Source organism: Polynucleobacter sp. KF022, assembly GCF_027924105.1.
Taxonomy (GTDB): domain Bacteria; phylum Pseudomonadota; class Gammaproteobacteria; order Burkholderiales; family Burkholderiaceae; genus Polynucleobacter.
Genome location: NZ_AP026972.1, coordinates 1,709,559 through 1,764,525, shown reverse-complemented (window position 1 = coordinate 1,764,525; position 54,967 = coordinate 1,709,559). Strand labels below are relative to the sequence as shown.

General features: G+C 45.8%; 63 protein-coding genes and 1 tRNA gene (2 of these 64 only partly in view). 36 read left to right on the top strand and 28 right to left on the bottom strand.

Annotated elements, in window-relative coordinates; all coding sequences use genetic code 11:
* On the top strand, positions 1–299 hold the 3' end of the coding sequence (locus PKF022_RS09095) for a hypothetical protein (RefSeq protein WP_281776680.1). 370 nt of this gene lie to the left of the window's left edge; 299 of the gene's 669 nt are visible here — the last part of the coding sequence; the start codon falls outside the window, past its left edge; it ends in the stop codon at positions 297–299.
* A gap of 33 nt (positions 300–332) precedes the next feature.
* Here the strand turns inward: PKF022_RS09095 and PKF022_RS09090 are convergent, their stop codons facing one another.
* Positions 333–590 (bottom strand): accessory factor UbiK family protein, encoded by a 258-nt coding sequence (locus tag PKF022_RS09090; protein WP_281776679.1) that lies wholly within the window; start codon positions 588–590, stop codon positions 333–335.
* Between the two features lie 258 nt (positions 591–848).
* Here PKF022_RS09090 and PKF022_RS09085 point away from each other — a divergent pair, with 258 nt between their 5' ends.
* The 8 genes from PKF022_RS09085 to ptsP all read left to right on the top strand — a co-directional run bounded on the left by PKF022_RS09085 (position 849) and on the right by ptsP (position 8,400).
* The gene (locus PKF022_RS09085) at positions 849–1,697 is read left to right on the top strand and encodes a TorF family putative porin (RefSeq protein ID WP_216230966.1); all 849 of its coding nucleotides are present in this window, start codon (positions 849–851) and stop codon (positions 1,695–1,697) included.
* Positions 1,698–1,722: 25 nt separating this feature from the next.
* A complete protein-coding gene (locus tag PKF022_RS09080) occupies positions 1,723–2,061 on the top strand; it encodes a P-II family nitrogen regulator (protein ID WP_011903792.1) in 339 nt (112 codons plus the stop codon).
* A gap of 13 nt (positions 2,062–2,074) precedes the next feature.
* Entirely contained in the window at positions 2,075–3,559 is a 1,485-nt protein-coding gene (amt, locus tag PKF022_RS09075; protein ID WP_216230965.1) for an ammonium transporter, read from the top strand.
* Positions 3,560–3,662: 103 nt separating this feature from the next.
* The gene (gene gshA / locus PKF022_RS09070; protein WP_068319708.1) at positions 3,663–4,961 is read left to right on the top strand and encodes a glutamate--cysteine ligase; all 1,299 of its coding nucleotides are present in this window, start codon (positions 3,663–3,665) and stop codon (positions 4,959–4,961) included.
* A gap of 28 nt (positions 4,962–4,989) precedes the next feature.
* On the top strand, positions 4,990–5,931 hold the full coding sequence (gene gshB / locus PKF022_RS09065) for a glutathione synthase (RefSeq protein WP_281776678.1): 942 nt from the start codon (positions 4,990–4,992) through the stop codon (positions 5,929–5,931).
* Between the two features lie 2 nt (positions 5,932–5,933).
* The gene (locus PKF022_RS09060; protein WP_216230963.1) at positions 5,934–6,356 is read left to right on the top strand and encodes a PTS sugar transporter subunit IIA; all 423 of its coding nucleotides are present in this window, start codon (positions 5,934–5,936) and stop codon (positions 6,354–6,356) included.
* A gap of 17 nt (positions 6,357–6,373) precedes the next feature.
* Positions 6,374–6,643, top strand: coding sequence for an HPr family phosphocarrier protein (locus tag PKF022_RS09055; protein ID WP_216230962.1), 270 nt, complete (start codon positions 6,374–6,376; stop codon positions 6,641–6,643).
* A 5-nt stretch (positions 6,644–6,648) separates the two neighbouring features.
* Positions 6,649–8,400: a phosphoenolpyruvate--protein phosphotransferase gene (gene ptsP / locus PKF022_RS09050; RefSeq protein ID WP_281776677.1), complete on the top strand. Its 1,752-nt coding sequence runs from the start codon at positions 6,649–6,651 to the stop codon at positions 8,398–8,400.
* Between the two features lie 4 nt (positions 8,401–8,404).
* On the opposite strand, the gene PKF022_RS09045 is transcribed toward ptsP, so the two are convergent.
* From PKF022_RS09045 to gpmA, 3 genes are read right to left on the bottom strand one after another with little or no spacing between them, the layout of a single operon-like run.
* The gene (locus PKF022_RS09045; RefSeq protein WP_281776676.1) at positions 8,405–9,157 is read right to left on the bottom strand and encodes a HesA/MoeB/ThiF family protein; all 753 of its coding nucleotides are present in this window, start codon (positions 9,155–9,157) and stop codon (positions 8,405–8,407) included.
* Between the two features lie 11 nt (positions 9,158–9,168).
* Positions 9,169–10,602 carry a S41 family peptidase gene (locus PKF022_RS09040; protein ID WP_216230959.1) on the bottom strand — a complete coding sequence of 478 codons (1,434 nt, stop codon included), beginning with the start codon at positions 10,600–10,602 and terminating at the stop codon, positions 9,169–9,171.
* 11 nt (positions 10,603–10,613) lie between these two features.
* Positions 10,614–11,303: a 2,3-diphosphoglycerate-dependent phosphoglycerate mutase gene (gpmA, locus tag PKF022_RS09035; RefSeq protein WP_216230958.1), complete on the bottom strand. Its 690-nt coding sequence runs from the start codon at positions 11,301–11,303 to the stop codon at positions 10,614–10,616.
* Between the two features lie 22 nt (positions 11,304–11,325).
* Between gpmA and PKF022_RS09030 the strand changes: the two genes are divergently transcribed.
* From PKF022_RS09030 to PKF022_RS09015, 4 genes are read left to right on the top strand one after another with little or no spacing between them, the layout of a single operon-like run.
* The gene (locus tag PKF022_RS09030) at positions 11,326–11,739 is read left to right on the top strand and encodes a rhodanese-like domain-containing protein (RefSeq protein ID WP_216230957.1); all 414 of its coding nucleotides are present in this window, start codon (positions 11,326–11,328) and stop codon (positions 11,737–11,739) included.
* A 10-nt stretch (positions 11,740–11,749) separates the two neighbouring features.
* Positions 11,750–12,004 carry a glutaredoxin 3 gene (grxC, locus tag PKF022_RS09025; RefSeq protein WP_216230956.1) on the top strand — a complete coding sequence of 85 codons (255 nt, stop codon included), beginning with the start codon at positions 11,750–11,752 and terminating at the stop codon, positions 12,002–12,004.
* Positions 12,005–12,031: 27 nt separating this feature from the next.
* Positions 12,032–12,556 carry a protein-export chaperone SecB gene (secB, locus tag PKF022_RS09020; RefSeq protein ID WP_281776675.1) on the top strand — a complete coding sequence of 175 codons (525 nt, stop codon included), beginning with the start codon at positions 12,032–12,034 and terminating at the stop codon, positions 12,554–12,556.
* Positions 12,557–12,580: 24 nt separating this feature from the next.
* Entirely contained in the window at positions 12,581–13,603 is a 1,023-nt protein-coding gene (locus PKF022_RS09015; RefSeq protein WP_281776674.1) for an NAD(P)H-dependent glycerol-3-phosphate dehydrogenase, read from the top strand.
* 20 nt (positions 13,604–13,623) lie between these two features.
* On the opposite strand, the gene trmL is transcribed toward PKF022_RS09015, so the two are convergent.
* Together trmL and PKF022_RS09005 are read right to left on the bottom strand one after the other, a co-directional pair.
* Positions 13,624–14,094: a tRNA (uridine(34)/cytosine(34)/5-carboxymethylaminomethyluridine(34)-2'-O)-methyltransferase TrmL gene (trmL, locus tag PKF022_RS09010; RefSeq protein WP_281776673.1), complete on the bottom strand. Its 471-nt coding sequence runs from the start codon at positions 14,092–14,094 to the stop codon at positions 13,624–13,626.
* A gap of 10 nt (positions 14,095–14,104) precedes the next feature.
* Positions 14,105–14,872, bottom strand: a complete 768-nt coding sequence (locus tag PKF022_RS09005; RefSeq protein WP_281776672.1) for a ComF family protein — start codon at positions 14,870–14,872, stop codon at positions 14,105–14,107.
* On the opposite strand from PKF022_RS09005, the gene PKF022_RS09000 reads away from it, so the two are divergent.
* From PKF022_RS09000 to PKF022_RS08970, 7 genes are all read left to right on the top strand, one after another.
* Positions 14,872–15,669: a methyltransferase domain-containing protein gene (locus PKF022_RS09000; protein ID WP_281776671.1), complete on the top strand. Its 798-nt coding sequence runs from the start codon at positions 14,872–14,874 to the stop codon at positions 15,667–15,669. The genes PKF022_RS09005 and PKF022_RS09000 overlap by 1 nt on opposite strands.
* Positions 15,670–15,848: 179 nt before the next feature.
* Positions 15,849–17,003, top strand: coding sequence for a cytochrome c oxidase subunit II (coxB, locus tag PKF022_RS08995; RefSeq protein ID WP_281776670.1), 1,155 nt, complete (start codon positions 15,849–15,851; stop codon positions 17,001–17,003).
* A gap of 43 nt (positions 17,004–17,046) precedes the next feature.
* On the top strand, positions 17,047–18,678 hold the full coding sequence (gene ctaD, locus PKF022_RS08990; protein ID WP_281776669.1) for a cytochrome c oxidase subunit I: 1,632 nt from the start codon (positions 17,047–17,049) through the stop codon (positions 18,676–18,678).
* Complete coding sequence (locus tag PKF022_RS08985; RefSeq protein WP_281776668.1) at positions 18,662–18,793, top strand: cytochrome oxidase small assembly protein; 132 nt, start codon at positions 18,662–18,664, stop codon at positions 18,791–18,793. The genes ctaD and PKF022_RS08985 overlap by 17 nt, the downstream gene beginning before the upstream one ends.
* 12 nt (positions 18,794–18,805) lie before the next feature.
* Complete coding sequence (locus PKF022_RS08980) at positions 18,806–19,390, top strand: cytochrome c oxidase assembly protein (protein WP_216230947.1); 585 nt, start codon at positions 18,806–18,808, stop codon at positions 19,388–19,390.
* The gene (locus PKF022_RS08975) at positions 19,387–19,581 is read left to right on the top strand and encodes a DUF2970 domain-containing protein (protein WP_068319664.1); all 195 of its coding nucleotides are present in this window, start codon (positions 19,387–19,389) and stop codon (positions 19,579–19,581) included. Before PKF022_RS08980 ends, PKF022_RS08975 begins: the two co-directional genes overlap by 4 nt.
* Before the next feature lie 29 nt (positions 19,582–19,610).
* Complete coding sequence (locus tag PKF022_RS08970) at positions 19,611–20,465, top strand: cytochrome c oxidase subunit 3 (RefSeq protein WP_281742433.1); 855 nt, start codon at positions 19,611–19,613, stop codon at positions 20,463–20,465.
* 60 nt (positions 20,466–20,525) lie between these two features.
* Here the strand turns inward: PKF022_RS08970 and PKF022_RS08965 are convergent, their stop codons facing one another.
* The gene (locus tag PKF022_RS08965) at positions 20,526–20,738 is read right to left on the bottom strand and encodes a twin transmembrane helix small protein (RefSeq protein ID WP_215348025.1); all 213 of its coding nucleotides are present in this window, start codon (positions 20,736–20,738) and stop codon (positions 20,526–20,528) included.
* A gap of 24 nt (positions 20,739–20,762) precedes the next feature.
* Here PKF022_RS08965 and PKF022_RS08960 point away from each other — a divergent pair, with 24 nt between their 5' ends.
* The 5 genes from PKF022_RS08960 to PKF022_RS08940 are packed head-to-tail and all read left to right on the top strand — an operon-like array spanning position 20,763 to position 24,813.
* Positions 20,763–21,551, top strand: coding sequence for an SURF1 family protein (locus PKF022_RS08960; protein ID WP_281776667.1), 789 nt, complete (start codon positions 20,763–20,765; stop codon positions 21,549–21,551).
* Positions 21,548–22,204 (top strand): hypothetical protein, encoded by a 657-nt coding sequence (locus PKF022_RS08955; RefSeq protein ID WP_281776666.1) that lies wholly within the window; start codon positions 21,548–21,550, stop codon positions 22,202–22,204. Before PKF022_RS08960 ends, PKF022_RS08955 begins: the two co-directional genes overlap by 4 nt.
* Positions 22,204–23,325: a COX15/CtaA family protein gene (locus PKF022_RS08950; RefSeq protein ID WP_281776665.1), complete on the top strand. Its 1,122-nt coding sequence runs from the start codon at positions 22,204–22,206 to the stop codon at positions 23,323–23,325. Before PKF022_RS08955 ends, PKF022_RS08950 begins: the two co-directional genes overlap by 1 nt.
* Positions 23,326–23,327: 2 nt before the next feature.
* A complete protein-coding gene (gene cyoE, locus PKF022_RS08945) occupies positions 23,328–24,221 on the top strand; it encodes a heme o synthase (protein WP_216230943.1) in 894 nt (297 codons plus the stop codon).
* 7 nt (positions 24,222–24,228) lie between these two features.
* The gene (locus PKF022_RS08940; RefSeq protein ID WP_216230942.1) at positions 24,229–24,813 is read left to right on the top strand and encodes an SCO family protein; all 585 of its coding nucleotides are present in this window, start codon (positions 24,229–24,231) and stop codon (positions 24,811–24,813) included.
* 36 nt (positions 24,814–24,849) lie between these two features.
* Here the strand turns inward: PKF022_RS08940 and rpoH are convergent, their stop codons facing one another.
* A complete protein-coding gene (gene rpoH, locus PKF022_RS08935) occupies positions 24,850–25,773 on the bottom strand; it encodes an RNA polymerase sigma factor RpoH (protein WP_281776664.1) in 924 nt (307 codons plus the stop codon).
* A 92-nt stretch (positions 25,774–25,865) separates the two neighbouring features.
* Positions 25,866–26,756, bottom strand: coding sequence for a signal recognition particle-docking protein FtsY (gene ftsY / locus PKF022_RS08930; RefSeq protein WP_281776663.1), 891 nt, complete (start codon positions 26,754–26,756; stop codon positions 25,866–25,868).
* Positions 26,757–26,918: 162 nt separating this feature from the next.
* On the opposite strand from ftsY, the gene PKF022_RS08925 reads away from it, so the two are divergent.
* The 5 genes from PKF022_RS08925 to PKF022_RS08905 are packed head-to-tail and all read left to right on the top strand — an operon-like array spanning position 26,919 to position 30,958.
* A complete protein-coding gene (locus tag PKF022_RS08925; protein ID WP_281776662.1) occupies positions 26,919–28,187 on the top strand; it encodes a pitrilysin family protein in 1,269 nt (422 codons plus the stop codon).
* Positions 28,184–29,521, top strand: a complete 1,338-nt coding sequence (locus PKF022_RS08920) for a pitrilysin family protein (RefSeq protein WP_281776661.1) — start codon at positions 28,184–28,186, stop codon at positions 29,519–29,521. Before PKF022_RS08925 ends, PKF022_RS08920 begins: the two co-directional genes overlap by 4 nt.
* A 22-nt stretch (positions 29,522–29,543) precedes the next feature.
* A complete protein-coding gene (rsmD, locus tag PKF022_RS08915) occupies positions 29,544–30,140 on the top strand; it encodes a 16S rRNA (guanine(966)-N(2))-methyltransferase RsmD (protein WP_281776660.1) in 597 nt (198 codons plus the stop codon).
* A gap of 36 nt (positions 30,141–30,176) precedes the next feature.
* Positions 30,177–30,674, top strand: a complete 498-nt coding sequence (gene coaD / locus PKF022_RS08910; protein WP_216230936.1) for a pantetheine-phosphate adenylyltransferase — start codon at positions 30,177–30,179, stop codon at positions 30,672–30,674.
* 17 nt (positions 30,675–30,691) lie between these two features.
* Positions 30,692–30,958, top strand: a complete 267-nt coding sequence (locus tag PKF022_RS08905) for a YfhL family 4Fe-4S dicluster ferredoxin (RefSeq protein ID WP_281776659.1) — start codon at positions 30,692–30,694, stop codon at positions 30,956–30,958.
* 9 nt (positions 30,959–30,967) lie between these two features.
* Here the strand turns inward: PKF022_RS08905 and pth are convergent, their stop codons facing one another.
* From pth to PKF022_RS08875, 6 genes are all read right to left on the bottom strand, one after another.
* Positions 30,968–31,558 carry an aminoacyl-tRNA hydrolase gene (gene pth / locus PKF022_RS08900; protein ID WP_281776658.1) on the bottom strand — a complete coding sequence of 197 codons (591 nt, stop codon included), beginning with the start codon at positions 31,556–31,558 and terminating at the stop codon, positions 30,968–30,970.
* Positions 31,559–31,672: 114 nt separating this feature from the next.
* Entirely contained in the window at positions 31,673–32,317 is a 645-nt protein-coding gene (locus PKF022_RS08895; protein ID WP_216230933.1) for a 50S ribosomal protein L25/general stress protein Ctc, read from the bottom strand.
* A 137-nt stretch (positions 32,318–32,454) separates the two neighbouring features.
* Positions 32,455–33,411, bottom strand: coding sequence for a ribose-phosphate pyrophosphokinase (locus PKF022_RS08890; protein ID WP_281777494.1), 957 nt, complete (start codon positions 33,409–33,411; stop codon positions 32,455–32,457).
* A 63-nt stretch (positions 33,412–33,474) separates the two neighbouring features.
* Positions 33,475–33,551 (bottom strand) — tRNA-Gln (locus PKF022_RS08885).
* Positions 33,552–33,556: 5 nt separating this feature from the next.
* Positions 33,557–34,432, bottom strand: a complete 876-nt coding sequence (gene ispE, locus PKF022_RS08880) for a 4-(cytidine 5'-diphospho)-2-C-methyl-D-erythritol kinase (RefSeq protein WP_281777493.1) — start codon at positions 34,430–34,432, stop codon at positions 33,557–33,559.
* Between the two features lie 14 nt (positions 34,433–34,446).
* Positions 34,447–35,934: a lipoprotein insertase outer membrane protein LolB gene (locus PKF022_RS08875; protein ID WP_281776657.1), complete on the bottom strand. Its 1,488-nt coding sequence runs from the start codon at positions 35,932–35,934 to the stop codon at positions 34,447–34,449.
* Between the two features lie 35 nt (positions 35,935–35,969).
* On the opposite strand from PKF022_RS08875, the gene mutM reads away from it, so the two are divergent.
* Both mutM and mutY read left to right on the top strand, forming a co-directional pair.
* Positions 35,970–36,806, top strand: a complete 837-nt coding sequence (gene mutM, locus PKF022_RS08870) for a bifunctional DNA-formamidopyrimidine glycosylase/DNA-(apurinic or apyrimidinic site) lyase (RefSeq protein WP_281776656.1) — start codon at positions 35,970–35,972, stop codon at positions 36,804–36,806.
* Positions 36,791–37,936, top strand: coding sequence for an A/G-specific adenine glycosylase (gene mutY / locus PKF022_RS08865; RefSeq protein ID WP_281776655.1), 1,146 nt, complete (start codon positions 36,791–36,793; stop codon positions 37,934–37,936). Before mutM ends, mutY begins: the two co-directional genes overlap by 16 nt.
* Here mutY and rapZ read toward each other — a convergent pair.
* From rapZ to PKF022_RS08820, 9 genes are all read right to left on the bottom strand, one after another.
* Positions 37,881–38,771: an RNase adapter RapZ gene (rapZ, locus tag PKF022_RS08860; protein WP_281776654.1), complete on the bottom strand. Its 891-nt coding sequence runs from the start codon at positions 38,769–38,771 to the stop codon at positions 37,881–37,883. The genes mutY and rapZ overlap by 56 nt on opposite strands.
* Positions 38,772–38,774: 3 nt before the next feature.
* Positions 38,775–39,761: an HPr(Ser) kinase/phosphatase gene (hprK, locus tag PKF022_RS08855; protein ID WP_216230927.1), complete on the bottom strand. Its 987-nt coding sequence runs from the start codon at positions 39,759–39,761 to the stop codon at positions 38,775–38,777.
* Entirely contained in the window at positions 39,758–40,219 is a 462-nt protein-coding gene (locus PKF022_RS08850) for a PTS sugar transporter subunit IIA (RefSeq protein WP_281776653.1), read from the bottom strand. Before PKF022_RS08850 ends, hprK begins: the two co-directional genes overlap by 4 nt.
* A 33-nt stretch (positions 40,220–40,252) precedes the next feature.
* Complete coding sequence (gene raiA, locus PKF022_RS08845) at positions 40,253–40,576, bottom strand: ribosome-associated translation inhibitor RaiA (RefSeq protein ID WP_068319625.1); 324 nt, start codon at positions 40,574–40,576, stop codon at positions 40,253–40,255.
* A gap of 193 nt (positions 40,577–40,769) precedes the next feature.
* The gene (gene lptB, locus PKF022_RS08840) at positions 40,770–41,537 is read right to left on the bottom strand and encodes an LPS export ABC transporter ATP-binding protein (RefSeq protein WP_281776652.1); all 768 of its coding nucleotides are present in this window, start codon (positions 41,535–41,537) and stop codon (positions 40,770–40,772) included.
* On the bottom strand, positions 41,534–42,106 hold the full coding sequence (gene lptA, locus PKF022_RS08835; RefSeq protein WP_281776651.1) for a lipopolysaccharide transport periplasmic protein LptA: 573 nt from the start codon (positions 42,104–42,106) through the stop codon (positions 41,534–41,536). The genes lptB and lptA overlap by 4 nt, the downstream gene beginning before the upstream one ends.
* Position 42,107: 1 nt before the next feature.
* Complete coding sequence (lptC, locus tag PKF022_RS08830; protein ID WP_281776650.1) at positions 42,108–42,749, bottom strand: LPS export ABC transporter periplasmic protein LptC; 642 nt, start codon at positions 42,747–42,749, stop codon at positions 42,108–42,110.
* A gap of 3 nt (positions 42,750–42,752) precedes the next feature.
* Positions 42,753–43,325 carry an HAD hydrolase family protein gene (locus tag PKF022_RS08825; protein WP_281776649.1) on the bottom strand — a complete coding sequence of 191 codons (573 nt, stop codon included), beginning with the start codon at positions 43,323–43,325 and terminating at the stop codon, positions 42,753–42,755.
* 24 nt (positions 43,326–43,349) lie between these two features.
* On the bottom strand, positions 43,350–44,342 hold the full coding sequence (locus PKF022_RS08820; RefSeq protein ID WP_281776648.1) for a KpsF/GutQ family sugar-phosphate isomerase: 993 nt from the start codon (positions 44,340–44,342) through the stop codon (positions 43,350–43,352).
* An 11-nt stretch (positions 44,343–44,353) separates the two neighbouring features.
* Between PKF022_RS08820 and PKF022_RS08815 the strand changes: the two genes are divergently transcribed.
* Complete coding sequence (locus PKF022_RS08815) at positions 44,354–46,336, top strand: monovalent cation:proton antiporter family protein (protein ID WP_281776647.1); 1,983 nt, start codon at positions 44,354–44,356, stop codon at positions 46,334–46,336.
* Between the two features lie 14 nt (positions 46,337–46,350).
* Here the strand turns inward: PKF022_RS08815 and uvrA are convergent, their stop codons facing one another.
* Entirely contained in the window at positions 46,351–49,242 is a 2,892-nt protein-coding gene (gene uvrA, locus PKF022_RS08810) for an excinuclease ABC subunit UvrA (protein WP_281776646.1), read from the bottom strand.
* Positions 49,243–49,279: 37 nt separating this feature from the next.
* Here uvrA and PKF022_RS08805 point away from each other — a divergent pair, with 37 nt between their 5' ends.
* The gene (locus tag PKF022_RS08805) at positions 49,280–50,464 is read left to right on the top strand and encodes an MFS transporter (RefSeq protein WP_281776645.1); all 1,185 of its coding nucleotides are present in this window, start codon (positions 49,280–49,282) and stop codon (positions 50,462–50,464) included.
* A gap of 80 nt (positions 50,465–50,544) precedes the next feature.
* Positions 50,545–51,000, top strand: coding sequence for a single-stranded DNA-binding protein (ssb, locus tag PKF022_RS08800; protein WP_281776644.1), 456 nt, complete (start codon positions 50,545–50,547; stop codon positions 50,998–51,000).
* Positions 51,001–51,101: 101 nt separating this feature from the next.
* Here the strand turns inward: ssb and queF are convergent, their stop codons facing one another.
* The 3 genes from queF to ilvA are packed head-to-tail and all read right to left on the bottom strand — an operon-like array spanning position 51,102 to position 54,377.
* Entirely contained in the window at positions 51,102–51,929 is an 828-nt protein-coding gene (gene queF, locus PKF022_RS08795) for an NADPH-dependent 7-cyano-7-deazaguanine reductase QueF (RefSeq protein ID WP_281776643.1), read from the bottom strand.
* A gap of 8 nt (positions 51,930–51,937) precedes the next feature.
* On the bottom strand, positions 51,938–52,846 hold the full coding sequence (locus tag PKF022_RS08790; RefSeq protein ID WP_281776642.1) for a 5'-nucleotidase: 909 nt from the start codon (positions 52,844–52,846) through the stop codon (positions 51,938–51,940).
* A gap of 10 nt (positions 52,847–52,856) precedes the next feature.
* Positions 52,857–54,377: a threonine ammonia-lyase, biosynthetic gene (gene ilvA / locus PKF022_RS08785; RefSeq protein WP_281776641.1), complete on the bottom strand. Its 1,521-nt coding sequence runs from the start codon at positions 54,375–54,377 to the stop codon at positions 52,857–52,859.
* A gap of 134 nt (positions 54,378–54,511) precedes the next feature.
* Between ilvA and PKF022_RS08780 the strand changes: the two genes are divergently transcribed.
* Positions 54,512–54,967: the beginning of an FAD/FMN-binding oxidoreductase gene (locus PKF022_RS08780; protein WP_281776640.1), read on the top strand. Its footprint extends 3,384 nt past the window's final position; 456 of the gene's 3,840 nt are visible here — the first part of the coding sequence; its start codon is at positions 54,512–54,514; its stop codon lies off the right edge, out of view.

The following is a 54,967-nucleotide window of genomic DNA, read 5'->3' as shown; positions in this document are numbered from 1 at the left end:
AGACTAATTTAATTGAGAGGACAAAGTCGTCTGGCGGTAATGTTGTGATTGAAGATGCTTTTTATAAAACCCTAGACCGACAACGTTTATCGACTAAAGATTATTTTCTTGATTTGAAGTCGAATGACAAAACACAGCAGCTCATGCGCGTACGCTGGATTAATCGGGTGGCACCCAATGGAGACAGTTGGGTCTATCAGATCTCAGTGCTACATGCAAAGGCAAGCTCAGAAAATGCAAAAACTTTTTTTGCTAAAGAGGAATATGAAAACTTCTTTAATGATTTTTTGCCCGAGTAAAGCCTGACTAATTTAACTTGAGGTAGCTGCTGGCTATGATTGTTTTTCCAGTGCCGCCACTTTAGCTTCAAGTGCCTCTAGTTTTTCACGTGTTTTAGCAAGTACCTTGCTCTGAAGTTCAAACTCCTCACGTGTGACCAAGTCCATTTTCTGAAATCCCTGGTTCATCATGGCGCGCACATTCTTTTCAATCTCTTGAGCTGGAGAATTACGGATTGCATCACCAACCTTGTTTTGCATATCGCTGGCGATACGTTGGATTTGCTCGAGAATTTCACCGGGTTTTTGCATGATGGAGATTCGCAGTTCTATTGAGAGTTGCAGAAAAGATACAGATCTCTATTTTAAGTTGTATGGCTAAAAATGCCCAAAAGGGGCTCAAAACCCGATAAATGGCCCAAATTCACTCATCAGGTGCAATAGTAAGCACCAAAAAAGTGCATAAGCATTAATTAGGTGAATCTGCAGAAATTCAAAAAAGGGCCGACCTTCATGATCACTCCATGCAATAAGCATTTTTCCCTTTTCATGATCACTTAGGAGTTTTAAATGAAAACAATTCAAAAGACAGCCATCGCTCTAGCAGCCTCTGGTTTATTTGCAACCGCAGCATTTGCGCAAACTGCTCCTGCAGCGGAGGCTCCAGAAGTGAGCCCGGTTACAGCAAACGTGTCGATCACTAATGACTATCGCTACCGTGGTATTTCTCAAACAAACTATCAACCAGCAATTCAGGGTGGCTTTGATTATGCCCATGAGAGTGGTTTCTATATCGGCAACTGGAACAGCACAATTAACTGGGTGGCTAATACTACAAATAACGGAGTTAAAGCGCCGATTGAAATGGACTTCTACGGTGGTTTTAAGAAAGAGTTAATTGCTGAAGGTTTTGCTTCTGACTTTGGTGTATTGCAGTACTACTATCCACAAACTGGCGGCAACTATAACGCCATGATGTTGAATCCAAATACAACAGAACTGTACGCCGCTCAAAACTTTACGTTTGGCCCGGTTACTGGTTTTGTTAAGGTGAACTATTCATTAACAAACATCTTTGGTATCCCAAATAGTACAGGTTCTGTTTATCCAGATCTCACAGCAAACTATGACACTGGCATTTGGGGTATTAGCTTGAATGGACACATTGGCTATCAATACGTTGCTGGTCAGCCTGTTACAAGCGGTCCATTGTTGCAAGGCCAAAACAATCTTAGCTATACAGACTTTAAGGTTGGCGCAACTAAAGACTTTGGGGGAGGCTTATCTCTTTCAGCTGCTTATGTAAGCACCAATGCAAATCCAGTCTGGTGGAACACATGGTCAAGCACAACAACTGGAGTTATGACTAGTTCTGCAGGTCGTCCAGGTGCTGTAGTTTCTCTCACAAAAGTATTTTAATTATTTCCTCTGAACGGAGAAACGTATGAAATTAATTACCGCAATCATCAAGCCATTCAAGCTTGACGAAGTGCGCGAAGCTCTCTCAGAAGTTGGAGTTTCGGGCATTACCGTCACTGAGGTTAAAGGCTTTGGTCGTCAAAAAGGTCACACTGAGTTGTATCGCGGTGCTGAGTATGTTGTCGACTTTTTGCCTAAAGTAAAAATTGAAGCTGCTGTTGAAGATGGCATCTTGGAGCGCGCGATTGAAGCAATTGAAAAATCTGCGCGTACTGGCAAGATTGGTGACGGCAAGATTTTTGTCTCACCAGTTGAGCACGTCATTCGTATTCGTACCGGTGAAACCGGCGCGTCAGCACTTTAAAGAGAGGTTCAAAATGTTAACTTGGATGAAACGACTCGTTGCTAGTGGTGCTATGGCCTTGGCTATTGGCGCTACTGGTGTGATGGTTACTTCGCCAGCGCATGCTGATGAAGTTAAAAAGCCAGCTGTAACAGCTCCTGCTGCAACGCCTGCTGCTGCAGAGCCTGCTCCAGTCCTTTGCTCTGAAAAGTGCAATAAAGCAGATACAGCTTGGTTGCTAGTGTGTACCGCATTAGTAATTTTGATGACTCTGCCTGGTTTGGCTTTGTTCTACGGCGGTTTAACACGTAGCAAAAACATTCTGTCTGTACTCGTACAGTGTATGTTTATCTTTTCATTAGTAACGGTTCTATGGTCTCTTTATGGCTATAGCTTTGCGTTTAGCGAAGGCGGGGCGTTTATTGGTGGATTAGATCGTTTGTTCTTGCAAGGCATGAATCCTGATTCAGTAGCGGCCACCTTTAGTAAGGGCGTTGTTATTCCTGAGTTTGTATTTATGGCTTTCCAGGCTGCATTCGCAACAATTACTTGCTGCTTGATCGTTGGTGCATTTGCTGAGCGTGCGAAGTTCTCCGCGATCATTTTGTTTGTGATTCTTTGGTTTACTTTCAGCTATTTGCCAATCGCTCACATGGTCTGGTTCTGGCCTGGTCCAGATGACATCAAAGATGCTGCATCACTCGAAGCAATTACAGCGCGTGCTGGCTGGTTGTGGCAGAAGGGTGTTCTCGACTTTGCTGGCGGTACTGTTGTTCACATCAATGCTGCGATCGCAGGCTTGGTGGGTTCATACGTAGTTGGCAAGCGTTTGGGTTACGGCAAAGAAGCAATGAAGCCACACAACTTGGTATTCGTCATGATTGGCGCATCACTCTTGTGGTTTGGTTGGTTTGGCTTCAATGCTGGCTCAGCTCTCGAAGCAAATGGCAGTGCAGTATTAGCTTTCGTAAATACATTGTTGGCAACTGCCGCTGCAGTATTGGGTTGGTCATTTGCTGAGTGGATTACAAAAGGCAAGCCTTCCATGTTGGGCGCTGCATCTGGTTGCGTAGCTGGTTTGGTTGCTGTTACTCCTGCTGCTGGCTTTGTTGGTCCAATGGGTGCTCTCGCTATCGGTGCTGCTGCTGGTGTAGTTTGCTTGTGGGGTGTTTCTGGTCTCAAGAGAATATTGGGTTCAGACGACAGCTTGGACGTATTTGGTGTGCATGGCGTTGGCGGTATCTTGGGCGCTTTGTTAACCGGCGTATTTGCTGATCCAGCGCTCGGCGGAACAGGTATCTGGGACTATGTAGCAAATGCTGTTGCCCCTGATTACTCTATCGCTAGCCAGCTTTGGATCCAAAGCCAAGGCGTGATTGTGACTTTAATTTGGTCAGGCGTAGTTTCATATATTGCCTTCAAATTAGTCGATATCGTGATTGGTTTACGCGTTAAGGAAGATCAAGAGCGCGAAGGCTTGGATATCAGCTCACACGGTGAGTCTGCTTACGAGTCTTAATTAGTAGATTACCCCTCACTAGGCGGCCTTGGTTGGCTGCCTAGTTTTAAGCGCGGGATCCTCGGATCCCGCGTCTTTCTTTTAATAATCTTACAATGGTGGAATGGTTCCACATCTCATTACTGCACTCAGCGGCCCTTTGCTCGAATTAGAGTCAAAGGTTCTAGAAGCGACCCCAACCATTGAGCGTTGGTTCAGGCTGGAATGGCAAGAACATACTCCGCCGTTTTACTGTTCGGTGGATTTGCGTAATTCTGGCTTTAAGCTGGCTCCGGTAGATACCAATCTATTTCCAGGTGGGTTTAATAACCTATCTCCGCAGATGTTGCCTTTAGCTGTGCAAGCTGCAATGGCCGCAATCGAGAAGATTTGTCCAGAAGCCAAAAACTTATTGTTAATTCCTGAGCGTCATACTCGCAATACTTTCTATTTGCAAAATATTGCTCGCTTGTCTTCCATTTTGCGTCAAGCTGGATTGAACGTTCGCCTCGGCACTTTCTCCGAAGAAATTAAGAAGCCTACTTGGATTGAGTTGCCTGATGGGAATCGTTTATTAATGGAGCCTCTATCGCGCTTGGGACTCAAGAAGCAGCGCTTAGGCTTAAAAGATTTTGATCCTTGCTCCATTTTGTTGAATAACGATTTATCAGCAGGTATACCTCCGATTCTGGAGAATATTTACGAGCAATATCTATTGCCAGGCCTGCATGCGGGCTGGCACGTTCGTCGTAAATCCAATCACTTTGCTGCTTACGAAGAGGTAGCAAAGAAATTTGCCAAAGTAGTTGATATTGATCCATGGATGATCAATCCATATTTCTCAAGTTGCTCAAATATTAATTTCCACGAGCGCAAGGGCGAAGATGAGTTGCAAACTGCAGTTGAGCAGGTATTGAAAAAGACTGCGAAGAAATACCGCGAATATGGCATTAAAGAAAAGCCTTATGTTGTAGTGAAGGCAGATGCTGGGACTTACGGTATGGGCATCATGGTGGTGAATGATCCTGCGCAGTTAAAGGGTTTGAACCGCAAAGACCGCAATAAGATGAGTGTGGTTAAGGAAGGCCTTGAAGTCAGCGATGTATTGATTCAAGAGGGTGTCTATACCTTCGAAAAAGTAAATGAAGCCGTTGCTGAGCCAGTTGTTTATATGATTGATCGTTACGTCATTGGCGGCTTCTATCGAGTACATACCGATCGTGGCCCAGATGAAAATCTCAATGCCCCTGGCATGCACTTTGTACCGTTGGCATTTGAGCAAAACTCTATGCCTGATTTAGGTGCTAAGCCAGGTAGTGCAGCGCCTAATCGCTTTTATCTATATGGCGTGGTTGCCCGTTTGGCTCTCCTTGCCGCATCATTGGAATTAGAGCGCACTGATCCAGATGCTGAAGCTGCATAAATGAAACGCTAATCTCTCAATAGCAAAAATGGACCTTCTTTTTATTGCAGACCCTCTTGAATCTTTCAAGATTCAAAAAGATTCCACGCTTGCAATGATGCGCGTTGCGCAAGAGGCAGGACATCAATTGTGGTTTTGTCAAAGCAGCAATGTTTTGTGGAGAGATAACTTGGTTGTAGCTGATTGCCAATCTTTGGCAATCAAACCTAGTTCTACTAATTGGTATGATTTGGGCGATATTGAGTCTCGAGCACTGAAATCTTTTTCAGCAGTGCTCATGCGTACAGATCCACCATTTGATATTGAATACCTCAATACAACTTGGTTGCTGTCAGCAGCAGTTCGTCAAGGTGCAAAAGTATTTAACGAGCCAAGTGCGGTTCGTGATCACTCAGAGAAACTCTCTATCACTGAGTTTCCAGAGCTTATTCCACCTACTTTAGTGACGCGTGAATTGGATGCTGTAGAACGTTTTCATCAAATTCATCGAGATATCGTCATCAAACCCTTGGATGGTATGGGTGGTATGGGCGTATTTAGGGTAGGCGCCGATGGGCTTAATCTCGCTAGTATCGTGGAAACGCTTGGTGAAAATGGCGCGAGAACGCTGATGGTTCAACGTTTTCTTCCGGAGATTGCCCAGGGCGATAAACGCGTTTTATTAATTGGTGGCGAGGTAGTGCCTTTTGCATTGGCCCGTATTCCTCAAGGTAGTGAAATCCGCGGAAATTTAGCGGCTGGTGGCAAAGGCGTTGCAATGCCTTTAACTGAGACTGAAATAAAGGTTGCTGAAAAATTGGCGCCAATACTTAATCAGCGTGGATTATTCTTAGTTGGATTGGATTTAATTGGCGGCTACCTCACTGAAATTAATGTGACTAGTCCGACTTGTTTTGTTGAAATTACCGACCAAAGTAATTTTGATGTTCCAAAATTTTGGTTGGCAATACTAGAGAAAGCATTGGCATAAATATGGCTGGAATTGTCATCGTTGCTCACACACCTGTTGCGAGCGCAATGTTGGGATTTGCAGAGCATACCTTTGGTGTAGTACCTGAAAGAGTGCGTGCGGTAGATATTCCTCCGCACGAGGACACCAAGGTTAGCTTTGATCGCGTGCTGAAGGCTGCTTATGGTGTCAATACCGGCAATGGTGTACTCATCCTGACAGACGTCATGGGAGCCACCCCTGCCAATGTTGCATCTAAGTTAGAGGCTTTGGGTCCCTTATCAGGATTAAATGCCCCAGTGATTGTGTTGGCGGGACTTAACCTTCCGATGTTGATGCGCTGCATCTCTCATCGCGGCGAGAGTCTAGAAGAGCTTGCACAAAAGGCATTAGTTGGCGGGCAGCATGGAATCTTGCGCCTGGGTTCAAAAGTAAACCAAGATTAAAAAGGGCTCATCCCACAATGCCTATTGCAGAAATCGAAATCATTAATAAATTGGGTTTACATGCTCGCGCCTCCGCAAAGCTATCTCAGTTGGCTGCGCAGTTTCCTTGTGAAATATTCTTGTCACGTAATGGGCGTCAAATTAATGCTAAGAGCATCATGGGTGTCATGATGTTGGCAGCAGGTATTGGCAGCACTGTGACTCTTGAGACTGTTGGCGAAAAGGAAGATGAGGCAATGCAGGCCCTTACAGCATTAATTAATGATCGTTTTGGTGAAGGTGAGTAATTAGCATGACATTTGCTTTGCACGGAATTCCAGTATCGAAAGGCATTGCCATTGGCAAGGCCGTACTGATTTCGCGCGCAGCATTAGAAGTTAGCCATCATTTGGTTGAGGCTGGCAAAGAAGAGGCTGAGGCCCAAAAATTATTAGATGCATTTGATCAAGTGCGTCTAGAGCTGGAGCAACTACGTCAGGGTTTGCCAAAGGATGCGCCACAAGAGATGGCAGCATTTTTAGATGTACACGGCATGATCTTGGCTGATCCTGCTTTAGCTGAGAAGCCAATTAAGTTAATTCGTACTCAAAGATTAAATGCCGCTTGGGCTTTAACGACTGAACTCAATGATCTATTGGAGCAATTTGCAGATATTGAAGATACGTATTTAAAAGAGCGCGCTAACGATATACGGCAGGTTGCTGAGCGTGTTATTAAAGCGTTAAATGCGCAGAAAAAAGACTCTTTGAATGACTCTGATTTCTTGCCTGGCAGTGAAATCGGTGTGGAGTCCATTATTGTTGCTCACGATATTGCTCCGCACGATATGTTGCGTTTTAAAGAGCATGCCTTTACAGGGTTTGTAACAGATCTTGGTGGTAAGACCTCGCACACTGCCATTGTGGCTCGTAGCATGGAGATTCCTGCAGTAGTAGGAGTTCGCCACGCGAGTGAAATGATCCGTCACGGCGACTGGCTGGTATTGGATGGCGAGCGTGGCGTTGTTGTAGTTGCTCCTGATGAGCAACTCTTGTCTGAATATCGCAAGCTACAAACTCAAGTTTTAAAAGAGGCTCGTAAGCTTCAGCAGTTAAAGCATGCAAAAACTGAAACAGCTGATCGTGTAGAGATTGAGTTATTTGCCAATATCGAATTACCAGAAGATGCTATTCAGGCTGTGAAGTTGGGTGCTGTAGGTGTTGGTCTATTTCGCTCTGAATTCTTATTCATGGATCGCAAGCAAGCTTTACCTGATGAAGAACAACAGTACCAAGAATATCGCCGTGTCGTTGATTTAATGCACGGCTTACCCGTCAATATCAGAACGATTGACGTTGGCGCTGATAAAGCTTTAGGTGGCAGTGGCGATATTTCTCAAACTGGCACGTCACCACTGGGTTTGCGGGCGATTCGTTGGTCCCTTACTGAGCCTGAAATATTCTTAACGCAGCTGAGAGCGATCTTGCGTGCGTCAGCGCATGGTCAAGCTCGCATCATGATTCCGATGTTGGCGCATGCTAAAGAAATCGATGAAACATTTAGATTGATTGAAAAAGCAAAGCAACAATTACATCAACGTGGCAAAGCATTCAATCCCAATATTCAAGTTGGTGCCATGATTGAAATTCCGGCTGCCGCATTAGTGTTGCCATTATTTATTAATCGCTTTGATTTTCTATCTATCGGCACTAACGATTTAATCCAGTACACCTTGGCGATCGATCGGGCAGATCACGCGGTTGCACATTTATATGATCCGCTGCATCCAGCGATATTGAATTTATTGGCAAACATCATTGAGCAAGCTAAACGCGCCAATGTACCCGTGGCAGTTTGCGGTGAGATGGCTGGCGATCCTGCGTTAACAAGGCTATTGTTGGCGCTGGGCCTGACCGATTTTTCAATGCACTTTAGTCAGCTGCTATTGGTGAAGCGCGAGATTTTGCAAGCTAATGTAGGTTTACTAAAAGCCCGCATAGGCAGGGTCTTAAGAGCTTATGAGCCCGAAGAACAAGCCAAGGCTTTAGAGCGATTGCTGTCCTAGGGGTTTAGTGTGCCGTGCCGCACACCGAACATTCGGCATTGCGGCTAATGCGGATTTCATCAATCTGGGTTGTCCGCCCATTCCAAAGCAACATACGCCCCATCAAGGTTTCACCGAAACCAATCAAAACTTGTAAAGCTTGAGCTGCTTGCATAGCACCAATAATTCCGACCAGTGGTGAGAAGATGCCCATGCTTGAGCAGCTAACTTCTTCAAATTGCTCATCTGGAGAAAATATGCAGGCATAGCAAGGTGAGCTTGGGTTGCGTGGATCAAAGACGCTCACTTGACCATCAAATTTAAGCGCTGACCCTGAAACCAATGGGGTTTGGTTTTTAACGCAGGCAGCATTAATGAGGTGCCTTGTTGAAAAATTATCTGTGCAATCTAACACTACATCCACACTCGGCAATAACTCATCCAGGAGGGAATTAGTCGCTTTAGCTTGAATAGCTTCAATTTGAATGGTGGAATTTAGGCGCTCTAGAAACTCTTTTCCAGAGGCAACTTTACTTTTGCCAATACTACTTTCGACATGCATGATTTGGCGCTGCAAATTCGTAAGCTCTACTGCATCATGATCCATTAGGGTGATGTGACCTACTCCTGCAGCCGCTAAGTAAGGTGCAGCAGCGCTACCTAGGCCGCCTGCGCCAATGACCAATACATGCGAGCCCAGCAGTTTTTCTTGGCCAGCAACATCAATTTCCTCTAGCAGTAAATGCCTTGAGTAGCGAAGTAACTGCTCATCATTCATGCGCGTTAAGATTATTCGAGTTTGGATGATGAGCGTTTTACAGGCTGACCATTAATAAAGGCCACTGCTTGAGAAAGCATGAAGTCATCTGCACTACCAAGTTCAGTGGGCTTCTTATTTTTGTCTTTCTCTTTTTCCTCAGGAGTTTTCTTGGCATTTTTTTCTTCAATACGTTGTAGCTCTTCGAGGCGGCGTTGCTCACGATCTTTGATCAGTTTGTCTTCAGCAGATTGCTTATTACGCAGGTGCTTCTCGCTATCAATTTCACGGGTGATCAATACATCATCTGGATCGCCATCCTTATTTTGATCTACTGGAATATCTGGTTTAACGCCAAAAGCCTGAATCGACTTACCGCTCGGGGTGTAGTAGTAAGCGGTAGTAATTTTGAGTGCTGAATCATTCGTTAGGGGGCGAACAGTCTGTACTGAGCCCTTACCAAAAGTGGTTTTTCCAATGATGGTTGCACGTTTGTAGTCTTGGAGTGCGCCAGCCACAATCTCAGAAGCGGAAGCGGAATAGGCATTTACCAAAACTACCATTGGAAGCTTTTTAAATATCGCCGGGACTCCAGCTAGGGGGTCGCCTGGCTCATTGAGACGGTACATAGCTGGCGTGGCATTGAATACTTGCTTCGAATCAGGGGACTGGCCTTTAGTGGACACAATAATGGCATCGGCGGGTAAGAATGCAGCTGCGACTCCTACGGCGCCTTGTAATAGGCCGCCACCATTGTTACGAAGGTCAAGAATGATGCCCTTGAGTTTTGGATCTTGGTTGGCGATATCGGTTAATTTCTTAGCAAGATCAGGAACGGTGCGCTCTTGAAAGCTCGTGATACGTACCCAAGCAATATCGTTGTCGAGAATTTTGGTTTTGACAGATTGAACTTTAATTTCTGCGCGAGTGATGGTTACTGGAAAGCTACGTTCTTCACTCTTACGAAACACTGTCAATGTAATTTTGGTTCCTGGTGTACCGCGCATAGTACGGACTGCTTTGTCGAGAGACATACCTCGCACTGGTTTGTCATCGAGACGTGTAATTAAATCTCCCGCTTGGAGACCTGCGCGTGCAGCAGGACTATCTTCAATGGGATTTAATACTTTTACTACTCCATCTTCGGAGGTAATTTCAATTCCAAGGCCAGCAAACTTTCCGGTGGTTTGCTCCTGCATTTCTGAAAAATCTTTTTTGTCTAAGAAGGTGGAGTGTGGATCAAGACTGCTCACCATTCCCTTGACTGCATCTGTCAATAATTGCTTATCTTCAATCGGTTCAACATACTCACGCTTGATCTGCGCAAAGACGTTAGAAAGTGTACGCAGCTCATCCAGCGGGAGCTGAGAGCCTTGCTGGGCGGTCGCAGAAAGCTGGATCGTGGCTGCTACACCAGCAATAAGACCAACGGCGATCAGTGCAAAATTCTTTAGAAATTGGCGCATAGCTCTTTGCTTTAATCCAAATAAAAGTGTTGAATAGGTTTGAGGTCATCATCTAATTCGTAAACTAGTGGCACACCATTAGGAACATTGACTTCCATAATTGCTTCATCAGACATTTGATCTAAATATTTAATTAGTGAGCGAATACTATTACCGTGTGCTACTAAGAGAACACGCTTGCCTGCTTTCAGTGCGGGCGCAATAGATTCATTCCACAATGGCAATACACGATCAACGTTGTCTTTCAGGCACTCACCTAATGGAATATCAGAAGGATTTAGTTTTGAATAACGAGGGTCGTTTTTGGGGTTGCGCTCATCCTCATGTTCGAGCAATGGTGGACGTACATCATATGAGCGTCGCCAAATATGAACTTGTTCATCGCCATATTTTGTTGCAGTTTCTGCTTTATTGAGTCCGGTGAGCGCTCCATAGTGACGCTCATTGAGACGCCAGCTATGCACAACGGGCAGCCACATCAAATCCATGGTGTCTTGGACGTTCCAGAGAGTGCGAATCGCACGCCTTAAAACCGAGGTGTAGGCGATATCAAATTCGTAACCTGCTTTTTTGAGGTTTGCACCTGCCGCTAGGGCCTGTTCTGCACCTTTTGGGGTTAAGTCAACGTCCGCCCAGCCAGTGAAGCGGTTTTCAAGGTTCCAGGCGGATTCGCCATGACGAATAAGGACAAGTTGTTTCATAGAGCCATTCTATAATCCGGTGATGAACTTTCTCACGCAAATTGATAATTTAGCGCTTATTGCCCTTCTGTTGGTTTCGGGCGCAGCGCTTTTCCTACCTACATTATCTACGCTTATTGGCGGAAAAGGCTTGTCGCCTACTGAGGCAACGATTTGGATTAACCGTCGCAAAGCTTATGTGCTCGATTTGCGCACTGCAGAGCTCTTTAAGGCCGGACATCTGCCTGGTGCCAAATTTGTTAATGAATCTGGTTTGACTGCTGCCATTGAAAAGCTTAAGTTAGACCGTAAGCTTCCAGTTGTCTTGGTTTGTGAAACTGGCGCCCATTCCCGCAAGCACCTTGCTGAAGCTCGAAAACTGGGTTTTGTTGAAGTAGGTGTATTGGATGGCGGTGTTCAGGCTTGGAAAGAAGCAGCTCTTCCTCTAGTGAAGTAAGGAGAAATTAATGCCTCCAGTAACAATGTATAGCACTCAGGTTTGCCCATATTGCGTCATGGCAGAAAAGCTATTGATCAAAAAAGGTGTTGCCAACTTAGAAAAGATCTTGATTGATCGTGACCCATCCCAGCGTGAGGCCATGATGGCTCGCACTGGACGCCGCACAGTTCCCCAAATTTATATTGGTGATACACATGTAGGTGGCTATGACGACTTGGTTGCCTTAGATAGAGCAGGCAAGCTCGATCCACTTTTAGTTTAATAAATTCAATACAACAGAAAGTTAGCAATGACTGAACAATCTTCCGCACCTCAAGAAGGTATTGATAGCTCAAAAGAGCCGTCATTTCGTATTCAACGCATTTATTTGAAAGATTTGTCTCTAGAGCAGCCAAATTCGCCACAAATTTTATTAGTTCAAGCCGAGCCTCAAGTAGAGGTCATGGTCGACATTTCAGTTATTCCTGTCAGCAGCGAGATTTTTGAGGTCTCCCTGAGCTCAACTGTCACTGCAAAAGTTGAGGGAAAGGTGTTGTTCTTAGTTGAGGCAAAGCAAGCTGGTATTTTTGAGTTCAACAATATTCCCGTTGAGCAAGTTGATCCAATGCTAGGCATTACATGCCCAACCATTTTGTATCCTTATTTGCGCTCCAACATTGCCGATGCTATTAGTCGTGCAGGTTTCCAGCCGATACATTTGAATGAGATTAATTTCCATGGCATGTATGAGCATCGCTTGATGCAGGCTCAACAAGCAGCATCAGAAAAGAAGGATGATGCTGCTGATGAGAGCAAAATCATTCTTCCTCACTAGTCTTATTCAGTAAGCACTCAGATCATGAAAGTAACGCTTCTTGGTGCTGGTGCATGGGGGACGGCGATGGCTGCGCAAGCCACCCGCCACCTCCAAGAGGGAGATGTATGTTTATGGTCTCGCAGCAAAGACCAATTACAAGATATTCAAAAGAGCGGTGAGAACCGTGACTATCTTTCAGGCGTTCAATTGCCCAAAGGGCTAACGTTTGAGAGCGATTTTTCTGCTGCGATTCAAAGGCTTTCTAGTGATGACCTTTTAGTCATTGCTACGCCAATGTCAGGTCTTTCTGAAACGATGGCTCAAGTGCTGAAGGTTGCTGAGCATCCACTCAATATTATTTGGTTATGTAAAGGCCTAGAGCCCAATACTGCTTTATTGCCCCATCAGGTTGTCGAACGTGAAAGCAAGCTTCACTCACATGGCTTAACGCATTCGTATGGCGCCTTGTCTGGCCCAAGTTTTGCTCGTGAAGTTGGTGCAGGCATGCCTTGCGCGCTAACCGTTGCAAGCAAAAACACCAAGCTTTGTGAGATAGTCCAAGCCGCTTTCCATCATGGAAATATGCGCGTTTACTCAAGCGATGATTTGGTGGGTGTTGAGTTGGGTGGCGCTGTTAAGAATGTTCTTGCCATAGCAGCTGGCATTGGTGATGGCCTAGATTTAGGTTTGAATGCTCGTGCTGCAGTGCTAACACGTGGCCTGGCAGAAATGATGCGCTTAGTAAAAGCTGCTGGCGGTAAATCTGAAACTTGTATGGGTCTTACTGGTGTTGGAGATTTAATCTTGACCGCCACAGGTGACCTATCTCGCAACCGCCGTGTTGGTCTCGAGTTAGCTGCTGGCAAATCATTGCCAGAAATACTGGCTAGTCTTGGTCACGTTGCTGAGGGTGTTCTATGCGCCCAAGCTGTTGGAGATCTTGCTAAGCGTCTGGGTGTGGAAATGCCCATTACAGCCATGATGGGCGAAGTGTTATCTGGAAAGCTGATGCCGCATGAGGCCGTTAAAAAACTGATGGGACGCGATCCAAAAATCGAATCGTAAGCTTTACTAGTTAAGCTGTTTTATTGACCGCCAGTAAGCCCATTTTGGCGCCATGCTTCATAAACCACTATTGCTACAGTATTTGATAAGTTCAAGCTACGGCTGCTATCTTGCATTGCTAAGCGCATGCGATTACTTGAAGGAATGGAATCTCTCACTTCATCAGTAATACCTTTGGTTTCTGAGCCAAATACAAAGTAATCATTAAGGGAATATTTGCCTTCATGAAACTTTCCTGATCCTTTGGTAGTCAACGCAAAGAGATGCTCAGGATCTGGCTTCTCATCTTTTAAAAACTGCGCCCAATTTTGATGAACTTTTACACTTGCGAACTCGTGATAGTCCAAACCAGCCCTGCGTAGCTTTGCATCTTCCATTGGAAATCCAAGAGGCTCTATTAAATGCAACTTTGCACCGGTATTTGCACAGAGGCGAATGATGTTGCCAGTATTGGGGGGAATTTCTGGTTCGAACAAAACAATATTAAACATGTCGCACTCTTTAGATTGGTCGTACAGCTCTGAGAAGTACCCAGTTGATAACACGAGATACGCCATTGTCCTTCAGAATGCGGGCAATTTCATTAAGAGTTGCCCCGCTAGTCATAACATCATCAAAAACAATGACCGTTTTATTTTGTAGTTGCTCAATGTGCTTTGGCTGAACATAAAACATACCTCTAGTTGATAGGTATCGGTTTTCAAGATTGCTACCAGCTTGATGTTCTGAATAATGATGACGCCAAAGCATGTAAGGTGATTTTTGAATGTGCCTACCGCAATGAATTCGTTTGGCAATTTCCCAGCTTTGGTTAAAACCACGTTGCGCTAACTTTTGAGTGCTGAGTGGTACGGGCAATAAATAACTTGCATCAATATCTTTAAGTTGCCATGACAGAAGTTTGTTCCACACGTCGCTAAGTGCGCACCCAAAAGCAATCCGCTTTTGATATTTAAATTCATGCAATGGCACTTGAAGAATCCCTGTGTACCGATCTAAACAGTAGGTTTCATCAAAGTAGGGGTTGGATAATTGGCATGACGCACAACATTGCAAGGCCATTTCCTCAGGTCGGAGTGCGAGACCGCATTGATCGCAACTTTGATAATTAAATATCCCCTCATTGCTCACAATATCCAGGCAGTAGTTGCAAATGGAGTATTTCTGGAATTTTTGACAAACAATGCATCCAGTTGGCAAAAGTTGTTCAAAAATTGTTTGGAAAATGTTCTCTGGAAATCGCATGGGGCGCTGAGTATACTGAGCCAATGACCCAGCCCATCAGATGGTTACAAGACGAAATTGCAGATCGCATGCTGCAAAAGTTGGACATTGTTAAGCTCGATGTAAAAGATATTTTGATAGTTCCAGACTTCGCCGGAAAACATCTGCATACGTTTGCAAGGCGGTATCCAAAGGCGCGCATTTGGAGTCTTTCGGACAAAAGTGTTTCTGCGTTTCAACTGTGGCGTGCTAAAGCTATCAGTAATTGGCGATCCATATTCGGGAGTCGTACTGCTTCATTGGCAAGCTACTTATCATCTGGAAGATTTGATATTCCAGACAATTCTGTTGATTTAGTTTTTAGCGATCTTCTGTTGCAGGATCTGGAAGACCCAAAGCACTTTCTACAAGAGTGTTGGCGCGTTCTGCGCGAGGGCGGTTTAATCGCATTTAGTTATTTGGGACCTGATACTGGAAAAGAATTGCGTTCGCCAACCCTTCCCGAGTTAAGACTTAAAAATCTGTTGAGCCCCTGGGATATGCACGACATGGGGGATGCCCTGCTAGCAGAGAGATTTTCTGATCCAGTAATGGATATGGAGTACTTGACCCTGGACTATGAGAGCGAGAGTCTTTTGTTGGTCGATATTGCCGCTCTAAACCTCATTGATCCCACCCCTTTTAAGGCCCCAGAAACGCAAGTTTTGCCGCAAAAACTCACCCTAGAGGTGGTTTATGGGCATGCTTGGGCTATTGGAAAGCATCTTGCGAAGGCTAAAGACAGTGTGGCCTATATTGATCTAAATCAAATTGGACGCAAGACTAGGCCAGATTCTGCTTAAGTGTAAGTGCTTACTATCATTTAAACCTTGGTCAAGATTGGATCAGGCTGGGTTATCCCGGTTTGTTGTTGCGCCTAATTAACCCTATAATCACGGCAGGATGTATTGGCTTGAGACCGTTTTTTGGGCAATTCGCGGCATTTTTGTTGCTTTGCTCACGACAATAAACAGAGAATAAGATGAATTTATTTGGAAAAGTCACTAGGGCTTCGCTCTATTTCGCAGTAGCTTTTGGCACTGCTTTTGCTCATGCAGCAGAGAACATGCCTGGTGGCCCAGCTGTCAATCAGCTAAATTTCGCGCCTGCTGCAACCAAAATCATGCAAGAGATCCATTGGTTGCATTGGATGATGTTGGTCATTTGCGCCTTAATTTTTGTGGGTGTTTTTGGAGTGATGTTCTATTCCATTTTGAAGCACCGTAAATCATTGGGTCATAAATCAGCCTCTTTCCACGAGAGCACAACTGTTGAGATTATTTGGACAGTGATTCCATTGCTCATCGTTATCGGTATGGCTTTGCCTGCAACAAAAACTGTTGTGGCAATGAAAGACACTACTAACTCCGATATCACTATTAAGACCACTGGATACCAGTGGAAGTGGGGTTACGACTACATCAAAGGTGAAGGTGAAGGCATTAGCTTTCTATCTACTTTGTCTACTTCACGCGAAGCAATCAATAACTTGGCACCGAAATCAAACACTTACTTGATGGAAGTTGACAATGAAATGGTTGTGCCAGTTGGTAAAAAGATCCGTTTGATTACCACTGCTAATGACGTTATCCATGCTTGGACTATCCCAGCGTTTGGCGTAAAGCAAGATGCGATCCCTGGCTTCGTGCGTGACACCTGGTTTAGAGCTGAGACTATTGGTACATTCCGCGGTCAGTGTTCTGAGCTTTGTGGTGCTGAGCACGCTTTTATGCCTATCGTTGTGCGTGTAGTTTCACAAGATGACTACACCGCTTGGGTTGCTCAGAAGAAAAAAGAAATGGGCGCTGCTGGTGATGATCCATCTAAGGTTTACACCTTGGATGAGCAAAAAGAGCGTGGTGCAAAAGTTTACGCAGCAAACTGCGCAGCTTGTCATCAACCTAACGGCAAAGGTGCGGGCGCTTTCCCTGCATTGGATGGTAGCAAGGTGGTAATGGGTCCTAAAGCTGGCCAATACAACATCCTCATTAACGGTAAGGGCGCAATGCCGAAATGGGCTGGCGTGATTTCTGATGGCGATATCGCTTCAGTAATGACTTACACACGTAACGCATGGGGCAATAAGACGGGTGAAGTGATTCAGACCCAAGACATTATTACTGCACGCGGCAATTAATTCAGATTAACAAATACAGATAAAAACGAAACCGGAGTAATTCATGAGCACAGTCTCTACTACCCACGATCACGCACACGACCACGCGCATGACCATGCGCACGACGATCACACACCACATGGTTGGCGTCGTTGGTTGTTCGCAACCAACCACAAAGACATCGGTACGATGTATTTGATCTTCTCATTCGTTAGCTTGCTAGCTGGCGGTGTGATGGCCTTGGGAATTCGTTTGGAATTGTTCCAGCCTGGTTTGCAGTTCTTGCGCCCAGAGTTTTTCAATCAGCTCACAACCATGCACGGTTTGGTGATGGTGTTCGGTGCAATTATGCCGGCCTTCGTTGGCTTTGCTAACTGGATGGTGCCTTTGCAAATCGGTGCGTCTGATATGGCATTTGCCCGTATGAACAACTTTAGCTTCTGGATTCTTCCAGTAGCAGCAACATTATTGTTGAGCTCATTCCTCGTTCCTGGTGGCGCTCCATCAGGTGGCTGGACTATCTATGCTCCATTGACTTCACAAATGGGCCCTGGCATGGATATGGCGATTTTTGCACTCCACTTATTGGGTGCCTCATCGATCATGGGTTCGATCAACATCATCGTAACTATTTTGAACATGCGCGCTCCTGGCATGACATTAATGAAGATGCCAATGTTCTGCTGGACTTGGTTAATTACTGCTTACTTGTTGATTGCTGTGATGCCTGTATTGGCTGGTGCAATCACGATGGTTCTTACTGACCGTCATTTCGGTACTTCATTCTTCTCCGCTGTTGGCGGTGGCGACCCAATCATGTTCCAGCATATTTTCTGGTTCTTTGGTCACCCTGAGGTTTACATCATGATTCTTCCAGCATTCGGAATCATCAGTGAAATCGTTCCAGCATTCTCCAGAAAGACATTGTTTGGTTACAGTTCAATGGTTTATGCAACTGCATCCATCGCGATCTTGTCGTTCATCGTTTGGGCTCACCACATGTTTGCAACTGGTATGCCAGTAACAGGTCAACTGTTCTTCATGTACGCAACCATGTTGATCGCCGTTCCAACTGGCGTGAAGATTTTTAACTGGGTAGCAACCATGTGGAAAGGTTCAATGACCTTTGAAACTCCAATGTTGTGGGCTATCGGCTTTATCTTCGTTTTCACCATGGGTGGATTTACGGGCCTGATCTTGGCAATGGCGCCAATTGATATTGGTGTTCAAGATACTTACTACGTTGTTGCTCACTTCCACTATGTATTGGTAGCAGGCTCATTGTTTGCGATGTTTGCAGGCTTCTACTACTGGTGTCCAAAGTGGACTGGCTACATGGCTAACGAAACTCGCGGCAAGATCCATTTCTGGTCTTCCATGATTTTCTTTAACATCACCTTCTTCCCGATGCACTTCTTGGGCTTGGCAGGTATGCCACGTCGTTATGCTGACTACCCAACTCAGTTTGCTGACTTCAATGCGATTGCATCGATCGGCGCATTGGGCTTCGGTTTGGCACAGGTTTACTTCTTGCTCTTCGTTGTGATGCCGGCTTACCGCGGTCAAGGTGAAAAAGCGCCGATGAAGCCATGGGATGGTGCTAAGGGTCTTGAGTGGACAGTACCGTCACCAGCGCCTCATCACACTTTTGAAACTCCGCCTAGCGCAGAGCAGATGCGTGAAGCAGGAATTTAATTCATCAGGAAAGCAAGCCCTTGCTGCGAGCAATCGCAGGACGGGCTTCATTCTGTTGAGCGTAGTAGCAGTCTTTTTTATTGGTATTGTGATTAAACGGAGCTTGTTGGGTTAACCCCTTGTAGACATGGTTACAACTCAAGCACTTAACCGCCAGATTTTGTTGAAGCTCTTAATTGCAGCGGTGATGATGTTTGGTTTTGGTTATGCCTTGGTTCCGATGTACAAGGCCTTATGTGAGGTCACCGGAATTAATGTCGTAACGAGCAAGAATGACTATGGTGTCAGAGCCTTTAGCCCTAATAAGGTTGGCAATACCCAAGTTAACTATGCTCGTACGGTGACTATTGAGTTTGATTCGAATAGCCGTGGCCCGTTTACTTTTAAACCAGTAAAGAATTTTTTAGAAGTGCACCCTGGTGAAATGACAGAGATTGTTTATGAAGTAACTAATAATCAGAATCGCCCAGTACGCGCACAAGCAATACCGAGTTATGCGCCTAAAAGTGCAACGGAGTTTTTTACTAAATTAGAGTGCTTTTGCTTCCAGGAGCAAACGCTAGCAGCAAAAGAAACAAAAAAGATGCCGGTAGTCTTTGTGATCGATGCAGGTTTACCGGATGATGTAAAAACAATTACTTTGTCATATACCTTCTTTGAATTGGGCTTAGGTAATACGCCTCCAGCACCTAAAACAAGGTTGGCATCATGAAAAAGAAAAGTAGTTTTATGCAGTCTATGAAAGCCGTGATGTGGGGCTTTTTGGGGGTGCGTAAGAAGTCTGGTTTGCAGGAAGATGTTGCTTCATTGAGTTTTGTGCACATTATCATTGCAGGTGTTATTGGCGCCTTGATTTTTATGGGCGTCCTCCTGTTGATAGTGAAAGTAGTTGTGTCCCATTGATTATTTTTTGATTGAATAGAGAGAATAAGATGTCATCCAATTCAACCCCATACTATTTCGTCCCTGGACTATCTAGACATCCAGCAATGGCCGCTTTTGGCTTAATTGCTTTTGGCTTTGGTATTTCTGGATGGGTAAATCATGCCTCTTGGGGCGGACCTTTGACCCTTGCAGGCGTTGCGTTTGTTCTCTACGTTCTCTATAACTGGTTCGGTGACACGATTGCAGAATCCAATGCTGGCAAGAACGGTGTCAACGTTGACATCTCTTATCGCTGGTCGATGGCTTGGTTCATTTTCTCTGAAATCATGTTCTTCGGCGCATTCTTTGCAGCTTTGTTCTATGCACGCAATATTGCGATGCCTTGGATGGGTGATGTAGAAAGCAAATTGCTTTGGCCTAATTTCCAAGCTGTTTGGCCAAATGATGGTCCTGCTGGTTTAGTTGAGAAATTCACCACCATGGGTCCTTGGCCAATTCCAACAATCAACACATTGCTGCTCTTGAGCTCTGGTGTAACGATTACTATCGCTCACCATGCGTTAGTAGAAAACCACATGAAGAAAGCCATTATTGGCTTGGCTGCAACTGTTGGTTTGGGTATCGTTTTCTTGGGCTTCCAGGTTTATGAGTACTACCATGCATATCATGAGCTGAACTTGAAGCTGACTTCAGGCATTTATGGTTCTACATTCTTCATGTTGACTGGTTTCCACGGCTTCCACGTTTTCCTGGGCGGCACAATGTTGGCGATTGTCTTGCGTCGTATGATTCGTGGCGACTTTACTTCTAAGCATCATTTCGCATTTGAAGGCGCTGCTTGGTACTGGCACTTCGTTGACGTAGTCTGGCTTGGTCTGTACATCGCTGTTTACTGGATGTAATAACAAAAATCGGGGCCTAAAGCCCCGATTTGTTTTTAAGCCCCCGAAGAATGGCGAAGCTTAATTAGTACCGACTTTAATTCCAGTGGCCTCAATGAGTCCAAAGTAGTGGGCCAGTAGAATTCCGGCAAACAGTGCGATAGATAGCCCGATGCGCAGCATGAGTGAGTGGACCATGCGTGAGCTATTGCCCCTATCTTTCATCATGTAATACAGAGCTGATCCTAAGCTAAAAACAATCATTAGTAGGACAATTGGAATAATCCACTTCATCACAAATCCTTATTATTAAATCCCTTGAATAGTCTTTTTACCGCTCTCATTACAAAGCGCATAGTTGCTACTGTATCAGCCTTGATCGTGATTGCGATTGGCTGTGGAGCGGGCATTTGGCAGCTGAGTAGAGCTGATACCAAAATTGCCTTGGCTGCCAATTTGTTGGCTCGCCAACAAATGCCTATCTTGAATGCGAATACCGGTCCTTGGGCTTTAGAAGAGGCTCGTGAGCGCCGTATGATTGCAAGAGGGCAATATATCCCCGAAGCGGCCATTTGGCTGGATAACCGGCCAAGACCCCTTCCTCCTGCCGGCAGTACTACTTCGCAATCTGGTTTCTATCTGATGATGCCTTTAAGGCTAGAGGGCAAGGATGAGATTCTTTGGGTTAATAGGGGTTGGGCGCCACGCAACAATGAAAATCGCGAGTCCTTGCCGCCAGTGCAAACGCCAAATCGGATAGTCAATGTAGAAGGCATCGTTTTTGCGCAGCCTGGCAAGGTTTATGAGTTAGGTAGCAGCAAGAATCCTATTGATACTAGTAAGCCTAGGATTGAGCAAAATTTCGACTTAGTGTCTGAAGGTAATTTACATAGTTGGGTGCAAGCCCCATTTATTTTGCGTGAGGTTGAGGTCGGCTCGGATGATGGTTTGTTACGTGAGTGGCCGCCTCTGACAAGCGGAGTCGATCGCCATTATGCTTATGCATTCCAGTGGTTTGCTTTGGCCTTTGCTGGTTTCGTATTTTGGTTAATTACAGGTTTGCGGCAATATAAACGTCAGGGTTTTGCGAATGGGGATCAAGGGTGAGTGATAAAGAGTTATTAATTCCGGCATCACAGGTAGATTCTGCTGCTATTAATGCGCGTACCCGTCGTGGTCGTATTCAGATGCTATTGCTATTGCTAGCTTGCGCCTCTCCAGTAATCGCATCGTATTTTACGTATTACGTGATTAAGCCTGCTGGCGGTAAAACCAATTTGGGGACTTTGGTTTACCCAGCTCAAGAGTTCAATACTGCATGGCTTGATACGCCCACAAAAGGTAAGTGGAGCCTATTAATTGCTCGTCCTGCTGGCGAATGTAAGGCGAGAGATGAAAAATGCATTGAAGCCTTATTTTTGATGCGTCAAGTAAAGGTGGCCATGGGACGAGAGGGTGGCCGACTACAACTTTTATGGATCAATACCGATGGTCAGCCTGTTGATCCAGAAGTAACCAAAGCGTATGACGAAAAAGCTGCAGGCTTCAAAATTGTTTCTCTGCCATCAGATCCTAAGCTCCGATCAGACTTTGAGGCCTGGTTAAATAAAGAAGGTGCGGGTCAGCAGATTCAGCTAGTTGATCCAAGCCCCGCAAAGATGATGTACTTCCCAGTGACAAACTCTCCTAAAGAGTTCGCTGGCATGAAGAAAGATCTAGAAAAGCTCCTGAAGTTAAATCATAAGGGCGAGAATTTGTAATGCCGAGCTTGATTTTATTTTTAGAGTTAGGAGCTATCGCAATTATTTTTGCGGGCCTGCCTTTGCTCTATCTTTGGAGAAAGCCGGGCTATAGCTTTTTCCAAAAACTCAATTGGGTATTAGTCTTTATGACTTTTGATCTGATTGTGTTCGGTGCATTTACACGTCTAACTGACTCTGGCTTAGGCTGCCCTGATTGGCCTGGATGCTATGGCACCTCCAATCCATTTCATGCCCTCAGTGAGATTCAGCGGGCCGAGAGCGCCATGCCTACCGGGCCTGTGACGGTTATCAAAGCTTGGATCGAGATGATTCATCGGTATTTGGCAATGACGGTGGGCGCCCTAATTTTGGTGCAGGTGGGAATTGCTTTTAGCAAGCTCAAGTCTTTAGGAAAAAATCCTTTGCTGGGTAGTCTCGGTTTACTTGTTTTGGTCTGCGTGCAAGGTGCCTTTGGCGCTTGGACAGTGACCCTGAAGTTGCAACCCATTATTGTCACCATTCATTTGATGTTGGCCTTGGTTTTATTGTCCTTCCTCACTTTGTATGCGCAACAATCTTGGGAAGAAAAATCTTCTACGATTCGCGCAATTCGCGTTCGCCCGCTACCCGCACAACTGCTTGCTTTTTCCTTCGCGGTTCTGTTTATCCAAGTCTTTCTGGGCGCTTGGGTGAGTACTAATTACGCCGTTCTAGCATGTCCAGATTTTCCGACTTGTATGGGTAGCGTATGGCCTGAAACAAACTGGCGTGAGGGATTTACTCTTTGGCGCCAATTAGGACTCAATGCTCAAGGTGAATTTATCTCCCCCATAGCGCTGCAAACCATCCATTGGGCGCATCGCCTCTTTGCGGTATTGGTGTTAGTGGTGTTGTGCGCTTTAGGCTTTAAAGCGCTTCAGTTAGCAACTCCGGTCTTATCTGGTCTGGGTTTGGTGGCTAAGTTGTTGTTAGTTGTACTTCTGCTGCAGATCGTGACTGGTATTTCGAATGTGATCTTTCAGTGGCCTTTATTAGCCGCTCTATTGCATACCGCAGGCTCTGCTGCTTTGGTATTCTGTTTAGTCAGAATGAGTTATTGGGCCTCATGGAAGCCTTTCATTCAAAAGAAGATGGCATAAATATGAGTGACTCTAAAACAAGCGCGCCTGTGGCAATGCCACGTTGGCGTCAATATTGGGTTTTAACCAAACCCAGAGTGACTCAGCTCGCCGTATTTTGTGCGGTGATTGGGATGTTCTTGGCTACGCCTGGTATGGTTCCTTACCCAGTGTTATTTGGCGGCATTGTGGGTATCTGGCTTTTGGCCGGCGCAGCATTTGCGGTGAACTGTTTAATTGAGCAAGCTGTTGATGCCAAGATGAAGCGCACCTCATGGCGTCCATCCGCTACTGGTGAAGTCACACCATTTCACATCATTATTTTTTCTATCATTTTGGGCTCGCTCGGAATGATTATTTTGTGGAATTTCTGCAACCCCTTAACGATGTGGCTAACACTCGCTACCTTTGTTGGCTATGCAGTGATCTATACCTGGTTGCTGAAACCAGCTACACCACAAAACATTGTGATCGGTGGCTTGTCGGGTGCTATGCCGCCAGCCCTTGGTTGGGCAGCAGTAACGAATACGCTTTCTGCAGAGGCTTGGCTTTTAGTTCTCATCATCTTTGTTTGGACGCCACCACATTTCTGGGCTTTGGCTTTGTATCGCCGTGATGACTATGTGCAGTCGGGCTTGCCAATGCTACCGGTGACACATGGTGAGCGCTTTACACTGTTAAATATCGTGCTTTACACCTTGATTTTGATTGCCGCTACGATGTTGCCTTACATCTATGGCATGAGTGGTATGGTGTATTTAATATCAGCTATTGTTCTCGGCTTGATGTTCTTGGCTTATGTGATTGCGCTATTTATTTCTTATAGCGATGCTTTGGCTAAAAAAACATTCCGATTTTCTATCACCTATTTATCGCTACTCTTTGCGGCGCTCTTAATAGACCACTATTTCCTCTGAGATCCATATGAATTTTCTACGTGTTTGCTTTCTGGCAATTCTGTGTTTTGTATTAACTGCTTGCAGTCCAAAGCCAGAGTTTAAAAACATTGATATCACCGGCAGCACTGCATTTGGTAAAGACTTTAGTTTGCTGGATCCAGATGGGAAGGTGAGAACCTTGGCTGACTTTAAGGGCAAAGTGGTAGTGATGTTCTTTGGCTACACGCAGTGCCCTGATATTTGTCCAACCACTTTGACTGAAATGCAGCAAGTGATGACCCTTTTAGGACCTCAGTCAGACAAGGTCCAGGTGCTTTTTGTGACGGTGGATCCTGAGCGAGATACAGCGGAGATTTTGAAGCAGTATGTGCCTGCATTTGATCCGCGTTTCTTAGGCTTGCGTCCAGCGGATGAGGCTGCTTTAGAGAAGGTCACCAAAGACTTCAAGATTTATTACAAGAAGGTACCGGGTACCAAGCCAGGCTCGTACACCATGGATCACACAGCAGGTAGCTATGCATTTGATCCAGAAGGGCGCTTACGTTTATATATCAAACACGCACAAGGTCCTGAGACCTTAGCGCATGATTTGAAAGAACTACTGAAGTAAGAAATGAAAAGGGTTCTTAATCGAACCCTTTTTTATTTAGGCTGCCTGGAGTAATCCACGCATCTTTTTGAGTGCTGCAGTTTCGATTTGGCGAACGCGTTCAGCAGATATGCCGTACTCATCAGCAAGATCATGCAATGTCTTGGTGCCGTTACCTTCAGCATCCATCGCCAACCAGCGAGATTGCACAATATTGCGACTGCGCTCATCTAAAGCCATCAGTGCTTGATCTAATTTAGGACCCTGCAGGGCATCTGCTTCAGCACTGGCAATGCGAGCAGTCGGCTCTTGGGAGTTATCTGCTAGCCATTGAATAGGGGCATAAGCGGATTCCTCGTCACTGTCATCGCCTTCAAGCGCAACATCGCCGCCAGCAAGCCGCATTTCCATTTCTTTAACGTCAGAACCTTTGACATCAAGTGCTTTAGCCAAAGCATCCACTTCGCTCGGAGTCAGAGCGCTTAAGGTGGGTTTATTGCTGCGCAAGTTAAAGAACAATTTACGTTGTGCTTTAGTGGTCGCAGTTTTAACCAGGCGCCAGTTCTTGAGAATGTACTCATGAATTTCTGCTTTGATCCAATGAATCGCGTAAGACACTAAGCGAGCACCATTGTTTGGGTCGTAGCGCTTTACTGCTTTCATCAAGCCAATATTGCCTTCTTGAATTAAGTCTGCGTGTGGAATGCCATAGCCAAGATATTGACGAGCAACAGAAACCACTAAACGCAAATGTGATAGCACTAAAGTTTTAGCAGCATCAACATTTTCTGTGCGACGAAATTCCTGCGCAAGATGTAACTCTTCCGCAGCGCTGAGCATCGGTACGCGATTAACGTACGCAATGTATGAATCGAGAGTGCCAACCCCAAGAGTTGGCAGCATTGGAAATGCAGACGCCGCCGCAGTCTGCGCGACTGGCAGCGTTTGCAAATTCGGTTTGTCAGATTTCTTTTGAACCATTTTTCTTATAGATATGAGGTGTTTATAGAGTACTATTTTAGCACTCTTGTCAAGAGAGTGCTAATGGTTTTTTAACTCTATAAGTTACTGATTTAATTGAATAATTCAGAGGAATATTGCCCTGCTGTGAAGGGGGCTAAATCATCAATTCCCTCACCTTTGCCTAGGGCTAGAACAGCGGGTTTTGGGCCTTCTTGTAGGGTATGGGCAAGGGCGCAGATCACGCCGCCTTTAGCGGTGCCATCAAGCTTAGTCACGATGATTCCAGTCAGCCCCAAGGCTGCATGAAACGCTTTTACTTGGCTTAAGCCATTTTGGCCTGTGTTGCCATCTAGGACGAGTAGGGTATGGTGTGGCGCCCCAGGAAGGGCTTTACCGATGACGCGCTTTACCTTCTTGAGCTCTTCCATCAGATGGTCTTGAGTGGCTAAGCGGCCTGCTGTATCAATGATCAGAATATCGCTCTTACGTGAGATGGCCGCATGAATCGCGTCATGCGCAACCGCGGCAGCGTCACCACCTTCTTGAGTAATAACATCCACTTGATTGCGTCCGCCCCATTCTTGAAGTTGGTTGCGTGCAGCAGCCCTGAAGGTATCGCCTGCGGCCAGGAGAACGGATTTACCTTGAGACTGAAAGAGTCGGCAGAGTTTGCCAATAGTTGTAGTCTTGCCAGCACCGTTTACCCCTACAACCAACCATACCTCTGGAGTGTTAGGCTTATCGCCAGTAAAGAGTGGATTAAGTGAAGGCTCAATAGCAGTGAGTAATGTGCTGACTTCTTGAATAAGTAGCGCTTGTAACTCTTCGGGGCTGGAAGCCTTCTCTGATTTTGCTGCTTTACGTAGTTTGCTGATGAGTTGTTCGGTCGTAGGAAGACCCACATCACTTTGTATGAGTGATTCTTCCAAAGTATCAAACCAAGATTCATCAACCTTGCTTGATTTGAAAAGGGATCCTAGGGTTTTACGTAAGCCGAACATAATCGATACAATTTAAAACATGCATCTTATCAATTTAATTCTTAAGGTATGGTGATTTAGCAGATGCTTTCCAATTTACTTCGAATTTCCTTCATATTCATCCTGTATACACAAATAGGATGGGCTAGCAGCCTTCAATCGCCTGATACGTACGAATATCAGTTGAGTAATGGTCTTAAATTAATTGTTAGAGAAGATCACCGTGCGCCTACGGTAGCCCATATGGTTTGGTATCGGGCTGGCTCTATGGATGAGGTGAATGGTAAGACTGGCGTTGCTCACGTGCTTGAGCACATGATGTTTAAAGGTACTCATAAAGTGAAGTCTGGAGAGTTTTCACGCTTGGTAGCGGCTGTAGGCGGGCGCGAAAATGCATTTACATCCCGTGACTACACTGCATACTTTCAGCAAGTTGAAAAATCAAAGCTAGAAAACGTGATCAAGCTTGAGGCTGATCGTATGTCCAATCTCAATTTTGACGACGCAGAGTTTTTAAAAGAAATTCAAGTTGTCATGGAAGAGCGTCGCTTACGTACTGAAGATAATCCAATTAGCTTGCTTAATGAGTCACTGATGGCAACCGCTTACATGAGTTCGCCGTATCGTCACCCTGTGATTGGTTGGATGAATGATTTACAAAATATGAAGCCAGTAGATGTACGAGATTGGTATCGCAGCTGGTACGCGCCAAATAATGCAACCGTGGTGGTAGCTGGTGATGTGCATGCAAAACAAGTTCTGGCTATGGTGGAGAAATATTACGGCGCAGCTGCTGCTCACGAACTGCCAGTTCGCAAACCTCAAATTGAGCCACCTCAAAAAGGGATTAAGCAGGTTCAGGTAAAAGCACCGGCAGATAATGCTCAGCTAGCTATGGCCTGGAAGGTGCCCCGCCTTGAGCCTGGGAAGCTTGATGATGTTGAGCCATATGCATTAGAGCTGCTAACAGCTGTTCTGGATGGTTATGACAATGCCCGTCTAAATCGCACTCTCGTTAAGCAAGAAAAAGTGGTTAATGATGTTGGCATTGGTTACGACATGATCTCTCGCGGACCAGAGTTATTTTTAATTGGTGCAACGATGGCCAAAGGTAAGACAGTAGAGCAGGCTCAGGCAAGTATTCGCAAGTCACTTGAAGAGGTAAAGCAAAAAGGAATATTAGAGTCCGAGCTCAAAAGAATTAAGGTGCGTATTTTGTCCGATCAAATTTATAAGCGTGACTCTATTTTTGGTCAGGCAATGGAAATCGGCACTACTGAGATGGCAGGTTTTTCCTGGAAAGACATTAATTACATGTTGGAGAAAATGCAGACCATCACCCCAGAACAGGTTCAGGCGGTTGCAAAAAAATATTTGATTGATGAAGGTTTGACGATTGCGGTTCTGGATCCGCAGGCTCGTAAATCGGCGGATAAGGGGGGTAAAGAATGAACACCTTCTGGAGAATAATTTCAGCCTGTCTTTTAAGCTTTGGTTTCCTGAGTCATTCTTACGCAATATTGCCGATTGAGAAGTTGGATTCTTACAAGGGCGCCCAAGCCTATTTGGTCCAGACCAAAGCATTGCCCATGGTCGATATTGAGGTCAGTATTGATGCAGGTGATCGCTATGACCCTGCCGGCAAAAGCGGTGTGGCTGATATGGTTGCGGGCCTGATGAATTATGGCGCTAGAGGTGACAAGGGCTTACTAACAGAAGCTCAAATCGCCGATGAAATTGCCGACTTAGGCGCCAATATTGGTTTGTCGGTGGGTGGCGAAAGAGCAATTTTGCGCATTCGCAGCCTTAGTAGAAAAGACTTGCGTGATAGAGCGGTGCAATTAGCTGCAGCTATGTTGAGTGCTCCAACGTATGACCCCAAAATTATTGAACGTGAAAAGCAAAGAACGATTACGAGTTTGCGCGAAGCTGAAACAAAGCCAGAGTTTGTTTTAGAGCGAAGATTTAAAAAATCAGTTTATGGAAACTATCCTTTAGCTAATTCACCAACGGTTCAGTCAGTTGGCGCTGTAAATGCAAGTGACCTCAGGCAATTTCATAAGCAGTTCTATCGTGGTGATCGTATGATTGTGAGTATTGTCGGAGATGTAGATCGCGCTCAAGCTGCTGAAATCGTGCAGACTTTGTTAAAGCAGATTCCTCAGTCAGGTCAGCCTATTGCTAAATTGCCTGATCTACAGCGTTCCCCAATTGAAACTTTGGCTCAACGGGAGATTCAAATTCCGTTTGATTCCCAGCAGGCCCATATTGCAATGGGGATGACTGCTGTAGCACGTAACAACCCCGATTATTTCCCCTTGCTGGTTGGTAATTACATCTTGGGTGGAGGCGGTTTTGTGTCGCGCTTGATGTCTGAAGTGCGCGAGAAGCGTGGCTTAGCCTATAGCGTCTTTAGTTACTTTGCACCTGGCAAGGAAAATGGCATTTTTCAGGCCGGCTTGCAAACCAAGAATGATCAGGCCGCTCTAGCTTTAGATGTGATGAGCACCACTATCGCTCAATTTATTGCCGATGGCCCCACCCCATCAGAACTCGAAGCCGCTAAATCAAACTTAATCAATGGCTATCCACTACGGATAGATAACAACCGTAAATTATTGGATAACGTTTCTTCCATTGCTTGGAATGATTTGCCGCTCGATACGATGGAAATTTGGACTAAACAAGTTGAGGCAGTGACATTAGAGCAAGTTAAAGCTTCATTCCAAAAATACCTTGCAATGGATCGCATGAAGATTGTTGTATTGGGAGCAAAAAATAAATAAGTCCAATAAAGCGAATAAGCCTTTGAAGGCAGAGCCGCCTAAGAAGGTTCGAATCATTGGCGGCAACTGGAGAAGCCGCTTATTAACGGTTTTAGATTTACCGGGCTTGCGTCCTACGACGGATCGTATTCGAGAGACTCTATTTAATTGGTTGGGGCAGGATTTAACAGGTTTGCGTTGCCTAGATCTTTTTGCGGGCACCGGTGCCTTAGGTTTTGAAGCGGCATCAAGAGGGGCATCATTGGTGATTTTGTTGGAGAAGGATAAAAAGGCCCACTCAAACTTAAATACTAATTTTGCTTTATTACAGTCATCACCAGTCTCAGGAGTTGTAGAAATCTTGCAACGAGATAGCCTAGAGTTTTTGAAACAACAAGTAGACCGCTCCAGTAATCTGATTTTTATTGATCCACCTTTTCAGGATTCGAGCTTATTAGATCGAACAGTGGTTGAGGCGGGAAGAGTGTGTGATGACGCATCTGGGGGTGGTATTTATGTCGAATTTCCATCTAGCCGTCCTCGTGAAGAGATAGAGGCCTTACTGCCGGACTGGCATTGTGGAAAATACTTAGAGGCGGGACAGGTAAAAGCCTGTCTATTTCGGGGCGGAAGAGGCTAAACTCTTGCCTGTAGCCGATAAAGCCTTAGGAATAATATGACTGTTGCTGTTTACCCTGGAACATTTGATCCATTTACTCGTGGTCACGAGGATTTGGTGCGCCGCGCATCTAGCATTTTTACTGAGTTGATTGTGGGTGTCGCTGATAGCCGTAGCAAGCGTCCATTCTTTACATTACAAGAGCGGATTGATATTGCGAAGGAAGTGCTTGGCCACTATCCCAATGTAAAAGTTGTTGGCTTTAAAGGCTTATTAAAAGATTTTGCGCGTGAGCACAATGCACGAGTGATTGTGCGTGGTTTACGTGCTGTATCCGATTTCGAGTACGAATTCCAAATGGCGGGTATGAACCGCTACTTATTGCCTGACGTTGAGACTTTGTTTTTGACGCCATCCGATCAATATCAATTTATTTCTGGCACCTTCGTGCGCGAAATTGCTTCGATGGGCGGAGATGTGAGTAAGTTTGTTTTCCCATCAGTGGAAAAATGGCTCGTCCAAAAGATTGCTTCTGGCACTCAAAATAAAGAATGAGGATCGACGAGTAAGCTATGGCTCTAATGATCACGGACGAATGCATTAATTGCGATGTGTGTGAGCCAGAATGTCCAAATGACGCGATTTATATGGGTCTGGAGATTTACGAAATTGACCCTAGTAAATGCACAGAATGTGTCGGGCACTACGATGCACCTCAATGCCGCCAAGTGTGCCCAGTAGATTGCATTCCGTTCAACCCTGAGGTTGTTGAATCTCAAGAGCAGTTAATGGTGAAGTTCAAATTATTAACTGCCAGTAAAAAGGTGAATTCAGCCTAGATTTGCTGACTAGCCTTTAGAGTGCAATTCCATCATGGCGTTTTGGGCATCGCCTTTTAAAAATAGTGACAAAATTTGTAGGCCATTTTCGATGCTGGCAGCGATGAGTTTCTGCTCGGCTAATTGCGGTCTACGCAATACATAATCAGCAACATCCATAGGGCGACCATCACCCGCTACATCTCTAGGGTGGCCGATACCCAAGCGTAGGCGCCAATAATCTGGGGTACTTAAATGTGCCTGAATATCTTTTAAACCATTGTGTCCGCCAGTGCCTCCGCCTAGCTTCAAGCGCGCAGTTCCGGGCTTGAGATCCAGTTCATCTTGCACTACCAAAATATCTGCAGGGGTAATTTTATGAAAGCGACATAGCGCCCCAACAGCTTGACCACTCAGATTCATATACGTGCTCGGCTTTAGCAGAAAGAGATCTTCGCCTTCCCATTTTGCCTTTGCCACTTTCCCATGAAAACGTTTCTCAGATTCGAAACGAACTCCTAATTGTTTTGCTAGGGCGTCGACAAACCAGAAGCCAGCATTATGCCGATCTTCTTCGTGCTCATCTCCAGGGTTTCCTAGGCCAACAATTAATTTAGTCATGCACAGAGTTTAAAGATATAAAAGTATTTCGCCAAAAAGAATTGCAAACCCGGGGGTAGAAAAAAGAAAGCCCGCTTGCGCGGGCCTTCTTGTACAAGCGATTGAGCTATGTGATTAAGCTTTATCCTTTGGCGCTTCAGCAGCAGGAGCTGCAGCAGCTGGTGCAGCAGGCGCATCGGTAGGCTCAGCAGCTTTAACTGCTGGGATACGTGCGTTAGCAAGCACTGGATTTTCTTGCTCAACATGCAATACCAGGGTAACGCCTTTTGGTAATGGAATGTCTTTAGCATGAACGCCGTGACCAACTTCAATCTTAGCCAAGTCCACTTCAATGAACTCTGGCAAGTCTGCTGGTAAGCAAGAAACTTCGAGTTCAGTAAGGATGTGGCTGATAACAGCACCTTGCAATTTCACGGCAGCTGAAGTGTCAGCGTTTGTGAAGTGCAATGGAACACGCATGTGAACTTTCTCAGTCGCAGATACGCGCTGGAAGTCAATGTGCAATACCAATGGCTTAAATGGATGCATTTGGTAATCGCGCAATAACACTTTTTGTGTCTTGCCACCAATTTCCAAATCCAAAATGGATGAGTGAAATGCTTCTTTACGGAGAGCATGGAACAACGCATTGTGGTCTAACTCGATGACCAAGGCTGGATCTTTACTACCGTAAACGATTCCCGGAGTTTTTCCGGAATTGCGCAGACGGCGGCTCGCACCCGTTCCCTGTACGCTTCTTTCAAAGGCTACAACTTTCATATTAAATTCCCTAGTTAAGGTTAATTTCCGTTCGCGACCAAACAGAAAAGCCTTCGATTATATCGTGGGAAAGGATGTTTTTGCCTACAAAAGGCTCAAAACTGCCAAAAAACGGGGTAAAACAGCGTTTTTTTGGCTTATTCGGCAAACATGGACATCACTGAATCACCTTTGCTAATGCGGGAAAGGGTTTCAGCGAGGATCGGAGCAACGCTCAATTGACGAATTTTTCCTACTTTCATTGCCTCTGGGGTCAGCGGGATGGTGTCAGTAACAACTAACTCATCTAGTTCAGATGCAGCAATACGGGCCACAGCACCGCCTGAGAGCACGGCATGAGTACAGTAGGCGGTAACGCCCTTAGCGCCACGCTCTTTTAGCGCCTCAGCGGCTTTACAGAGGGTTCCGCCGGTATCAATGATGTCATCCATGATGACGCAGTGGCGGCCTTCTACTTCGCCAATGAGGTGCATCACTTCGGATACATTGGCCTTAGGGCGACGTTTATCAATAATCGCCAAATCTGTACCTAATTGTTTGGCCATTGCGCGGGCACGAACTACACCACCAATGTCGGGAGACACAATGATGAGATCTTTTTTGGTCTTCTGGGCTTCCAGGTCTGCCAAAAGGACTGGGGAGGCATAAATGTTATCGACGGGGATATCAAAGAAGCCCTGAATCTGGTCAGCATGGAGGTCCATGGTTAAAACGCGCTCAATGCCAGCAACGGACTGAAGCATGTTGGCCACAATACGAGCAGAGATGGCGACGCGGGCAGAGCGTGGGCGACGGTCTTGACGGGCATAACCGAAGTAAGGAATCACTGCGGTTATGCGACTGGCAGATGCTCGTTTCAGGGCATCAATCATGATCATGAGTTCCATCAAGCTGTCGTTTGTAGGCGCACAGGTTGATTGGATCACTACGACATTTTTGCCGCGAACGTTTTCTTGAATTTCTACTTGAATCTCACCATCTGAGAAGCGGCCTACAAAGGCTTTTCCCATTGGGAGATTGAGTTCTTTGGCTACAGCCTCGGCCAAAACGGGATTTGCGTTGCCTGTGAAAAGAGTCAATAAATCTGCGTTTATGGAGGACATAGTCTTAAGGGTTTTGTGGGGTCAAAAGGTTTTCTTTGTCGTTTCTACAGTCTTTGGCAGGGGAAGAAGGATTCGAACCTTCGCATGCTGGAATCAAAATCCAGTGCCTTAACCAGCTTGGCGATTCCCCTACAGGTCAATCTGAAGAAATCAAATTGTAAGCGGGATTTTTATTTAGCCCCCGAACAACCCGACCTACCCACCCTTTAGGAAGATTTTGAAGAAGATTTTCTAGTTTTGCGGTGTCAGTCCTAGAGTCTAAAACTGTAAAAACGCTACTACCAGAACCAGACATTCGGGGCTGTGAGCCCGGTACTGCCTGGGTAATCCAATCCAAAGCTTGCTTCACTTCTGGGCAAATCCGCATCGCTACCGCCTGGCAATCGTTCGATTGGTACAACAATGGCGATGCAAGAAAGCCATCAATTGTAATCTGAGCATGATCTCGGGTCAATTCCGGGTCTTGAAAAATGCTAGCGGTTGCAATTGCCTGACTGGGGAAGACGACCAAAAAATGAGGGGTTTCAAGGGAAACTTCTTGAATTTTCTCCCCAACACCTTCAACAAAGGCATTTTTGCCAAAAATAAAGAATGGGACATCCGCTCCTAGCTTTAAGCCTAAGGAGCAAAGCATTTCCTTTGATAGGTTGAGATTCCATAAAGCATCCAGCCCAATCAATGTACTTGCCGCATCGGAGGAGCCGCCTCCCATGCCTGCACCCATCGGAATTTCTTTTTGTAGATCAATCTCTACTCCACCTTCAAACTTACAAAAATCTTTCAGCAAGTTTGCGGCGCGCACTACTAAATCTTGTTCGGGTGCAACTCCAGGAATGGGATTTACTCGGCGCACTTCATTTTCAGGAATGCGTTTTAAGTGGAGCGTGTCACACCAGTCGATGAGTTGAAAGACGGATTGAAGTAGGTGATAACCATCTTCTCTGCGCCCAACAATATGTAAAAAAAGATTGAGCTTAGCTGGCGAGCGAATAGATAAAGAATTGAGACTCACCATATTCTTCTTGCTTAATCATTCGGTCTGTCAAATACAAGACGAATATCAATTGAACCAATATTCGAGCTGCGTGTCATAGTGAGTTTCTCTAGGCGACCGGTATTGCTCCATGTATAGACTAAGTCCCAGCCATCCTGACTAATTTTATTCACCTGGCCATTAGCATTTCTATCAACGCTCGCTTCACTACCGGCACGCACCTCACCCCTTAACCAGTTTGACAGCCCCCGTGCTGGGAGTGGCAGTCCCAGTGTGTTTTGCACCAAGGTATCTGCATCTACTGCTGTTACTACCTTGCCATCACTCTCCAAGCTTGCTTCACCTGGCCTGATAATTATTTTTGCAATAGATCCACCCATAGGATTGCGTATCTCTAAGGTATCTATTAGTGCGTCTTGGGTTAAGGTAAAACCACCAGAACCACCTTGATTTTGAGCCTCTGTTAAGCCTATTACTTTGACGGCGAAGCGCCCGTCCCATGCACCCTTGGCAGCTTGATCATCCCTTGTCCAATCAGGTTTAAAACGTTTTAAGGTTTCTTTCAGGGTTGGATTATTGGCATCCAATTTTTGACCTTGTCGCCACATCTCTTCTGCTTCAGTATGGCGATTCATGACCCACAGTACTTCACCAACATGAGCCGCAATATCTGCCTCTGGTTTCATAGCAAATGCTTGCTGTAGTTGCTCTAATGCAAGTGTGTTTTTCCCAAGACGAAAATTCACCCAACCTAGACTATCTAAAATAAAACTGTCTTTCGGAGACAGTTGGTGTGCTTTGCTGATGAGTGCAAATGCTTCCGGTAGCTTCTCGTTCCGATCCGCCAAAGAATATCCAAGAGCGTTTAATGTATTCGCATCATTTGGATTTTTGCGCAGAATATCGCGCAAGGTTTTTTCCATTACATCAATGCGTCCCGCTTTCTCGGCAGACATAGCGTAGGTGTACAGCAAGCCTGGATCTTTGGGGGCTATTTTGACGGTGGAGGCAATTTCATAAAAGGCGCGTAGCGCTTCAGACTCATCTTTTGCTTTAGCAAGCAATGCTTGTAACTGCAAGAGAGTATTTTCTTGTTGAGCAGGAGTTTGTTGGCGTAGCAAAGCAATCGCTGGCTTGACGGCATCTGACCAACGATTGCTGAGGATCAGCAGAGTCACCAATACTTCTTTGGGTTTTGTTTCTGAGGCTGGAGATAGCTCATCCCAGGTCTTAGCTGCCTGCATAGCTAAATCTGGAGATCCACCCGCAATGGCTATTTCCATTGCTCTTTGAGCCAGCCTTGGGTCTTTATATTGGCGCGCCATCTCCAGATAGGTGTTGTAAGCCAAGCCAGCCTCGCCCCGCTGAAGGGCAATTTCGGAGGCAAGCACCTCAAAGATCGCTTCGCCCGTTTGCAATCCATTTGGCTGTGGCTGTGCGTAGACGTGTGAAACGACTCCACTAGTCAAGGCTGCCAGGAATAAACCCTTTAATAAAGGTCTTAGTGCAAATTTAATCATAAGCACATTCTAATCCGCGAATCTACAATCCATTTATGCCAGAACTTCCAGAAGTAGAAGTTACCCGATTAGGAATCGCACCCCACCTTGAGGGTCGCAAAGTCACCGCCGTCAAAATTATTGATGGGCGCTTGCGTTGGCCCGTGCCTACCAGTCTAGTCAAAACCTTGCCTGGGCAAAAGATCAGCAATATAGAGCGGCGCGGCAAGTATCTTTTATTGGAAATGGATACAGGTTACTTACTGATTCATTTAGGCATGACGGGAACCTTGAGAGTGTTACCAAGTTCAGAATCTCTGAAGACGCATGATCGCGTAACACTGGAGTTTGGTAAGTTGAGCTTGCGTTTGCATGATCCCCGAAAATTTGGGGCTGTTTTATGGCACCCAAAAACTAAAGGCCCCATTGAAAAATTTACGCTTTTGCAAAAGCTGGGCGTTGAGCCATTTTCTGAAGAGTTTTCAGGTGAATTGGGTACGGAGATTTTGTATAAAGCATCGCGTAAGCGTAGCGTTGCAGTCAAACAATTTCTTTTAGCGGGGCAAGCTGTTGTTGGTGTTGGTAATATTTATTGCTCTGAAAGTTTATTTGAGGCCGGCATACATCCTACTAAGGCAGCAGGCAAGCTGACTAGACCGCAATGCTCTCGTCTTGCAAAGGCCGTCCGATTAATACTGAAAAAAGCCATTGATGCAGGCGGCAGCTCATTAAAAGATTTTGTCAATAGTGATGGTGATCCCGGACATTTCATGGTGCAAACCAAAGTCTATGATCGCAAGGGCTTGCCATGCAAGGTATGCAAAACACCCATTAGTCAGATAGTGCAGGGTCAGCGCTCAACCTACTTTTGTTCTCAATGTCAAAAACGCTGATCAATACCTTTGCTCCCAAGTTAATTGCTTGGCATGGGGTCAGTGGACGTTCGGGCTTGCCCTGGCAAGGCAATCGAGATCCATATGCAGTTTGGATCTCAGAAATTATGTTGCAACAAACTCAGGTTGCTACAGTACTTGAGCGCTACCCACGTTTTATGAAGCGCTTTCCAATGGTTAAAAAATTAGCTGCTGCAGATATTGATGAAGTTTTAGCAGAATGGGCTGGTTTAGGTTATTACTCTCGCGCTAGAAATTTACATTCATGTGCGCAGCAAGTCATGGCTGAATTTGGGGGCAAGTTTCCCAGTGATCCCGTTTTGCTTGAGCAATTAAAAGGAATTGGACGCTCTACAGCTGGTGCGATCGCAGCTTTTGCTTTTCATGAGCGCGCGCCGATTTTGGATGCAAATGTCAAACGCATCCTGGCGCGCTTATTTGCGGTGGATGTAGCTATTCAAGATAAGTTAGTAAATGATCGACTTTGGAAGCTGTCTGCAGACTTGCTACCAATAAAGCCTGCTGATATGCCGGTGTATACGCAGGCCTTAATGGACTTCGGAGCTACTTGGTGCACATCGCGCAAACCGGTCTGTTTAGGCTCTGAAAAAAAATGCCCATTCGCAAAAGACTGTCAGGCTAATCTAAGTGATCAGGTACTTTTACTGCCTCAGAAAGCCAAGAAGACAAAATCCCCTGAATTTGATTGCAATATGTTGTTGATACGTTCAGGCAATTCAGTTTTGTTGCAAAAGCGCCCCAGCAAAGCGATATGGGGCGGCCTCTGGTCTTTACCTGAGTCACCATGGGTGGCGAAGGTGCAGAGCGCCAAAGACGTTAATTTAAGCCCACAAGATTTACTGAAAGCTGCATTGCCACAAGAAAGCATTGCGACCATTGCAAAGGCTTGTAAATCTTTTGTAAAGCTAGATGAGATAAAGCATGTCTTTACCCATAGGCGTTTATGGATGCATATATGGCAAGCAAGCTGCTCAAAGGAATTGCCGTTTGCAAATCCAGATCTAAAGTGGGTATCCTTAAGTCAGTTAGGGCGCTATGGCCTACCGCAGCCAATTAAGGTTTTGCTGCAGGAATTGAGTCTAGTTCGCGGTGGCGATCTAAAAAATTAAGCTGCAAGTTACTAAAGTCTTTTTGATTTCTAAAGTGCTCACTTAAGCGGTTGACTAAATAGACCGAACGATGTTGACCCCCAGTACAGCCAATAGCCACCGTTAAATAACTGCGTCCGTCAGCAATGTAATGAGGTAGCCAGCGGTGAATGAATTGTGTGATGTCCGCTTCCATGTTTACTACCTCTGGAATTTTCTCTAAGAATTCTTTTACAGGTTTATCATTGCCAGTCAGCGGCCTTAGAACTTTGTCATAGTGGGGGTTTGGTAGGCAGCGCACATCAAAAACAAGATCTGCCTCGCTAGGAACACCTTTTTTAAAGCCAAACGATTCAAACACCACAGTGAGACCGACGGGCTTGTCTTTGAGTAGGTCCTGAATCCAGGAGCGCAGCGCATGAGCAGGAATGTTGCTGGTATCAATGCTATGGGCTTGGGCGCGCAAGGGCTCTAGCAGGTTACGTTCTTTATCAATTGCCTCGATAAGCGTTGCGGATTGGGACTGCTTGGCATTGGTTGATAAGGGGTGGCGACGGCGAGTTTCTGAAAAGCGCTGAACCAAAGTATTGGTGTCTGCATTTAGAAAAACAACTCGGACCTGATGATTTTTGCGTAAATTCTCAAGAGTGGATGGCAGGTCAGCAATAGATTGTCCGCGACGCGCATCTATCGCAACTGCAACTCGTTCGCACTGCTCTTTTTCTAGAGTGGTGATGAGATTATCTAAAAGAGAAACAGGAAGGTTGTCGACGCAGTCATAGCCCGCATCTTCAAACGCCCTCAGGGCTACTGATTTACCTGAGCCTGAGATTCCGGTAATCAGATTAATTTGCATAACTTAAAGTAAGCGGCCCTGTGACTTAATGGAGTCTGCCTCAGCATTCATCTGCAGGCGTTGGCGCTCAATAAATTCTTTTAAGGTATCAATGCCACGCAATTGCAAAATCGTATTACGCACAGCAGCTTCAACGAGTACGGCTAAGTTGCGGCCAGCTGCAACTTGAATTTTGACGGTGCGGATTGGAATGCCCAAGACATCAATATGTTGAGCTTCGAGAGGTAGGCGTTCGAATTCACCATCAGTTCTGCGTACAAGCTGAACAATTAGGCGCAGTTTTAATTTGCGACGAACGGCTGTTTCACCGAAGATCGTACGGATATCCAATAAACCCAATCCACGAACTTCGAGTAAGTTACGCAAGATAACGGGGCAGCGACCCTCAATGTAATCAGGTCCAAGCCGCGCAAAGTCCACTGCATCATCGGCAACCAGGCCATGGCCACGTGAGATCAACTCAAGACCCAATTCACTCTTGCCAAGACCGGATTCACCAGTGAGGAGGACGCCTAGGCCTAAGATGTCCATAAAGACACCATGCATCGTTATTTGAGGCGCACCAATTTTGGTTAAGTAAGTGCGCAAATGATCAATCACCTCGGCTGCAGAAATTGCAGTAGTAAACAAAGGTGTTGAGGAGCGCTGGCAGAAAAGTTGCAAGTCAGGATCTGCACTCTTGCCATCAGCTACGATGACACAAGGTGGTGTCTTAGAAATTAAGCTCGCAATTTGATCTTGTCTTTGTTTTGGCTCCAGGACAGCGTGATAGTCGACTTCCTGTTCCCCAAAGATTTGAATACGGCTTGGGTGAATTAGGTTTAAATGGCCTACCAAGTCTGAACTCGCAGCAGCGGCCTTTACGGCCTCCGGTGGAAAAGTGCGGTCAGCACCTTCAAGGCCACCAATCCAAGATAGTTTTAAATCCGAAACATTGTCATCAAAAATCTGCTGAGCGGTTACGCCGTCTAGGAGTAATGGCTGAGTCATTTTGCCGTGCCCCAGCGCTGGAGAAGGTCACAAACTGTTGAGGAGTCTGATGATGAAAGCAATGTCTGGCGTGCATCCGCATCAGAGAGCAGTTGAGCAATTGAGGATAGGATTTCTAAATGTTGTTGTGTGGCTTTTTCAGGCACCAATAAAAAAATCAAGATTGATACTGCCTCGCCATCTGGGGCTGCAAACTCAATTGGGTTTTGTAGTCGCATAAATGCGGCGCTCGGCAGCTTCAGTCCTTTAACTCGTCCGTGAGGAATGGCTACACCAGCACCTAAGGCGGTAGATCCTAAAGCTTCACGGGCATTAAGGAATTCGACTACAGAATTTGCATCGATACCTGTTTGCTTGGCAAATAGATCTCCAGCGGCTGCAAATGCATCAGCCCTGCTTTTAGCGGGAACATCTAATGCAATGCAGTCGGGAGTAAAAAGATGGGTCAGGGCATTCATGTGAATTGATTATAGGTGTCCTGACGCAATAGATCACTCAAAATGCTTTTCGTGATGGTGATCCTGGATTTTTTCTTTGTGTTTGACAACCTGACGCTCAAGTTTATCAACCACTGCATCCATGGCGTGGTAGAGATCGGCATTGTGTGCTTCAGCGAACAAATCCTTCCCCTTTAGGTGAATAGTGATTTCGGCGCTTTGACGAAGATCCTTTTCTTTGGCCTTGTCTACTATCAGGAAGGCGGAGGCATCAATCACATGGTCAAAGTGCTTACGAATTTTGGCTAGCCCTGCCTCAAGGTGTGAACGCATTGCGGGTGTAACTTCTACATGACGGCTATTAATTTTTAAATTCATTAGCAACTCCTTGTAAAGACACTATTGATGCATGCGCATACTGATGCCTGGGGTGCGCAGCAGGCCCCTGAATTTTTTGAGCTGTTTTTTTTGGAAAAATAAACCATGAGCCTCCAGCGTATCAGCGAATTTGCTGAAAACCAAGAGGGTGGAGCAATTTTTATTACTTAAAAAGGGGGAAGCCTTACTGGGCTTACATCCGGAAGTTTTCGCCTAGATAGACTCTTCTAACGGCATCGTTCTGAATGATCTGGTCTGGTTTCCCTTCGGCTAACACGCTGCCTTCACTGATGATGTAAGCGTGGTCGCAGATGCCTAGGGTTTCACGGACATTGTGGTCGGTAATCAGAACCCCAATTTCACGATCTCTCAAGAAGCGCACAATTCGTTGAATTTCCCCAACAGCAATAGGGTCAACGCCGGCAAAGGGCTCATCTAGCAGGATAAATTTAGGCTGGGAAGCTAGAGCCCTAGCAATTTCCACGCGTCTACGCTCGCCACCTGACAGGGAGAGGGCTGGGTTATTGCGAAGATGGCTAATCTGGAGTTCGCCCAATAGCTCATCTAGGCGGCTAGCAATCTCGGCTTTACTAAGGGGTTTGCCACCTTGAACTTGCAGTTCAAGGACGGCTTGGATATTTTCAGCGACGTTGAGCTTTCTGAATACAGAAGCTTCCTGCGGCAAATAAGAAAGACCCATTCGGGCTCTTTCGTGAATCGGTAGGTGCGTGATATCGGCACCATCTAAAACAATATTTCCGCCGTCTAATGGGACAAGGCCAACAATCATGTAGAAAGAGGTTGTTTTGCCTGCTCCATTAGGGCCAAGCAACCCTACTACTTCGCCACACTTGACTTGAACAGACACATCGCGAACCACGGTTCTTGAGCCATAACGTTTTTGAAGGTTATGGGCGCTGAGAGTAGGCACATTACTGGCTTGGGTTAAATCCGATGTCATTTCTCTAGTGTTGCTTTTCGTCTTGGTGAAAGGATTGCTCTTGCTAAGGGTAGATCTTCCGGCTTTGCATCTTTGGGGGGAATGACTCGATAGTACTGCTTTACATCATCGTACTCAATTTTCCAGCCCTTTAATTGATCGAGCATTTGCATATTGAGTAAGCGTTTCAAGGTAGCATCACCAGTGATTGTTAGAAACTCTGTTTTGGCATCATAAGTAACCTGGGTGCCGCGCCCTTGCATGAACTCATCTGCAGGTCCTTCGCGACGCTGTCTAAAGCTGGCTACTTCATTCGGACTACCGATGACATCAACAAATTCATAACCTTGAGGGTCGACTGTAATGTGCCCATCTTCACCAGTAACAATAATGCTGCCTTTGATTAGAAGGACTTGACCATTGAGGTCGTATATTTGCTTAACGTCGTTTACGGAAACCTTCTCTGCTTCCAGAATGACGGGCTTATCTTGGTCTGCTTTTTCGGCATTGGCTAGATTTGTCATGGAGAGTCCCAAGACAAAACAGCCCAATACAGAAGTGCGAGCTAGCAAGTAATTTAATGGCGGCATTTTATGGGTTGCTCCGCGGGGCGCGCTCAATGCGCCCTTTCACTTGACCACTCAGCGCCATGCTTTGTTCAATATTGTTAAATATTCCACCATCGGTCGAGTGCATGATCGACATCCCTTGCTCCAAGGTAATCGGACGATTTGTTTCAATAATGTCGTCGTTGATTAGTACTTTGAAGTAGCTTGAGCTGGCTTGCATTCTTAGGGTAGCTGGCTGTGTAGCTGTGGCTTCTTGGGCGGGGCGAAAAATAGAGGCGTTGTCGTACAAGTCCAAAATAGTGAGGTCGCCATCAAGATGTCCGGTATCGGATTTAACAGTAACTGGCGCCTTTTGGGGTTGAAATAAGCGCATACGGGGCGTGAGGATGTCGATCGATGCATCGTCATCATAGTGCGTAACTTTGACGCCCAGGATTCGATATTTAGTACTGCCTAATTCATTTAAAGCGGATAGCGCGCCATTTTTAATTGTGTAGTCGGGCTCATGAAGGCGTACGCGTTCTAAAGGGGATTTTTCTGGTGGGGTATTCTTTTTCACTAACCAAAAAGTAGCCAGCGTTAGTGCTCCCATCAAAATCAATGGCAAGAGTCGCAATAAGGTGCGACCAATGCCTAGCTTGATTTTTTGGGTATTCAGTTGCATTGCCTAGTTACGAGCCTTAGTGAGCAATTCTTCGTAGCGATTCTGCGCCTTGAGAATCAGATCACATACTTCACGAACAGCACTATTGCCTCCGTTGCGGGTAGTAACTAAGTGCGCAAATTCTTTAACTGCTTCATGACCTTGTGCTGGGCAAATTCTTAAGCCAGCCTGCTTCATCATTTGCATGTCTGGCCAGTCATCACCCATGACGGCGCAATCTGCCGCAGCAAGCCCCAGAGATTTAGTCACCTCTGCCAATGCAATTGCTTTGTTATCAACACCCATATGTACATGTTTAATTCCGAGTTCTTCGCAGCGCGCTAGAACCATTTTGGAATTTCTGCCGGTGATGATGGCGGTTGGAATGCCGCATTGCTCTAGTAGCTTTATTCCTAATCCATCTTGTATATCAAAAGCTTTTAAGGATTCTTTGCCATCTGCGCCAATCCAAACTTGACCATTCGTGAGGACACCATCTACATCCAGAACCAAGAGCTTCACTTTGCCTGCGCGCTCCCAGGCTTGTGGGTATTGGGCTAAAGGGTTGGTATTGTGAGTATTAAAAGCGCTAGGCATGAATGTGTTCGATTACTAAATAAGTTAAATCACTTTGGCTGCAAATAAATCATGCAGATTTAGGGCGCCTAGTAAGTGGCCATTGTTGTCGGTAACAACTAAATGGTTAATGCGGTGCTTTTCCATCATTTCGATCGCTTCTTCCGCCAACAATTCTGCTGGAATAGTGCGCGGATCCGCAGTGGTTACACTTTCCAGTTTGATGCCATCCAGATTGGTTGTCTTTTCCAATAAGCGACGTAAGTCGCCATCAGTCAAGATGCCAAATACTTTTTGTTTGTCATCCAAGATGACCACCATGCCCATCCGTTTTGCCGTCATCTCTAACAGAGCTTCTTGCAGTGAAGCGTTAATAGAAATCTTCGGTGTGTCCGCAAGATTGCGCATCACTTCACTCACATGCATAAGCTGCTTGCGGCCTAGTCTGCCACCTGGATGAGACCGAATGAAATCTTCAGCTTCAAATCCTCTGGCGTCAAGTAAAGCAACTGCTAAAGCATCACCCATTGCTAATGCTGCAGTAGTGCTAGTAGTGGGCGCAAGATTTAAGGGACAAGCTTCTTTTTCAACACTGGTATCTAAGTGAGCATCTGCCAATTTGGCAAGCGAAGAATTTGGTGCGCCAGTCAGAGCAATGAGTTTTGCGCCGGTGCGCTTCACAATCGGCACGATGGTCAGAAGTTCGTCCGTCTCACCAGAATTGGAAAGTGCTACAAAAACATCGTCTCTAGTCACCATGCCTAGATCACCATGACTGGCTTCAGCAGGGTGTACAAAAAAGGCAGGGGAGCCAGTAGATGCAAAGGTGGCGGCAATTTTGCGGGCGATATGGCCGGATTTACCAATTCCGGACACCACGATTCGGCCTTTGCAGCCGTGTAAAAGTTCAACCGCCAACACAAGGGCGTCAGCATTGACACCTTTCAGGCGGTCGCGCATTGTTTGCAGTGCAGCAGCCTCAATAGTGAGGGTGTCGCGAGCAAGCTTTAGGGTACGTTCACGAGTCTTAGCTATCATCGAGTAAGTATATGCCGTCAGTCCTTCAATTAACTCTCATTCTCCTGGCCTCGGGTGTGGCCGGAGTAGTTATTTTCCGCTATTTTGGCTTGCCCCCTATTTTGGGCTATTTAGCCATTGGCGTGTTGATTGGCCCTCATGCCTTTGGTTTGGCAAACGACTCAGCCACGGTCAAGTATTTAGCTGAATTTGGGGTGGTTTTCTTGATGTTCTCGATCGGTCTGGAATTTAACCTCCATAAATTACGGGCAATGAGAACTATCGTATTTGGCCTGGGTGGCAGCCAAGTCATTCTGACAATGTTGTTAGCGATACCCGCTAGCTTATTAATCAATTGGATTTATCCTATTTCATGGCATGCCGCTATTGCTTTGGGCGGCGCATTGGCGATGTCTTCAACAGCGATCGTGACCAAATTGATTTCAGATCGCGCCGAAATAGAAACCGAACATGGTCGTAATGTTGTTGGTATTTTGTTATTCCAAGATTTGGCAGTTGTTTTTCTTTTGATCTTATTGCCATCACTTGGCAAGAATCCTTCAGACTTATTTGTTGCGCTGACAACGGCCTCAATCAAAATCACCATTGCTTTGGTGTTAATTTTCTTCATTGGCCAAACGCTCATGAGTCGCTGGTTTAGGTTGGTTGCCAAACTGCGTTCACAAGAATTATTTATGCTCAATCTGTTATTGATTGTGCTGGGTATGGCCGGATTAACTGAGCACTTTGGCTTGTCTCTGGCGCTCGGAGCATTCTTGGCAGGCATGTTGATTTCTGAAACACCTTATCGTCATCAGGTGGAAGAAGATGTCAAACCATTCCGCGATGTCTTGCTAGGGCTCTTCTTTATTACGATTGGCATGTTACTTGATTTCAATGTGATTCGTGAGCAATGGTTGCTGGTTTTAGTTTTGCTAATTGGCCCCTTGCTCTTTAAGTTCGGCCTAATTGCTTTGCTGTCTAGGGCATTTGGTTCAAGCCCTGGCATCTCGATTAGAACGGGTTTGTGTTTGGCTCAGGCTGGTGAATTCGGTTTCGTGTTACTCAACCAAATTGATGGTTTAGATTTGATTGATCCCACCTTGAGTCAAGCAGTATTAGCAGCCATGTTGATCTCGATGTTCTGCGCACCATTTCTAATTGAATATAGCGATCGCATTGCAATGCGCTTCTCTAGTAACGAATGGCTCTTGCAATCTCTTGCATTGACACGTGTTGCCTCTAAAAGCGTCCGCAATGAAAATCATGTTGTGATTTGTGGGTTTGGACGTTCGGGTCAAAGCTTGGCACGCATGCTAGACCAAGAAAAAATTCCATACATTGCTTTAGATTTAGATCCTGATCGCGTTAAAGAAGCTGCGGCAGCTGGTGACAATGTAGTTTATGGAGATGCAAGCCGTGAAAATTATTTAGTGGCTGCAGGCCTTTCCAGAGCTAAGGCAGTTGTGATTACCTATGCGGATACTGCCGCAAGTATGCGCGTTCTACGTCAAGTAGAACACTTGCGCCCAGGGATGACTGTGTTGGTGCGCACTAGAGATGATGCGGATATTGCCAAGTTGCAGGCGGCCGGCGCAACAGAGGTGGTTCCAGAGCTTATTGAAGGTAGTTTGATGATTGCCTCACATGTTCTGCTGATCATGGGTGTGCCCATGCGTAAGGTAGTTCGACGCATCACCACAGCACGTGAAGAGCGCTATAGCTTATTGAGAGGGTACTTCCGAGGTTCTGCAGACGATGATTTTGGCTCGAACGAGTCTTGGCGCTTACATGCGATTACGTTATTGCCGCACTCACAGGCGATTGGTAAAACCTTGGGCCAGCTTTGCCTAGAAGATGATGGTGTCAATGTCCAGGCAGTGCGTCGCAAAGGTCAAAATGCTGATTATGTGAAGTTAGAGCCTAACCCTGACTTACAACTTCAGGCAAATGATATTTTGGTGATCTCAGGTAATTCAGAAGCAACGGATTTAGCTGAAGCTAAATTACTCTGAGATCTGACAGCGATTTACTTTTTCTTTTTGCTCGCTACAGGTGTTTTGCGCGTTAGTAATGGTGCTAAGTAGTGGCCTGTAAAACTCAATTCATTTTTGACCACATCTTCTGGCGTACCGGTGGCAATGATCTGTCCACCGCCAGCGCCACCCTTAGGCCCTAAGTCAATAATCCAATCAGCAGTCTTAATGACATCAAGGTTGTGCTCAATGATGACAATTGTGTTGCCTTGTTTCTTGAGTGTTTGGATCACGGTTAGCAATAACTGAATATCATGAAAATGCAATCCGGTGGTTGGTTCATCCAAGATATACAGGGTTCTGCCGGTGTCGCGTTTAGAAAGCTCTAGAGATAGTTTGACGCGTTGCGCTTCGCCACCAGATAAGGTGGTTGCACTTTGCCCAAGCTTCACATATCCCAAACCAACATCAAGCAGTGTTTTGAGTTTGCGTTTAACCACCGGCACCGCTTCAAAGAACTCATGAGCTTGTTCGATGGTCATCGATAATACTTCATGAATATTCTTGCCTTTGTAGCGAATATCTAAAGTCTCACGGTTATAGCGTTTGCCATGACATACATCACATGGAACGTAGACGTCTGGCAAGAAATGCATTTCTACTTTGAGAACGCCGTCGCCTTCGCAAGAATCGCAGCGACCACCTTTCACGTTAAAGGAGAAACGACCCGCCTCATATCCGCGTTCGCGTGCAGCAGGAACGCCCGCAAAGAGCTCCCTTATCGGAGTAAATAGTCCGGTGTAGGTCGCCGGGTTAGAGCGTGGGGTTCTACCGATCGGAGATTGATCAACGCTAATCACCTTATCAAAATGCTCTAAACCTTTGATCGCATCATGTGCTGCTGGCTCTGCATTAGATCCGTATAGATGCTGGGCTACAGCATGATGTAAGGTGTCATTAATTAAGGTGGATTTACCAGATCCTGATACCCCGGTAACGCAGGTTAATAAGCCAACGGGAATCTTTGCATGAACCGATTGCAAATTATTACCGCGTGCACCGATGATTTCTAAGAAACGATCATTTACTGGGATACGTTTTTCTGGAACCGCGATTGCTTCGCGACCTGAGAGGTAGGCGCCAGTTAGAGAGTTTGTGTTTGCCTCCACTTCTGCCGGAGTGCCTTGAGCAACAATTTCACCGCCATGAACGCCAGCGCCTGGGCCAATGTCAATCACCCAGTCAGAGGCACGAATCATATCTTCATCATGCTCAACTACCAAGACGCTATTACCTAAATCACGTAAGTGCTTGAGGGTGCCAATCAGTCGATCGTTATCGCGTTGATGCAATCCAATAGATGGCTCATCTAAAACATACATCACACCTGTTAAGCCAGAGCCGATTTGACTTGCTAGGCGGATACGCTGGGCTTCACCGCCTGAGAGAGTATCGGCACTACGCTCAAGAGAAAGGTAATCAAGACCAACGTCATTTAAGAAGCGCAGACGGGCACTAATCTCCTTAACAATCTTATCGGCGATTTCTCGTTTAGCACCTTTAAGTTCAAGCGCCTCAAAATATTCTTTCGCTTCTTTTAGTGGAAGTGCACTGATTTCATAAATAGCGCGCGATTGTTTTTTCTCACCTACTTTTACAAATCGTGCTTCTTTGCGTAAACGACTACCGTTACATTCTGGGCAGGTTTGCACATTTTGATAACGCGACAATTCTTCGCGGACTGTCATTGAATCTGTTTCGCGATAGCGTCTTTCGAAGTTGGCAACAATTCCTTCGAAAGCATGTTCACGAATACTATTTTTACCGCGCTCGTTGATGTACTCAAAAGGAATGGTGACATCGCCAGAGCCCAACAGAATCAAGTCCTGCTGTTTCTTGTTTAGTGTTTCAAATGGTTTTTCTACATCGAAGCCGCCATGCTTAGCCAATGTCTGCAGTAGCTTGAAATAGAACTGATTGCGGCGATCCCAGCCTTTAATGGCTCCTGATGCCAGCGATAAATCGGGATGAGCAACAATTCTTTTTGGATCAAAGAAGGACTGGTGGCCAAGGCCGTCACACGATGGACAGGCGCCCATCGGATTATTAAAGGAGAAGAGGCGAGGCTCTAATTCTTGCAATGAATATGAACATACTGGGCAAGCAAACTTACTCGAGAAAATCATCTCTTTGCCTGAATCCATATCCACGATCATGGCTTTGCCATCTGCTAAACGAAGCGCTGTCTCAAAAGACTCCGCTAAACGTTGCTGAATATCGGGGCGCACTTTGATGCGATCAACCACCACTTCAATTGAGTGCTTATCGTTTTTCTTCAGTGTTGGTAGTTGATCAACTTCAAAGATCTCTGCCTTAGCAGCGTTAGCTGTACCGCCGCCAGAGCGAATACGAAAGCGCACAAAGCCTTGTGCCTGCAGGTCTTGGAAGAGGTCAACGAATTCGCCTTTACGCTCACTTACAACAGGAGCCAGAATCATCAACTTCGTATCTTCAGGCATCGACAACACGGTGTCGACCATTTGTGAAACGCTTTGTGCTTCCAAAGGAAGATCATGATCTGGGCAATGCGGCGTTCCAGCACGTGCAAATAACAAACGTAAGTAGTCATGAATTTCAGTGACGGTACCAACGGTTGAGCGCGGATTGTGGCTGGTCGCTTTTTGCTCAATCGAAATCGCTGGCGACAACCCTTCAATCGTGTCAACGTCTGGTTTTTCCATAAGTTGCAAAAACTGACGTGCGTAAGCCGAGAGAGACTCAACATATCGGCGCTGGCCCTCTGCATAAAGGGTGTCGAAAGCCAATGAGCTTTTGCCTGAACCGGATAAACCAGTGAGGACGACTAATTTCTCTCTAGGGATGTCTAGATTGATGTTTTTGAGGTTGTGGGTGCGGGCACCGCGGATCTTGATTTCGTTATTCATGATTTTTTAGCGTAACTTGTTAATATAGCTCTTTCCCATGAATCCTTCTGAACTTCGCTCCACTCTGGCCTTAGCAGGCATCTTTGGCCTCCGTATGTTGGGCTTATTTCTGCTATTACCCATCTTCAGCATTCATGCGCGAGGCTTGCCGGGTGGTGAGCATGCCCTTTGGGTGGGCTTGACTCTCGGGATATTCAATATTGTTCAGGCTTGTTTTTATATCCCTCTAGGCCGCTTATCGGACCGAATTGGGCGTAAACCGGTAGTTTTATGGGGGCTATCCTTATTTGTGGCTGGCGCCCTGATCTGTGCTGCAAAGGATGATTTGCTGTGGATCGCGATTGGCCGTGGAATTATGGGTGCGGGGGCAGTCTCTGCCGCTATTTCAGCCTGGGTGGCTGATTTAACCCGCGAGCAAGTTCGCACCCGAGCAATGGCCTTAGTTGGCGGTAGCATTGCTCTGTCCTTTGCATTGTCATTAGTGATTGCAGCACCGATTTATCGTGCGATTAGCCTGAGCGGAATTTTTATTGTTCTGGCAGTGTTGGGCGTTATTGCGATGTTCGTCACTTACTACGTCTTGCCAACAAGCAAACCAGAAGCAAAAGTTCAACAAGCTTCTTTAAAAGAGGTTTTCTGTCGCCCAGAGTTGATGCGTTTAAATCTCGGCGTATTTGTATTACATGCCACTCAAGTTGCTATGTTCTTGGTAGTACCAAGGCTTTTGGTACAAGCAGGTTTACCACTTTCTTCGCACTGGGAAATTTATCTTCCTGTAGTACTGCTCTCATTTGTCTTCATGGCGCCTGCAATTATTTATGGCGAGAAGAGGCAGAAATTAAGGACGGTATTGTTAGTAGCGATTGTTTTGTTATTGATTGCTGAAACAGTATTCACTCAAGCTACTTCAGTCATGTCTATTGCGACTGCACTACTTATTTATTTTGTTGGCTTTAATTTGCTGGAGGCTTTGCAACCATCCTTGGTATCTCGCTTTGCCAAAGAATCCAAAGGCACAGCCTTAGGCGTTTACAACACCACGCAATCGATTGGCCTATTCACAGGCGCTGCCATTGGCGGCTATTTAATGGATAGCCATGGTGATTTATCAGTCTTTGCGCTGGGGGCAGCGCTCTTGGTTTGCTGGCTTATAATTGCTTGGTCGATGGGTGAAATGCCAACGAGAGCAGCAGAATCAAAGGATGTAGCCACAAAGACATAACCGCAGCTTCATCAATTTAATTAAAGCGAGCAGTTTATTTTTAGTAGTAATAACAGCAGTATTTTTCTTCGGGAGACAACATGGCTTCGGTAAATAAAGTCATCATCGTAGGTAACGTAGGACGCGATCCAGAAACTCGTTACATGCCAAGCGGCGACGCCGTTACAAATATTTCAGTAGCTACATCTGATCGCTACAAAGACAAGCAAACTGGCGAAATGAAAGAAACCACAGAATGGCACCGCGTTGCATTCTTTGGCAAGCTTGCAGAAATCGCTGGGCAGTACCTCAAAAAAGGTTCACAGGTTTATGTTGAAGGTCGTTTGCGTACTCGTAAATGGACTGACGCTAGTGGTCAAGAAAAGTATTCCACTGAGATCGTTGCAGAAACAATGCAAATGCTCGGTGGTAAGCCAGTTGGTGGCAGTGGTGATGGTGGCGAAAGCTACAGCCGCTCAAAGCCGGCTGAGCAGTCTACTCCAGCAGCCTCAAATGCTGCATCACTAGGTGCAATGGACGACGATATTCCGTTTTAAGCAAGATCAACTAATGCGGTCAATGCCGCAATAGCAAAAACCCCTTCTAGGATTTCCTACAAGGGGTTTTTAATTACCTACTTTTTAAGTATTAACTACTTTTACTGTCTTGCATGCCGAATGTTTTCAGGCCATGGAGAATTGTGATCAGTGCGGAATGGGTTGATATCTAAACCGCCGCGTCTTGTATATCGCGCATACACAGACAACTTCTCTGGTTTGCATTGACGCTTGATATCCGTAAAGATAGTTTCTACGCAATGCTCATGAAACTCACCTAATTGCCTGAAGCCAATGAGATAGCGCAATAAACCTTCTTCCAGAATTGGTCTGCCTTGATAGCGAATTTGTACGCTTGCCCAATCTGGTTGGCCTGTCACAGGACAATTAGATTTAAGCAGGTGCGAAACAAGGCACTGCTCAATTGGGCCAAAAGATTCATTCACGTCCAGTAGGCTTGGGTCTGCGGGTAGGTTTGGATCAATTTCAATATCCAGGCGATCCATCAAGATGCCACCCATTTCTTGCATCCCTTTTTTGGAGATGGCTTCCGTAGGGTTGATGCGAGTAGTGATCTTGCTGCCGGCCACCGTTGATAGATCAGTGATTAGACGCTCCTTAACTTCATTCTCATCTTCAAAGCGTGCGCTATTAAGGCTATTGAGATACAGCTTGAATGATTTGGACTCAATCATATTTGGTGAGTCGGCCGGAATCTGAAACTCCGCCACTGCAATCTGTGGCTTTCCTTTTTTATTGAGCCAGCTCAGTTCAAATGCATTCCAAATATCTACCCCAACAAATGGCAACGCCTGATTTTCTTTGATGCCAAGTTTCTTGCGATTCTCTATTCTTGGAATGGGAAAGAGTAGGGTTGGATCATACTGATCTGGGTATTGGGTTGATTGCCCGAGTGGAAGCGTTGCCATGAGTAATTTTATTTCTTAGGCTTGTTAGATACGCCCGATACAACATGGCCTGTTGGTGCAACAGATGCAGCAGACTGGCAGTGACCAGTTTGATCGTCAAAGAAGAAGTCTGGTTCAAATTCTCTTAAGAACTCACTCTTCGAGAGGCCACCTAAGAACATTGCTTCATCAACATCAATACCCCATGCCATCAAGGTGCGAATGGCACGTTCGTGCGCAGGCGCAGAACGCGCAGTTACCAATGCAGTGCGAATGCGCATACCGTTTTCACTGGTAGAGCGCTGCAGTCTGTGGAGTGCTTCGAGCAAGGGTTTGAATGGGCCTGGAGGCAAGGGAATATCAACCTTTTTGCTCTCATGATCAACAAAGGCCTCAAGTCCTTTATTCTGAAACACTTGTTCAGCTTCATCTGAAAAGAGTACCGCGTCACCGTCAAAGGCAATACGGATTTCATTTGGGTGAGACTCCGCAGTTTTGCTGGATTCTGGATATACACGTGCTGCCGGAAAACCAGCATCAATTGTTGCGCGTACATCATCTTCATTTGCAGACAAGAACAGGTTAGCGTGTAGTGAGCGCAGGTAATGATACGGAGGTCGACCTCTTGTAAATACACCACGTTCAAGATGTAAACCATGATGCTCTGCAGATCGGAAGACACGCAAGCCGCTAACGGGATCATTGCGGGAAAGAATTACCACTTCAACGCGCTGCTCACCCTCTTCATTAAAGGCGAGTAGTTTCTTAACCAATGGAAAGGCAACCCCTTTTTGGGCTGCTTCACTCAGACGCTCAAGCTGTAGCTTCATATAAGCGCTGTCATCGGTAGATTCAAAGATACGGTTTTCTTCCTCAAAATCAAACAGGGCGCGCGAGGAGATTGCGACGACAAGTTTTCCGGTGAGCGTGTATGACATGGATTAATTCTTATTTCAGAAATAAGCGATACGCAGGATTATTGCTCTCATCCCAATGTGGATAGCCTAATGTTGCCAAGAAGCTTTGGAATTTCTTTTGCTCATTCTTAGGAACCTGAAGTCCAACCAAAATGCGTCCATAGTCAGCCCCATGGTTACGGTAATGGAATAGGCTGATATTCCAGTTCGGTGCCATGCTAGTTAAAAACTTCATCAAAGCACCAGGACGCTCTGGGAATTCAAAACGATAAAGCAATTCATCTTTAGCAAGTGCAGAATGTCCGCCCACCATATGGCGCAAATGTGACTTGGCCAACTCATCGTGAGTTAAGTCGATTGTTGCGAATTTTGCCTTGCGGAAATGCTTTGCAATTGTTTCGCTATCACCAGACTTTTGTGTACTAATGCCTACAAAAATATGCGCTTCGCTTTGATCACCAATGCGATAGTTAAATTCAGTTACATTGCGTTTGCCAAGCAATTCACAGAAGCGTTTGAAGGAGCCGCGCTCCTCAGGAATTGTCACTGCAAATACGGCTTCGCGAAACTCGCCAACGTCTGCGCGTTCAGCTACAAAGCGCAGGCGGCTAAAGTTCATATTAGCCCCGCAAGCCACAGCCACCAAGGTTTTCTTCTTGATGCGTTTTTTCTCAACATACTTCTTCATGCCAGCAATAGCAAGCGCGCCAGCGGGCTCAAGAATGCTGCGAGTGTCAGTAAAGACATCATTAATCGCTGCACAGATTTCATCTGTATCAACAGTGATAATTTCATCGACTACTTTTTTACAAATGCGGAATGTTTCTTTGCCGACGAGTTTCACAGCAGTTCCGTCTGAGAACAAACCAACATCTTTCATCTCAATGCGCTTATTTGCTTTGAGCGATTGATTCATAGCATCTGAGTCTGAGGCTTGAACGCCAATTACTTTTGTCTTTGGACTAACTGCTTTGATGTATTCGCCAATACCTGCAATCAGGCCACCACCACCAATGGCTACAAATACTGCATCGATTGGTTTTTCATATTGGGTAAAAATTTCGTGGGCGATAGTTCCTTGGCCCGCAATGACGTCAGGATCATCGAAGGGGTGAACAAAAGTGAGGCCCCGTTTTTTACCTAAAACTTCAGAATGCTTGAAGGCATCGCTATAGGATTCGCCATGAAGGATGATTTCAACCCAAGATCCACCTCGAGCCTTTACCGCATCGATTTTGACGCTAGGCGTAGTCACTGGCATCACGATGACGGCTTTGCACTTCATTTTGGCTGCCGATAGGGCAACACCTTGGGCGTGATTGCCTGCAGAGGCCGCAATAACCCCGCGTTTTAAGGCCTCAGGGGGTAAATGGGCCATTTTGTTATAGGCGCCACGGAGTTTGAAAGAGAAAACCGGTTGGTTATCTTCCCTTTTTAGGAGAACCTGGTTGCCCAAACGCTTAGTCAGCTCTGGAGCGAGCTGAAGCTCAGTTTCCCTGGCCACGTCATAGACGCGAGCCGATAAAATTTTCTTTAAATAGTTCGTTGCCATCCAATGAGCGTACCACGGTTGGCTCCTAAGCCCTTAGATTTGCAAGGGTTTATCCATTTCAGGAGCAGCTTTCTCGGAATACTGCCAGTATCGGGATTGCTCTATTAAAATGCTTATTTATCAAATATGTCGCTATGAACGCCCCACTAGCTTTGAACCAGTTGTTGGACGCTGAGGCGGGTTCCCCCCGTCTGCGTGAAATTCCCTACAACTACACCTCCTTTTCCGATCGAGAGATTGTTATTCGCTTGTTGGGCGAGGAGTCATGGCGCGTTCTCAATGACTTGCGTGGCGTTCGCCGTACCGGTCGTTCTGCGCGGATGTTATTTGAAATCTTAGGTGATATTTGGGTGGTTCAACGTAATCCATTCTTGCAAGATGACTTGCTCGATAGCCCAAGTCGTCGCAAACAATTAATAGATGCGCTCTGGCATCGTTTGGGCGAAGTTAGGAAGCGCAACAGCGGTGATTCTGCTGATCAAGTGGAAATTTTATTAACTGCCGCCTATCGCGCAATTGAAAATTTTGAAAACGGATTTAAAGAAGTTGAAGTCATTCGTAAGCGTGCTCGCAAAGAGTTGGGCCGCCAT

Bases quoted from the DNA above. Each gene is read 5' to 3' on its own strand.
- PKF022_RS09090 (WP_281776679.1), bottom strand. From the start codon at position 590: ATGCAAAAACCCGGTGAAATTCTCGAGCAAATCCAACGTATCGCCAGC.
- PKF022_RS09085 (WP_216230966.1), top strand. From the start codon at position 849: ATGAAAACAATTCAAAAGACAGCCATCGCTCTAGCAGCCTCTGGTTTA.
- PKF022_RS09080 (WP_011903792.1), top strand. From the start codon at position 1,723: ATGAAATTAATTACCGCAATCATCAAGCCATTCAAGCTTGACGAAGTG.
- amt (WP_216230965.1), top strand. From the start codon at position 2,075: ATGTTAACTTGGATGAAACGACTCGTTGCTAGTGGTGCTATGGCCTTG.
- gshA (WP_068319708.1), top strand. From the start codon at position 3,663: ATGGTTCCACATCTCATTACTGCACTCAGCGGCCCTTTGCTCGAATTA.
- gshB (WP_281776678.1), top strand. From the start codon at position 4,990: ATGGACCTTCTTTTTATTGCAGACCCTCTTGAATCTTTCAAGATTCAA.
- PKF022_RS09060 (WP_216230963.1), top strand. From the start codon at position 5,934: ATGGCTGGAATTGTCATCGTTGCTCACACACCTGTTGCGAGCGCAATG.
- PKF022_RS09055 (WP_216230962.1), top strand. From the start codon at position 6,374: ATGCCTATTGCAGAAATCGAAATCATTAATAAATTGGGTTTACATGCT.
- ptsP (WP_281776677.1), top strand. From the start codon at position 6,649: ATGACATTTGCTTTGCACGGAATTCCAGTATCGAAAGGCATTGCCATT.
- PKF022_RS09045 (WP_281776676.1), bottom strand. From the start codon at position 9,157: ATGAATGATGAGCAGTTACTTCGCTACTCAAGGCATTTACTGCTAGAG.
- PKF022_RS09040 (WP_216230959.1), bottom strand. From the start codon at position 10,602: ATGCGCCAATTTCTAAAGAATTTTGCACTGATCGCCGTTGGTCTTATT.
- gpmA (WP_216230958.1), bottom strand. From the start codon at position 11,303: ATGAAACAACTTGTCCTTATTCGTCATGGCGAATCCGCCTGGAACCTT.
- PKF022_RS09030 (WP_216230957.1), top strand. From the start codon at position 11,326: ATGAACTTTCTCACGCAAATTGATAATTTAGCGCTTATTGCCCTTCTG.
- grxC (WP_216230956.1), top strand. From the start codon at position 11,750: ATGCCTCCAGTAACAATGTATAGCACTCAGGTTTGCCCATATTGCGTC.
- secB (WP_281776675.1), top strand. From the start codon at position 12,032: ATGACTGAACAATCTTCCGCACCTCAAGAAGGTATTGATAGCTCAAAA.
- PKF022_RS09015 (WP_281776674.1), top strand. From the start codon at position 12,581: ATGAAAGTAACGCTTCTTGGTGCTGGTGCATGGGGGACGGCGATGGCT.
- trmL (WP_281776673.1), bottom strand. From the start codon at position 14,094: ATGTTTAATATTGTTTTGTTCGAACCAGAAATTCCCCCCAATACTGGC.
- PKF022_RS09000 (WP_281776671.1), top strand. From the start codon at position 14,872: ATGACCCAGCCCATCAGATGGTTACAAGACGAAATTGCAGATCGCATG.
- coxB (WP_281776670.1), top strand. From the start codon at position 15,849: ATGAATTTATTTGGAAAAGTCACTAGGGCTTCGCTCTATTTCGCAGTA.
- ctaD (WP_281776669.1), top strand. From the start codon at position 17,047: ATGAGCACAGTCTCTACTACCCACGATCACGCACACGACCACGCGCAT.
- PKF022_RS08980 (WP_216230947.1), top strand. From the start codon at position 18,806: ATGGTTACAACTCAAGCACTTAACCGCCAGATTTTGTTGAAGCTCTTA.
- PKF022_RS08975 (WP_068319664.1), top strand. From the start codon at position 19,387: ATGAAAAAGAAAAGTAGTTTTATGCAGTCTATGAAAGCCGTGATGTGG.
- PKF022_RS08970 (WP_281742433.1), top strand. From the start codon at position 19,611: ATGTCATCCAATTCAACCCCATACTATTTCGTCCCTGGACTATCTAGA.
- PKF022_RS08965 (WP_215348025.1), bottom strand. From the start codon at position 20,738: ATGAAGTGGATTATTCCAATTGTCCTACTAATGATTGTTTTTAGCTTA.
- PKF022_RS08950 (WP_281776665.1), top strand. From the start codon at position 22,204: ATGCCGAGCTTGATTTTATTTTTAGAGTTAGGAGCTATCGCAATTATT.
- cyoE (WP_216230943.1), top strand. From the start codon at position 23,328: ATGAGTGACTCTAAAACAAGCGCGCCTGTGGCAATGCCACGTTGGCGT.
- PKF022_RS08940 (WP_216230942.1), top strand. From the start codon at position 24,229: ATGAATTTTCTACGTGTTTGCTTTCTGGCAATTCTGTGTTTTGTATTA.
- rpoH (WP_281776664.1), bottom strand. From the start codon at position 25,773: ATGGTTCAAAAGAAATCTGACAAACCGAATTTGCAAACGCTGCCAGTC.
- ftsY (WP_281776663.1), bottom strand. From the start codon at position 26,756: ATGTTCGGCTTACGTAAAACCCTAGGATCCCTTTTCAAATCAAGCAAG.
- PKF022_RS08920 (WP_281776661.1), top strand. From the start codon at position 28,184: ATGAACACCTTCTGGAGAATAATTTCAGCCTGTCTTTTAAGCTTTGGT.
- coaD (WP_216230936.1), top strand. From the start codon at position 30,177: ATGACTGTTGCTGTTTACCCTGGAACATTTGATCCATTTACTCGTGGT.
- PKF022_RS08905 (WP_281776659.1), top strand. From the start codon at position 30,692: ATGGCTCTAATGATCACGGACGAATGCATTAATTGCGATGTGTGTGAG.
- pth (WP_281776658.1), bottom strand. From the start codon at position 31,558: ATGACTAAATTAATTGTTGGCCTAGGAAACCCTGGAGATGAGCACGAA.
- PKF022_RS08895 (WP_216230933.1), bottom strand. From the start codon at position 32,317: ATGAAAGTTGTAGCCTTTGAAAGAAGCGTACAGGGAACGGGTGCGAGC.
- PKF022_RS08875 (WP_281776657.1), bottom strand. From the start codon at position 35,934: ATGATTAAATTTGCACTAAGACCTTTATTAAAGGGTTTATTCCTGGCA.
- mutM (WP_281776656.1), top strand. From the start codon at position 35,970: ATGCCAGAACTTCCAGAAGTAGAAGTTACCCGATTAGGAATCGCACCC.
- mutY (WP_281776655.1), top strand. From the start codon at position 36,791: ATGTCAAAAACGCTGATCAATACCTTTGCTCCCAAGTTAATTGCTTGG.
- rapZ (WP_281776654.1), bottom strand. From the start codon at position 38,771: ATGCAAATTAATCTGATTACCGGAATCTCAGGCTCAGGTAAATCAGTA.
- hprK (WP_216230927.1), bottom strand. From the start codon at position 39,761: ATGACTCAGCCATTACTCCTAGACGGCGTAACCGCTCAGCAGATTTTT.
- PKF022_RS08850 (WP_281776653.1), bottom strand. From the start codon at position 40,219: ATGAATGCCCTGACCCATCTTTTTACTCCCGACTGCATTGCATTAGAT.
- raiA (WP_068319625.1), bottom strand. From the start codon at position 40,576: ATGAATTTAAAAATTAATAGCCGTCATGTAGAAGTTACACCCGCAATG.
- lptB (WP_281776652.1), bottom strand. From the start codon at position 41,537: ATGACATCGGATTTAACCCAAGCCAGTAATGTGCCTACTCTCAGCGCC.
- lptA (WP_281776651.1), bottom strand. From the start codon at position 42,106: ATGCCGCCATTAAATTACTTGCTAGCTCGCACTTCTGTATTGGGCTGT.
- lptC (WP_281776650.1), bottom strand. From the start codon at position 42,749: ATGCAACTGAATACCCAAAAAATCAAGCTAGGCATTGGTCGCACCTTA.
- PKF022_RS08825 (WP_281776649.1), bottom strand. From the start codon at position 43,325: ATGCCTAGCGCTTTTAATACTCACAATACCAACCCTTTAGCCCAATAC.
- PKF022_RS08820 (WP_281776648.1), bottom strand. From the start codon at position 44,342: ATGATAGCTAAGACTCGTGAACGTACCCTAAAGCTTGCTCGCGACACC.
- PKF022_RS08815 (WP_281776647.1), top strand. From the start codon at position 44,354: ATGCCGTCAGTCCTTCAATTAACTCTCATTCTCCTGGCCTCGGGTGTG.
- uvrA (WP_281776646.1), bottom strand. From the start codon at position 49,242: ATGAATAACGAAATCAAGATCCGCGGTGCCCGCACCCACAACCTCAAA.
- PKF022_RS08805 (WP_281776645.1), top strand. From the start codon at position 49,280: ATGAATCCTTCTGAACTTCGCTCCACTCTGGCCTTAGCAGGCATCTTT.
- ssb (WP_281776644.1), top strand. From the start codon at position 50,545: ATGGCTTCGGTAAATAAAGTCATCATCGTAGGTAACGTAGGACGCGAT.
- queF (WP_281776643.1), bottom strand. From the start codon at position 51,929: ATGGCAACGCTTCCACTCGGGCAATCAACCCAATACCCAGATCAGTAT.
- PKF022_RS08790 (WP_281776642.1), bottom strand. From the start codon at position 52,846: ATGTCATACACGCTCACCGGAAAACTTGTCGTCGCAATCTCCTCGCGC.
- ilvA (WP_281776641.1), bottom strand. From the start codon at position 54,377: ATGGCAACGAACTATTTAAAGAAAATTTTATCGGCTCGCGTCTATGAC.